General features: G+C 63.2%; 49 protein-coding genes (1 of these 49 running past the window's edge). 14 read left to right on the top strand and 35 right to left on the bottom strand.

What is annotated here, in order from left to right; translation table 11 throughout:
- Positions 1-79 carry the start of a DEAD/DEAH box helicase gene (locus K6T12_RS12040; protein WP_222222805.1) on the bottom strand. 1247 nt of this gene lie to the left of the window's left edge, so 79 of the gene's 1326 nt are visible here — the first part of the coding sequence; it begins with the start codon at positions 77-79; the stop codon falls past the left edge of the window.
- A gap of 155 nt (positions 80-234) precedes the next feature.
- On the opposite strand from K6T12_RS12040, the gene K6T12_RS12035 reads away from it, so the two are divergent.
- Positions 235-1209, top strand: coding sequence for a sensor domain-containing diguanylate cyclase (locus tag K6T12_RS12035; RefSeq protein ID WP_222222803.1), 975 nt, complete (start codon positions 235-237; stop codon positions 1207-1209).
- Here the strand turns inward: K6T12_RS12035 and K6T12_RS12030 are convergent.
- Positions 1197-1514 (bottom strand): hypothetical protein, encoded by a 318-nt coding sequence (locus tag K6T12_RS12030; protein WP_222222801.1) that lies wholly within the window; start codon positions 1512-1514, stop codon positions 1197-1199. The two genes, K6T12_RS12035 and K6T12_RS12030, sit on opposite strands and share 13 nt — an antisense overlap.
- A 144-nt stretch (positions 1515-1658) precedes the next feature.
- Here K6T12_RS12030 and alkA point away from each other — a divergent pair, with 144 nt between their 5' ends.
- Both alkA and K6T12_RS12020 read left to right on the top strand, forming a co-directional pair.
- Positions 1659-3122: a DNA-3-methyladenine glycosylase 2 gene (gene alkA / locus K6T12_RS12025; RefSeq protein ID WP_222222799.1), complete on the top strand. Its 1464-nt coding sequence runs from the start codon at positions 1659-1661 to the stop codon at positions 3120-3122.
- A 5-nt stretch (positions 3123-3127) separates the two neighbouring features.
- On the top strand, positions 3128-3640 hold the full coding sequence (locus tag K6T12_RS12020; RefSeq protein ID WP_222222797.1) for a methylated-DNA--[protein]-cysteine S-methyltransferase: 513 nt from the start codon (positions 3128-3130) through the stop codon (positions 3638-3640).
- Positions 3641-3655: 15 nt separating this feature from the next.
- Here K6T12_RS12020 and K6T12_RS12015 read toward each other — a convergent pair whose 3' ends face one another.
- From K6T12_RS12015 to rapA, 3 genes are all read right to left on the bottom strand, one after another.
- Entirely contained in the window at positions 3656-4150 is a 495-nt protein-coding gene (locus tag K6T12_RS12015) for a peroxiredoxin (RefSeq protein WP_222222795.1), read from the bottom strand.
- A 322-nt stretch (positions 4151-4472) separates the two neighbouring features.
- Positions 4473-4619: a hypothetical protein gene (locus tag K6T12_RS12010; protein ID WP_222222793.1), complete on the bottom strand. Its 147-nt coding sequence runs from the start codon at positions 4617-4619 to the stop codon at positions 4473-4475.
- Between the two features lie 427 nt (positions 4620-5046).
- The gene (gene rapA / locus K6T12_RS12005; protein WP_222222791.1) at positions 5047-7911 is read right to left on the bottom strand and encodes an RNA polymerase-associated protein RapA; all 2865 of its coding nucleotides are present in this window, start codon (positions 7909-7911) and stop codon (positions 5047-5049) included.
- A gap of 175 nt (positions 7912-8086) precedes the next feature.
- Here rapA and K6T12_RS12000 point away from each other — a divergent pair, with 175 nt between their 5' ends.
- Together K6T12_RS12000 and K6T12_RS11995 are read left to right on the top strand one after the other, a co-directional pair.
- Positions 8087-9382, top strand: a complete 1296-nt coding sequence (locus K6T12_RS12000) for a DEAD/DEAH box helicase (protein ID WP_222222789.1) — start codon at positions 8087-8089, stop codon at positions 9380-9382.
- Between the two features lie 127 nt (positions 9383-9509).
- On the top strand, positions 9510-9971 hold the full coding sequence (locus tag K6T12_RS11995) for an REP-associated tyrosine transposase (RefSeq protein ID WP_222222787.1): 462 nt from the start codon (positions 9510-9512) through the stop codon (positions 9969-9971).
- Between the two features lie 126 nt (positions 9972-10097).
- Here K6T12_RS11995 and K6T12_RS11990 read toward each other — a convergent pair whose 3' ends face one another.
- On the bottom strand, positions 10098-11084 hold the full coding sequence (locus tag K6T12_RS11990) for a serine/threonine protein kinase (RefSeq protein ID WP_222222773.1): 987 nt from the start codon (positions 11082-11084) through the stop codon (positions 10098-10100).
- Between the two features lie 104 nt (positions 11085-11188).
- On the opposite strand from K6T12_RS11990, the gene K6T12_RS11985 reads away from it, so the two are divergent.
- From K6T12_RS11985 to K6T12_RS11970, 4 genes are all read left to right on the top strand, one after another.
- Positions 11189-11842: a DUF1614 domain-containing protein gene (locus K6T12_RS11985; protein ID WP_222222771.1), complete on the top strand. Its 654-nt coding sequence runs from the start codon at positions 11189-11191 to the stop codon at positions 11840-11842.
- Between the two features lie 146 nt (positions 11843-11988).
- On the top strand, positions 11989-12456 hold the full coding sequence (gene bufA2 / locus K6T12_RS21525) for a BufA2 family periplasmic bufferin-type metallophore (protein ID WP_255611691.1): 468 nt from the start codon (positions 11989-11991) through the stop codon (positions 12454-12456).
- 112 nt (positions 12457-12568) lie between these two features.
- A complete protein-coding gene (gene bufB / locus K6T12_RS11975) occupies positions 12569-13420 on the top strand; it encodes an MNIO family bufferin maturase (RefSeq protein WP_222222769.1) in 852 nt (283 codons plus the stop codon).
- On the top strand, positions 13417-14232 hold the full coding sequence (locus K6T12_RS11970) for an HvfC/BufC N-terminal domain-containing protein (protein WP_222222767.1): 816 nt from the start codon (positions 13417-13419) through the stop codon (positions 14230-14232). The genes bufB and K6T12_RS11970 overlap by 4 nt, the downstream gene beginning before the upstream one ends.
- Positions 14233-14249: 17 nt before the next feature.
- Here the strand turns inward: K6T12_RS11970 and K6T12_RS11965 are convergent, their stop codons facing one another.
- The 13 genes from K6T12_RS11965 to K6T12_RS11905 all read right to left on the bottom strand — a co-directional run bounded on the left by K6T12_RS11965 (position 14250) and on the right by K6T12_RS11905 (position 33077).
- Positions 14250-14948 (bottom strand): glutathione S-transferase N-terminal domain-containing protein, encoded by a 699-nt coding sequence (locus K6T12_RS11965; RefSeq protein WP_222222765.1) that lies wholly within the window; start codon positions 14946-14948, stop codon positions 14250-14252.
- A gap of 78 nt (positions 14949-15026) precedes the next feature.
- On the bottom strand, positions 15027-15704 hold the full coding sequence (locus K6T12_RS11960) for an SDR family oxidoreductase (RefSeq protein WP_222222763.1): 678 nt from the start codon (positions 15702-15704) through the stop codon (positions 15027-15029).
- A gap of 100 nt (positions 15705-15804) precedes the next feature.
- Complete coding sequence (locus tag K6T12_RS11955) at positions 15805-16437, bottom strand: pentapeptide repeat-containing protein (protein ID WP_222222761.1); 633 nt, start codon at positions 16435-16437, stop codon at positions 15805-15807.
- Positions 16438-16566: 129 nt separating this feature from the next.
- Complete coding sequence (locus K6T12_RS11950; RefSeq protein ID WP_222222759.1) at positions 16567-18711, bottom strand: TRAP transporter permease; 2145 nt, start codon at positions 18709-18711, stop codon at positions 16567-16569.
- A 102-nt stretch (positions 18712-18813) separates the two neighbouring features.
- The gene (locus K6T12_RS11945) at positions 18814-20049 is read right to left on the bottom strand and encodes a CaiB/BaiF CoA transferase family protein (RefSeq protein ID WP_222222757.1); all 1236 of its coding nucleotides are present in this window, start codon (positions 20047-20049) and stop codon (positions 18814-18816) included.
- Positions 20050-20080: 31 nt separating this feature from the next.
- A complete protein-coding gene (locus tag K6T12_RS11940; RefSeq protein ID WP_222222755.1) occupies positions 20081-21271 on the bottom strand; it encodes an acyl-CoA dehydrogenase in 1191 nt (396 codons plus the stop codon).
- An 80-nt stretch (positions 21272-21351) separates the two neighbouring features.
- A complete protein-coding gene (locus tag K6T12_RS11935) occupies positions 21352-22377 on the bottom strand; it encodes a TAXI family TRAP transporter solute-binding subunit (protein ID WP_222222753.1) in 1026 nt (341 codons plus the stop codon).
- A gap of 423 nt (positions 22378-22800) precedes the next feature.
- Positions 22801-24162 carry a sigma-54-dependent transcriptional regulator gene (locus K6T12_RS11930; RefSeq protein ID WP_222222751.1) on the bottom strand — a complete coding sequence of 454 codons (1362 nt, stop codon included), beginning with the start codon at positions 24160-24162 and terminating at the stop codon, positions 22801-22803.
- Complete coding sequence (locus tag K6T12_RS11925) at positions 24125-26377, bottom strand: sensor histidine kinase (RefSeq protein WP_222222749.1); 2253 nt, start codon at positions 26375-26377, stop codon at positions 24125-24127. Before K6T12_RS11925 ends, K6T12_RS11930 begins: the two co-directional genes overlap by 38 nt.
- Positions 26378-26470: 93 nt before the next feature.
- Positions 26471-26941, bottom strand: coding sequence for a hypothetical protein (locus tag K6T12_RS11920; RefSeq protein WP_222222747.1), 471 nt, complete (start codon positions 26939-26941; stop codon positions 26471-26473).
- Between the two features lie 186 nt (positions 26942-27127).
- On the bottom strand, positions 27128-30901 hold the full coding sequence (locus K6T12_RS11915; protein ID WP_222222745.1) for a translocation/assembly module TamB domain-containing protein: 3774 nt from the start codon (positions 30899-30901) through the stop codon (positions 27128-27130).
- Positions 30901-32628 carry an autotransporter assembly complex protein TamA gene (locus tag K6T12_RS11910; RefSeq protein ID WP_222222743.1) on the bottom strand — a complete coding sequence of 576 codons (1728 nt, stop codon included), beginning with the start codon at positions 32626-32628 and terminating at the stop codon, positions 30901-30903. Before K6T12_RS11910 ends, K6T12_RS11915 begins: the two co-directional genes overlap by 1 nt.
- 80 nt (positions 32629-32708) lie before the next feature.
- On the bottom strand, positions 32709-33077 hold the full coding sequence (locus K6T12_RS11905; RefSeq protein WP_222222741.1) for a hypothetical protein: 369 nt from the start codon (positions 33075-33077) through the stop codon (positions 32709-32711).
- A gap of 271 nt (positions 33078-33348) precedes the next feature.
- Here K6T12_RS11905 and K6T12_RS11900 point away from each other — a divergent pair, with 271 nt between their 5' ends.
- Entirely contained in the window at positions 33349-33771 is a 423-nt protein-coding gene (locus tag K6T12_RS11900; RefSeq protein WP_222222739.1) for a DUF3010 family protein, read from the top strand.
- Between the two features lie 418 nt (positions 33772-34189).
- Here K6T12_RS11900 and K6T12_RS11895 read toward each other — a convergent pair whose 3' ends face one another.
- Positions 34190-34798 (bottom strand): TetR/AcrR family transcriptional regulator, encoded by a 609-nt coding sequence (locus K6T12_RS11895; protein WP_222222737.1) that lies wholly within the window; start codon positions 34796-34798, stop codon positions 34190-34192.
- Positions 34799-34905: 107 nt separating this feature from the next.
- On the opposite strand from K6T12_RS11895, the gene K6T12_RS11890 reads away from it, so the two are divergent.
- Positions 34906-36051 (top strand): efflux RND transporter periplasmic adaptor subunit, encoded by a 1146-nt coding sequence (locus tag K6T12_RS11890; protein WP_222222735.1) that lies wholly within the window; start codon positions 34906-34908, stop codon positions 36049-36051.
- Positions 36048-39146, top strand: coding sequence for an efflux RND transporter permease subunit (locus K6T12_RS11885; protein WP_222222733.1), 3099 nt, complete (start codon positions 36048-36050; stop codon positions 39144-39146). The genes K6T12_RS11890 and K6T12_RS11885 overlap by 4 nt, the downstream gene beginning before the upstream one ends.
- Positions 39147-39263: 117 nt before the next feature.
- On the opposite strand, the gene K6T12_RS11880 is transcribed toward K6T12_RS11885, so the two are convergent.
- From K6T12_RS11880 to K6T12_RS11860, 5 genes are all read right to left on the bottom strand, one after another.
- On the bottom strand, positions 39264-39587 hold the full coding sequence (locus K6T12_RS11880) for a hypothetical protein (RefSeq protein WP_222222731.1): 324 nt from the start codon (positions 39585-39587) through the stop codon (positions 39264-39266).
- A 151-nt stretch (positions 39588-39738) separates the two neighbouring features.
- Positions 39739-40029, bottom strand: coding sequence for a putative quinol monooxygenase (locus tag K6T12_RS11875; RefSeq protein ID WP_222222730.1), 291 nt, complete (start codon positions 40027-40029; stop codon positions 39739-39741).
- 170 nt (positions 40030-40199) lie between these two features.
- A complete protein-coding gene (locus tag K6T12_RS11870) occupies positions 40200-40940 on the bottom strand; it encodes an esterase/lipase family protein (RefSeq protein ID WP_255611690.1) in 741 nt (246 codons plus the stop codon).
- Positions 40941-40970: 30 nt separating this feature from the next.
- A complete protein-coding gene (locus K6T12_RS11865) occupies positions 40971-41879 on the bottom strand; it encodes a DMT family transporter (RefSeq protein ID WP_222222728.1) in 909 nt (302 codons plus the stop codon).
- A gap of 64 nt (positions 41880-41943) precedes the next feature.
- The gene (locus K6T12_RS11860; protein ID WP_222222726.1) at positions 41944-42438 is read right to left on the bottom strand and encodes a group I truncated hemoglobin; all 495 of its coding nucleotides are present in this window, start codon (positions 42436-42438) and stop codon (positions 41944-41946) included.
- A gap of 170 nt (positions 42439-42608) precedes the next feature.
- On the opposite strand from K6T12_RS11860, the gene K6T12_RS11855 reads away from it, so the two are divergent.
- On the top strand, positions 42609-43430 hold the full coding sequence (locus tag K6T12_RS11855) for a CheR family methyltransferase (protein ID WP_222222724.1): 822 nt from the start codon (positions 42609-42611) through the stop codon (positions 43428-43430).
- 32 nt (positions 43431-43462) lie between these two features.
- On the opposite strand, the gene K6T12_RS11850 is transcribed toward K6T12_RS11855, so the two are convergent.
- Both K6T12_RS11850 and K6T12_RS11845 read right to left on the bottom strand, forming a co-directional pair.
- On the bottom strand, positions 43463-44710 hold the full coding sequence (locus K6T12_RS11850; RefSeq protein WP_222222722.1) for a CapA family protein: 1248 nt from the start codon (positions 44708-44710) through the stop codon (positions 43463-43465).
- A 386-nt stretch (positions 44711-45096) separates the two neighbouring features.
- A complete protein-coding gene (locus tag K6T12_RS11845) occupies positions 45097-45984 on the bottom strand; it encodes a LysR family transcriptional regulator (RefSeq protein ID WP_222222720.1) in 888 nt (295 codons plus the stop codon).
- Between the two features lie 102 nt (positions 45985-46086).
- Between K6T12_RS11845 and K6T12_RS11840 the strand changes: the two genes are divergently transcribed.
- On the top strand, positions 46087-47070 hold the full coding sequence (locus K6T12_RS11840; protein ID WP_222222718.1) for a YeiH family protein: 984 nt from the start codon (positions 46087-46089) through the stop codon (positions 47068-47070).
- 235 nt (positions 47071-47305) lie between these two features.
- Here K6T12_RS11840 and K6T12_RS11835 read toward each other — a convergent pair whose 3' ends face one another.
- From K6T12_RS11835 to K6T12_RS11800, 8 genes are read right to left on the bottom strand one after another with little or no spacing between them, the layout of a single operon-like run.
- On the bottom strand, positions 47306-49645 hold the full coding sequence (locus K6T12_RS11835; RefSeq protein WP_222222716.1) for a DNA polymerase II: 2340 nt from the start codon (positions 49643-49645) through the stop codon (positions 47306-47308).
- On the bottom strand, positions 49642-50640 hold the full coding sequence (gene mvaD / locus K6T12_RS11830; protein ID WP_315853602.1) for a diphosphomevalonate decarboxylase: 999 nt from the start codon (positions 50638-50640) through the stop codon (positions 49642-49644). Before mvaD ends, K6T12_RS11835 begins: the two co-directional genes overlap by 4 nt.
- A complete protein-coding gene (gene mvk, locus K6T12_RS11825) occupies positions 50627-51565 on the bottom strand; it encodes a mevalonate kinase (RefSeq protein WP_315853601.1) in 939 nt (312 codons plus the stop codon). Before mvk ends, mvaD begins: the two co-directional genes overlap by 14 nt.
- On the bottom strand, positions 51543-52529 hold the full coding sequence (locus tag K6T12_RS11820) for a mevalonate kinase family protein (RefSeq protein WP_222222714.1): 987 nt from the start codon (positions 52527-52529) through the stop codon (positions 51543-51545). The genes mvk and K6T12_RS11820 overlap by 23 nt, the downstream gene beginning before the upstream one ends.
- A 42-nt stretch (positions 52530-52571) precedes the next feature.
- Entirely contained in the window at positions 52572-53738 is a 1167-nt protein-coding gene (locus K6T12_RS11815; protein WP_222222712.1) for a hydroxymethylglutaryl-CoA synthase, read from the bottom strand.
- 16 nt (positions 53739-53754) lie between these two features.
- The gene (fni, locus tag K6T12_RS11810; RefSeq protein ID WP_222222710.1) at positions 53755-54783 is read right to left on the bottom strand and encodes a type 2 isopentenyl-diphosphate Delta-isomerase; all 1029 of its coding nucleotides are present in this window, start codon (positions 54781-54783) and stop codon (positions 53755-53757) included.
- A gap of 3 nt (positions 54784-54786) precedes the next feature.
- Positions 54787-55923, bottom strand: a complete 1137-nt coding sequence (locus tag K6T12_RS11805; RefSeq protein ID WP_255611689.1) for a hydroxymethylglutaryl-CoA reductase — start codon at positions 55921-55923, stop codon at positions 54787-54789.
- Positions 55911-57482, bottom strand: a complete 1572-nt coding sequence (locus K6T12_RS11800; protein WP_222222706.1) for a tetratricopeptide repeat protein — start codon at positions 57480-57482, stop codon at positions 55911-55913. Before K6T12_RS11800 ends, K6T12_RS11805 begins: the two co-directional genes overlap by 13 nt.
- Positions 57483-57671: the final 189 nt, after the last annotated feature.

Raw genomic sequence — 57671 nt, 5'->3', positions numbered from 1 at the left:
TCTCGGTCGGTTCGGTCAGGTTCAGGTGGGCCAGGCTTTTCAGCAGCCGGTGGTCAAGGGCCAGATCGTCAAACTGCAAGGTGCTACTCCGCTAATCGCTAACTCGGGTGATTTCAGCCGCCTATTCTACCTGCTTTACTGCCGTCAGGCTCACCGGATCGCCAACACTGCAGTTGTTTACTGAGCAATCGCTCAGTATCCTGTCCTCTAAGCGAGAAAAAGCGGGTAGTCCCAGTGCTGAATCCGGAAAACTGGTTGCTGGAGCAACCACAAAGCATGGTGCCGCTGCGGAAATGGCAGCAGACGGTGGACCTGATGGCCAGCCTCTTCCAGGCACCGGCCGGTTTTATCGTGCAGTACACCTCCGCCGGCTATCAGGTGGCGGTTGCCAGCGACCATCCGGACAACCCGTATCCCGCCGACGCACAAGTGATCCCCGCGGACAGCAATATCTTTTGCCGCAAGGTCGTCGAAAGCCACCGGGAGCTTTATGTACCGGACGCCCAGCAAGACCATTGCTGGGATGATAATCCCGAGGTGACCGAGGATGGTTTTCGATCCTACCTCGGCATGCCGATCAACTGGCCCGACGGCAGCCCATTCGGCACCCTCTGCCTGATGGATTTCAAGGCAACCGATTATCAAGCCGGCTTTATCGAGCTGATGCGCCAGCTGCGCGACCTCGTCCAGGCCGACCTGCAGTTGATCCGCCAGTTCGAACAGCTCCGCGAGCTGGCGATGACCGATGAGTTAACCGGACTGATGAACCGGCGCGGTTTCAGTACCGTCGCACAGCAACGAATCAGCCTGGCCCGGCGTAACGACGACTCGCTTGGCCTGATCTATCTCGATATGGATGGACTCAAGGTACTGAACGATAACCACGGTCATGCCTGCGGTGACCAGGCCCTGAAAGCAGCCGCTCAAGCCATTCAACTGCAAACCCGTGACAGCGATATCGCCGCCCGTATTGGCGGCGACGAGTTCGTGGTACTGGCCTCGGCCGGCGACCAGCCGATGCTGGAATCGATCGGCCGTCGCATTCTGGAGCAGCTGGCCCAGAACACGCCAGAAAATCCAAGCCAGCAACCAGGCCTGAGTATCGGCACGGTACAGCTAAGCGACCTGGATCAGCCGCTGGAGCATTGGTTGTCGCAGGCCGACCAGGCGATGTATCGCCATAAGCAGCGCCACGATCAGGCCAGCTGAGCCAGCTCGATACGCTGCGATTCAACCGGCTCCGGCTCCACCAGGCCATTACGCTGCAACACCCGATAGATCTTGCGACTGGTAGCCGCCAGCTTCTGCACATCGCCCAACAGCGGCCGGTCGCCGCTGTCCAACCGCTGCTGCCAGTCGCACAACTCGATATCCAGGTAATCGATCAATTTCTTCGAGCAGCCATTACAGATACCGGAACAGAGCACCTCCATCGGCAGGTCGAACGGCACTTGCAGGCGCACCTCGTCGATCAGCGCCTGCATCGCATCCCGGGTATCCGGCTTGGTTGACATCGGGTTCACTCCCCCGCAGTTAACGGCAACAGCCGAGTGTAATCCGACACCGGACCGCCGGCGCTGTCCGATATCAAGTTTCGGCCAGAACCCGAAGTCCGAATCTGGCGGGTCAACCCACCCGTTACGGGTTATAGTGCGGCTATGAACAGCAGCCATCTCGTACCAGCCGACCAGGACGCCTGCTACCGGGCGCTGACCAGCCGCGATCGCCGCTTCGACGGCCGCTTTTTCGTCGGCGTTACCAGCACCGGCATCTACTGCCGGCCGATCTGTCCGGTACGGCCGCCGAAACAGGCCAACTGCCGCTTCTTCCAGTACGCCGCCCAGGCGGAACAGGCCGGCTTCCGACCCTGCCTGCGCTGCCGGCCGGAACTGGCGCCGGGGCTGGCAACGGTCGACCTGACACAACAGCTGGCCGACAGCGCGGCACGGATGATGCAGGCCGACCCACAGCCGGGGCGGCAGATGGCACGGCTGGCCGCCCGCCTGGGGATCAGCGACCGTCACCTGCGGCGGATCTTCCAGGCCCGCTTCGGGGTATCACCGCTGCAGTACCTGCAAAGCTGCCGGCTGCTGCTGGCCAAACAGCTACTCAGCGATACCGACCTGCCGGTCACCGAGATCGCCCTGCTTAGCGGCTTCGGCAGCGTTCGCCGCCTCAACAGCCTGTTCCAGCAACAATACCGGCTGACACCTACCGCGCTACGCAAGCAGTTGGCCAACGGTCCGGCACGCGAGCAGAACCTGCAGCTGCTGCTCAGTTACCGGCCACCCTATGATTGGCCGCAACTGCTGGCGTTCCTGAGCCAACGGATCATCCCCGGTGTCGAAGCGGTCGGCCAACATGAGTGGCAGGGTTACCGACGGACGATCAGTTGGCACCATCAGGAGCGAACACTGAACGGCTGGCTGCAGGTCACGCCCACCCCTGAACAGGCACGGCTGAGGGTTGAGATCAGCCGAACCCTGACACCGCTGGTGGCGCCATTGCTGCAGCGGGTACGCCAGCTGTTCGACCTGAATGCCGACCCGGCATTGATCAACGAGCGTCTCGGTGAGCTGGCCGCCGACCGGCCCGGCCTGCGGGTACCCGGCTGTTTCGACGGTTTCGAGATGGCGGTGCGGGCAATCCTCGGCCAGCAGGTCAGCGTCAAGGCGGCCCACACCCTGGCGGGTCGGCTGGTCGAACGGTTCGGCAACCGGCTGGAAACGCCATTCAGCGAACTCGACCGCAGCTTCCCCACCGCCGCGATTCTGGCGGCCGCAGCGCCGGAACAGATCGCCGAGCTGGGCATCGTTCGCCAACGGGCGCAGGCGATCATCCAGCTGGCCCGGTCGGTCGACTCGCAACAGTTACGACTGAACGCTGACGCCGATATCGAACAGACCCTGACGCAACTGCAGGCCCTGCCCGGCATCGGCCCCTGGACCGCCCAATATATTGCGATGCGCGCGCTGGCTTGGCCGGATGCCTTTCCCCATACCGACTTGGGCGTAATGAAAGCACTGGGTAGCCGACAACCGAAGCAGCTGCTGGCCCGGGCCGAAGCCTGGCGGCCCTGGCGCGCCTATGCCGTGATGCACCTGTGGTGCGCACCGGAGTGAAACTGATGACGACCTTTTACAGTGAATTCGATTCGCCGTTCGGCCCGACCCGGGCCTGCCTGACCGGCGGACGGCTCAGCCGGGTCTGGATCGAGGGGCAGAAACATGCGCCGGCCCTCGGCAAGGACTGGCAGCGGGATGACCGGCAACCATTGTTTCAACAACTGCGCGAACAGCTGCAGCAATACCATGATGGCCAGCGACAGGCATTCAGCCTGCCACTGGCGCCGGCCGGCACCGCCTTTCAGCAGCAGGTCTGGCAGGCGCTGTTGGCGATACCCTACGGCGACCACTGCAGCTACGGCATGCTGGCCAATCGGATCGGCCGGCCGAGTAGCGTACGGGCAGTGGCAGCGGCGGTCGGCCGCAATCCGCTGCTGTGGCTGATTCCCTGCCACCGGGTGCTGGGTGCCGACGGCAGCCTGACCGGATTTGCCGCCGGCCTGCAGATGAAGCGCCAACTGCTGGCCCTGGAGAGGAAGCCAGATCTCCAAGGCCAACTATTGCTAGCGAATTAGCGGAATAACAGTCGCTCAGAGACCGGTCGCCGGATGCTTCAGCGTCTCGAGGATGGTTTCCGCCTTGCTGGAATCGAACACTTTCGGTGGTTCGATATTCAGCAGGGTCACCTCGCTATCCTCCAGCACCATCGCGTAGCGACGCGAACGGACACCGCCGAATTCGCCGGTATCCATATCCAGCCCCATCGCCTTGGTCAGTGCACCGCCACCATCGGCCAGCATGGTCAGCTTCTGGGCGCCCTGGTCCAATTCCCAGGCGCGCATTACGAACGGATCGTTGACCGACAGGCAGGCGATCATATCGACCCCCTTGGCAAAAATCTCATCGGCCAGTTTCACATAGCCCGGCAGATGCGCCTGGGAACAGGTCGGGGTAAAAGCACCGGGAACCGCGAACAATACCACCCGCTTACCGGCGAACAGCTGATCGGCCGGCTCACTTTCATGGCTATCCGGGCGTACCACGGTCACGTTGACGGCAGGGATCCGATCACCAATCTGAATCATGGGGTTTCCTCCAGATAACTGTTTGCGGGACAAAGGGCTCGTTGAGAAGTGTAGCCAGCCACAGTGGAAATATAACAATGCCGCCCACCCCAGGCCGCACCGCTTTTAGGAACAAACACAAATATACACGGAAATAAATAATATAAGCGACGAGCAACAGGAAATGAACCGGAAAGGCTAAAAGGAAATAGTGTCCGGAGGGAACAGCCGGATTCAGGCTTTTGCGTGACACTCTGCCTAAAAAAGTGATTCAGGCATTGAAAGCTATTTAGCGGCAGGCCACGACTGCAACCCGCCGGCACAAACTGAACGTGCGCAGCCCCTAGATGGACTTCAGCATCTTTTTCAGCTTCTTCAGCTTGGAGCTGTGCTTAGCGATCTTGTTCTCGCGGATCTTGATGGATTTTTTCAGATCCTTACGACTTACTTTAGCTTTGGATTTAGCTTTGGATTCAGCTTTTTTAGCCATTCTACAGTCCCTTTCCTGGTTGCGTTGCTTAACTAACGTCATAGGAATGTAGCAGAATTTTCTCAGATTTCAGGTATATAGGGCGGTTTTTTTATTTAAAAACAATCGCTAAAAAAGCAGCGCAATTACCTCGATGCCAGCAGCCACCGGGCTTAGAGAGCTATTGCACAGAATAGCCGAGCATCGACCTGTAATAAAAAATTCACACTAAAAACCCAGAAAGCCACACAAATAGCGCATGTTTATGCTCAGAAAACGAGCACCCAGATAACGGTGGCCGTGGATTCCAAACGATGTGGCCTGAGCGGTTGCCCTGCTATAAATCGGGGTGATTAGCGGAGTGATCGCCCGGCCGGCACTGTCAGCAGACAGACACCGGTCGGGCAACAGGCCAGCTTGGCTCGAATTGCGAAAACGGCAGCTACCGTCAGTCGGTCACGATCACCAATCGGATCGCATCCAGTACCAGCTTGCCGTTGTTGAGGTACTGGAACAGCTGTTCGCGCTGCGCCTGCAGTTCCTCCACCTCGGCGGTGCTGATACTGGGATTGACCCCGGCCAGCGCCTGCAGGCGGGCGATCTCGCCATCCAACAGCTGACGGCAGCCGATATGCGCCTCGTCGATGATACGCTGCTGCTGGGGGGCGGCCATGTGCTCAAGCCGGCCGACCATCTGGTCGATCTGCTCGCGGGCATGGCGTACCATCCCCTGGGCGGTGCGCCTGGGTACCCGTTCAGCCAGCTTGTTGAGGTGGGCCGGGGTGATGATCGCCGACAGGTCGTTGCCGGCGCTGTCGACCACCAACCGGATGCTGGATTGCGGCATGAAACGCGCCAGCTGGGCGGCCTTCGGCGCCGCGCAGTGCATCCGGAAGATCCCCTCCAGCAACAGGGTGCCCGGCGGCAGTGGCAGCTTGATCGAGCAGACGGTGGCGTTGCCGAACTCGCTGCCGAGGACCATCTCCATCGCCCCGCTGACCATCGGGTGCTCCCAGCTGAGGAACTGCATGTCCTCGCGTTGCAGCGCCTCGCCACGCTGGTAGGTCGCGGTGACACCGTCCTCCGGCAGACCCGGGAAGTGCGGTACCAGCATATGGTCGCTGGGCCGGATCACCACCGAGTTGCGGTCGTGCGGCATCGACTCGATACCGAAGTGGTCGAACACCCGCTCCATGTAGTCGCTCAACGCCAGCGGGTTGCCGACCTCCTCGACCTCGGCCAACAACTCGTCGGCCCGCTCGCGACGGCAGGAGCTCTGCTCCAGCAACCGGTTACGGCCAGCCGCCAGCGCCTGGCGCATCGCTTCCGCCTCGTGCCGGCTGTCGTCGATCAGCCGCTCCAGCGCCGCATGGTCCAGCTTACCCTGAAGCGCATCGTGCAGTTGCTCGGCAAACTGACGATAGAGCAGCTGGCCGGCCGGGCAGGTCTGCTCGAATGCGTTGATGCCATCCTGGTACCAGTCCAGCAGCACTTCCTGGGCGCAGCCCTGGTAATAGGGCACATGGATCTTCACATCGTGACGTTGGCCGATACGGTCCAGCCGGCCGATGCGCTGCTCCAGCAGGTCCGGATTCAGCGGCAGGTCGAACATGATCAGGTGCTGGGCGAACTGGAAGTTACGCCCTTCGCTGCCGATCTCGGAGCAGACCAGCACCTGGGCGAACTCCTCCTTATCGGCGAAGTAGGCGGCGGCGCGGTCACGGTTGATCAGCGTCATCCCCTCGTGGAACACCGCCGAGCGCACCCCGGCGCGCAGCCGCAGATACTCTTCCAGCGCGTTGGCGGTCTTGGCGTTGTGGCAGATCAACAGCGCCTTCTCGGTGCGGCGCGGCTTGAGCCAGTCGACCAGCCACTGCACGCGCGGGTCCTTGCCGAGCCAGTCATCGCCCAGCAGCTTCTCCGGCTGCAGCTGATCGGTCAGCGCCGCCTCTTCGGCCAGGGTAGCGAAGCCTTCCGGCGCCACCAGCGGATGGCGCAACAGTTGCCGCTGCGGGAACCCTTCGACCGCATCACGGGTATTGCGGAACAGTACCCGGCCGGTACCGTGCCGATCGATCAGCTGATCGATCAGCGACTGAATGGCGTGCTCCGGCTCCAGCGCCAGCTGTGCCTGTTGCTGCTCGATTGCTTCACTGCCCAGATAGTCGGCCAGGTCAGCCTTCAGTTCGGAGCCGGCGGCGATCAGCTGCTCGGCGGCATCATCGGCCAGCAGCTGTTCGACCAGTGCACTGACCGCCTGATAGCCCTGCTCCTCGGTGCGGAACTGCGCCAGATCGTAGTAGCGGTCCGGATCGAGCAGTCGCAGCCGGGCGAAGTGACTGTCGACGCCGAGTTGCTCCGGCGTTGCGGTCAGCAGCAGTACGCCCGGAATATGGCGCGCCAGCTGTTCGATGGTCAGGTAGGCGTGGCTTGGCGCTTCCTCGCTCCAGCCCAGATGATGGGCCTCGTCGACCACCATCAGATCCCAGTCGGCGGCCAGCGCCTGTTGCAGCCGCTGCTCGTTACCGGTCAGGAACGACAGGCTGCAGAGCACCAGCTGGGCGCTCTCCAGCGGATTGCCATCGTTACCCATCTCCCAGGCGGTGCAGCGCAGTTCGTCCATCACCGAGAACTGCAGGTTGAAGCGGCGCAGCATCTCGACCAGCCACTGGTAGACCAGGCTGTCCGGCACCACCACCAGCACCCGCCGGGCGCGGCCGGAGAACAGCTGCTGGTGCAATACCAGGCCCGCCTCGATGGTCTTACCCAGACCAACCTCATCGGCCAGCAGCACCCGCGGCGCCTGACGCTTGCCAACCTGCTCGGCGATATAGAACTGGTGCGGCAACAGCTGCACCCGGCCGCCGATCAGCCCGAACGAGGATGAGCCGTTAAGCCGGTGCTGATGCTCCAGGGTATCGATGCGCAATTTGAAGGCGCGGTGCTTGTCGACCTGGCCGGCGAACAACCGGTCCTGCGGCCGGCTGAACTGGACGCTGGCGGCCAGCTCCTGCTCCGGCACGATGCGGGCCTCACCGGCTTCGCTCTCGGTCATGTAGATATAGCAGCCGTTGTTCTCCATCCGCTCCAGCACTTCCAGGCTGGCACCGTCACTGGTGCTGATCTGCTCACCCACCGGATAGATCACCCGGCTTAGCGGGGCGTTATCCAGCGCGTAGGTGCGCTCCTCCTCCGCCGCCGGGAAGTCCAGTGCGACACGGCGGTTATTGACCTCGACGACGATGCCCAGGCCCAGTTCAGCTTCGGTGTTGCTGATCCAGCGCTGGCCGGGATGAAACTCTGATGCTGCCAATGTGTGCTCCGTTCAGATCGATCGGTTGTGCTACCCAAAAAACGAAAGGCGCGGATGATACAGGACTCTGCGATAAAATTCGCACCCAAATTCACAACGGCAAAATGGCGTCCAATCGAAGGTGGATTTCGGGTATTCTTAGCGCCCGTTTTCACCCGTGCCGAGAACCATCGCCATGTCATTCGTCGACCTAGAACTAGATCTTGAACTGCTGCAGGGGCTGGCCGAACAGTCGCTGGTGGTACCGACCGATATCCAACGACAGGCGATCCCCCTAATTATGGACGCCCAGGACCTGCTTGCCTCGGCGCCGACCGGCACCGGCAAGACTCTGGCGTTTGTGTTGCCGGCGCTACAGCACATCCTAGACCAGCAGGAGCCGGCCAGCACGCCGCGGGTACTGATTCTCAGCCCGACCCGTGAGCTGGCCCGCCAGACCTACCGGGTGATCGGACAAGTGAGCGCGTTCACCGAGATTCGCAGCGGCCTGATCGTCGGTGGCGAACCCTACGGCATGCAGCAGCAACTGCTCAGCGAGCCGCTGGACATCCTGGTCGCCACGCCGGGTCGACTGCTGGAAATGGACGACAAGGGCTGGCTTGACCTGTCGATCGTGCAGCAGCTGATCATCGACGAGGCGGACCGGATGCTGGATATGGGTTTCATCGAGCCGATCCGCAAGCTGGCCGAACTGACACCGCGCGATCGCCAGACATTGATGTTCTCCGCCACCCTGGAGGGCGACAAGGTACAGAATCTGGCCGACGACCTGCTGGACGACGACGCCCAGACGCTGAGCATCGAGAACCCGCGTGGCGTCAGCCGCAACATCCAGCAGGCGATCTACCGGGTCGACAACGAAGAACACAAGCAGCGTGTGCTTAAAGCGCTGCTGCAAAGCCCGGAGATCAAGAAGGTGCTGCTGTTCGTCGCCTCGCGCAGCCAGGTCGATCCCTGGGTCAACTTCGTGCGCAGCTGCAAGGTGATGTGCGACGGCCTGCACGGCGAGATGCCGCAGGGGCTGCGTAACGAACGGATCAAGAAACTGCGCAAGGGCCGGGTACAGATGCTGGTCGCCACCGACATCGCCGCCCGCGGTCTCGATCTGGCCGACATCAGCCATGTGATCAATCTGCAGCTGCCGAAAAAGGCCGATATCTATGTACACCGCGCCGGCCGTGCCGGCCGCGACCAGAGCCAGGGCTACGCCTGGTCACTGGTCGACGGCATGGACTGGCCGACGGTGGGCCGTATCGAGCGCTACATGGGCAGCGCCCTGCCCCGCGCCACGGTGGCGGGCCTTGAGCCGCAGAAACCGGAACCGCCCAGCGACGAAGAGCGCCGCCGCGCCGCCGGCAAGGCCAAGAAAGCCCGCAAGAAAGTGGCCGCCAACAGCAAGGCCAAGAAGGCTAAAGACAAGCCCAAGAAACGGGTCGGCCGCGGCCCAAAGTCACCGAAAGCTAAAGACTAGTAACCGACAAGGTCGCCGGATTGCCGGACCACGCGGGGCGCGCCTCCCACACGTATTGGTACAGGCCGGTGGGTCCATATAAGGCGCGCCCGCGGCGACAGCATACTAAAAGAATGGAGTTTCCCTAATGACAAGGACTGTCAGAGCGGGCTCGAAACGTTTGCGATATGGAAGATATTCTGAGCCCTATCGAATCTATCTGATCACCGCCACCACAGAAAATCGTGCCCCTTGGTTTCAAGAATTCAACATTGGACGGCTATTGGTTGACTGCTTTCGGGGCACCGAATCCAACACAAAAACCCTGGCATTCGTGGTAATGCCGGACCACTTCCACTGGCTGATGCAACTGGGCGATCATGTTTCCCTTTCCAAGGTCGTGCAGCAGGTTAAGTCAGTTTCTGCGCACAGAATTAATAAACACCTCAAGCGGCATGGCCCGATTTGGCAAGATGGGTTCCATGATCGGGCATTGCGGCGCGAGGAGGATTTACAGGCTATCGCCCGCTATATCGTTATGAATCCCATACGAGCCGAATTAGTAAACTCGGTACGAAAGTATCCGTTGTGGGATGCAATCTGGCTCTGATTGGGCATTGAAAAAGTCGCCGCGGGGCGCGCCTCCCACCGGTCTGTGCCAATGGCCAATATGTGTAGGAGGCGCGCCCTCGCGGCGATTTTTCAGCAACTGTGAACTCAACACTGTTTACTTCCCTTACTGCACCTGCAGCACCGGCTCCTGCAAGGCGGCGAACTGCTCGCGCAGCTCCAGGATATGTTCGCTCCAGTAACGCTCGGTGTTGAACCAGGGGAAGTTGTGCGGGAAGGCCGGGTCCTCCCAACGGCGCGCCAGCCAAGCGCTGTAATGCATGATCCGCAGGGTGCGCAGCACCTCTATCAGCTGTAGCTCCTTCAGCGAGAAGTCGTAGAACTCGGCGTAACCGTCCAGTATCTCCGACAGCTGCACGGTCTGCTCCTGGCGGTCGCCGGACAGCAGCATCCACAGATCCTGCACCGCCGGCGCCATACGGGCGTCGTCGAAATCGACGAAGTGCGGCGCGTCGTCGCGCCACAGCATATTGCCGCTGTGGCAGTCGCCGTGCACCCGGATCTTGGCCACCTCACCCACCTCGGCGACCCGCTGGTCCATCAATTGCAGCAGATCGCGGGTCAGGCTGTCATAGGCCGGCTTCAGTTCGGCCGGAATGAACCGTTCGCTGATCAGCGCGACGCTGTCATGACCGTAGTTCTGGCAGGTGATCTCCGGCCGGTGCTCGAACGGCCGCTTGGCGCCGATCAGATGGAACCGGCCCAGCAGCCGACCCAGCTGAAACAGGTTATCGAGGTTGGCCAACTCCGGCGCCCGGCCGCCACGGCGCGGAAACAGCGCAAAGCGGAAACCGCCATGCTGGAACAGACTGCACCCCTCAGCATCGCGGATCGGCGCCACCACCGGCAGCTCCTGTTCAGCCAGCTCGAAGGTGAACTGATGCTCCTCGAGGATCTGCGCGTCGCTCCAGCGGCCTGGCCGGTAGAACTTGGCGATCAGCGGCTCCTGCTCGTCGATACCCACCTGGTAGACCCGGTTCTCGTAGCTGTTCAGCGGAAAGGTGCGACCGTCGCACCAATGGCCCAACCTCTCCACCGCATCCATGATAAAGCTGGGGGTCAGGGTTTCGAATGGATGGGGCTGTTCGAACATCGCGGCACTCCTCTCTGGCAAGCCGCCCAGCCTACGCCGCCGCCGGCAGCGCTGCAAGGCTTCCGCCTTCTGCTTTACTGTTAGTACAGTCTACGGAGGCCGTTATGCAGCAGAATCTGCGCTACCTGCTTGCCCTGGTTATCTTCCTGATCTTCTTCCAGACCGGCGTTATCGAACGGGTGATCGACCAACTGGCGTTGAGCCAGGCGGAGATCGCTTACGGCATGGGGCTGGCCACGCTGGCCAGCCTGGTGGCGATCCAGCTGGCCTCGATCGAACTCCCGGAGACCGACGACGAGCAACCGCAGGAGGGCCGCAAGGTGATCATCGGCATCAACCTCGGCGGCGCGGTGATCCCACTGTTCTTCATCCTCTATTTCAGCCAGGGGATCGAGTTCGCACTGCTGCCGATGCTGCTGCTGATCGCCGGCACCAGCGCCATCGTCTACCCGCTGACCCGGGTTCGCCAGTCCGGCAACATCATCTACCTGTTCGGCGCGGTGCTGGCGGCCGCAGTCGGCGGGCTGGCGGTCGGCGGCCCGCACTATCTGGTCTGGGCCTACACCTGCGCGGTGCTGGGCACCCTGATCGGCGGCGACTTGCTGCACCTGCCGCAACTCAGCCGACTGAGCGGCAGCGACAAGCCGATCCTGATCGGCGCCGGCGGGGTGATGGATGCGATCTTCCTCAGCGGCCTGCTGGCGATGCTGACCGCCGAGGCGCTGGTGCAGCTGGGCCTGATGATCCCTTCTCCCTGACAGGCGACTCATAAACCGGTTGTTAAGGCCCGTTCGCACTAAGCAAATAGCCGAGTGATTCACTATGTTTATTGAACAACCCGTCCGCAGCCGGCCCAACACGGCGGCCGGATGGTGCTGTCGAACCGAACGGAGGATCAGCAACGATGAACCTGAAACCCAATCCGACACTGACCGGCGCGGCGGTGGTGCTGTCAGCCGCGGCCCTGGCCGGCTGCCAGTCGTCAGGCACAACCACCGGCAGCGGTTATGGCAAGGCCAGCAGCAGTGGCGTTGAGATGGTGCACTGCTACGGCGTCAACGCCTGCAAGGGGATGAACGACTGTGGCGGCGCCAGTAACGCCTGCAAGGGTCAGGGTGCCTGCAAGGGCACCGGCTTCGTGGCGATGCCGGCCAAGGCCTGCGCCGACATCGGCGGTAACCTGAAAGACGACTGGCGCGGCCAGATCAGCAAAGCGGAGCTGACCCAGTGCTACGGCGTCAATGTCTGCAAAGGCCATAACGACTGCAAGACCGCCAACAACGCCTGCAAAGGCCAGGCCGCCTGCAAGGGCCAGGGCTTCGTGATGACCACCGCCAGCTCCTGCAAGGCGGTCGGCGGCACCACCGGCTGACGCCCGGAGGCCATATGAAAGGGTCCCGCACCGGCGGTACTTGGCAGTTTTCATATGGCCTCGCCTTAGCCGGCAACGCCTATGGCGGAAGACCGTTTCAATGGAGGGAAAGATGTCGGACACTGGAGCCTTAGAGCATCCCTATCTGGGGTTCGGGCTGGGCCTGCGCCCGCAGCATTTTCACGAGGTACTGCAGCAGCGGCCGGCGGTGGACTGGTTCGAAGTGATCTCGGAAAACTTCATGGTCGCCGGCGGCAAACCGAAATACTACCTGCACGCCATCCGCGAACACTACCCGATGGTGATGCACGGCGTGTCGCTGTCGATCGGCTCCACCGACCCGCTCGACATGGACTACCTGAAGCAGCTGAAAACCCTGGCCAATGAGCTGCAGCCGGCGTGGTTGTCCGACCACCTCTGCTGGACCGGCGTCGACGGCCTGAACAGCCACGATCTGCTGCCGTTGCCCTACACCGAACCGGCCATCCGCCACCTGGTCGAGCGGATCGACCAGGTACAGAGTTTCCTCGGCCGGCAGATCCTGCTGGAGAACGTCTCCAGCTACCTCAGCTACCGCGAGTCGGAGATGACCGAATGGCAGTTTCTCGGTGAGGTCGCCGAGCGGGCCGACTGCCTGATCCTGCTGGATATCAACAACATCTATGTCAGCGCCCGCAACCACGGCTTCGATGCGCGGGACTACCTCCATGCCGTCGACCCGGCCCGGGTGCGCCAGTTTCACCTGGCCGGCCACAGCGACTACGGCGACTATGTGATCGACACCCACGACCACCCGATCGCCGACCCGGTCTGGCAACTATTCCGTGAGGCATGGCAACGCTTCGGCCCGGTCAGCACCCTGATCGAGCGCGACGACCATATTCCGCCATTGGATGAACTGCTGGCCGAACTGGAGATCGCCCGCCGGCTCGCCACCGTCACAGCGGAGGAGGGTTCGGTATGACGCCGCCAGACGCACTGCAACGTCGCCAGCGACAGTTGCTGGCCTATCTGCGCGGCCAGCACAGCGCTATCGATCGCCATATCGTCGATCAGGGTGCGGTCGACGGCTCGCAGCGGCTGGCGATCTACCGCAACGCCTACCGCAGCCGGTTGCGGGAAACCCTGGAAACCGACCACCCGATACTGGGCCTCTACCTGGGCGACCAGCTGTTCGAACGGATGGTGGACGACTATATCGACCAGTGCCCGTCGAACGACCGTTCGCTGCGCCAGTTCGCCGACCGGCTGCCGCAGTTTCTGCGCGACGCCGAACCGTTCCGCCAATATCCGCAGATCGCCGAGCTGTGCCGCTTCGAGCGCGCCCTGCTGAGCGCCTTCGACGCCGCCGACGCGCCCCGAGCCAGCGCCGACCAGCTGCGCCAACTGTCGCCGGAGCAGTGGCCCCCGCTGACGCTGAGTTTCCACCCCAGCGTACAGCTGTTCAGCAGCGACTTTAACGTGGTGCCGGTCTGGCAGGCGTTGAAGGCCGAGCAGACACCGCCGCAGATCCGCCAAGCCAGGGAGCACTGGCTACTGTGGCGCAACGCCGAACGGCTGACCGAGTTCTGCTCGATCAGCCCGCTGGAGCGCCAACTGTTGTGCGCCTGCCTGCAGGGTGACGACCTGGCCGCCGCCGCCGAACTGCTGATCGGCCAGCTGCCGGCGCAGGACGCCGGGGAGACGCTGCTGAACAGCCTGCTCGGCTGGCTGGAGCGCGGATGGATACAGCAGCTGAAGACGCCGGCGCAAACGGCCGAACTGACGCTGGTCTGAGGACACCGGTAGCCCGCTCAGGCCGGGACGGTCAAGCCCCGCTGCACCGCCGGGCGCGCCAGGAATGCCTGCAGAGTACGCGTCACGTTGCGGAAGTCGTCAATGGCGACCAGATCGCCCGCTTCGTAGAAGCCGATCAGGTTGCGTACCCAGGGAAAGGTCGCGATATCGGCGATTGAATAGTCGTCGCCCAGCAGCCAGCTGCGACCGGCCAGCTGCTGATCCAGCACCCCGAGCAGGCGGCACGATTCCGCCACGTAACGGTCGAGCGGTCGTTTGTCTTCGAACTGCTTGCCGGCAAACTTATTGAAAAAGCCCACCTGGCCGAACATCGGGCCGATACCGCCCATCTGGAACATCAGCCACTGCAACGCCTGGTAGCGTTCATGGGGGTCATCCGGCAGCAACTGGCCGGACTTATCGGCCAGGTAAACCAGAATCGCGCCCGATTCGAACAGCGGCATCGGCTTGCCCGACGGGCCATCGGGGTCCAGGATCGCCGGAATCTTGTTGTTCGGGTTCAGCGACAGAAACGCGGGCGACAGCTGATCATCGCTGTCGAAACTGACCCGATGCGCCTCATACGGCAGGCCGATCTCCTCCAGCATGATCGACACCTTCACCCCGTTCGGGGTCGGTAGGGAGTACAGCTGCAACCGCTCGGGATGCCGGGCCGGCCATTTTCGGGTGATCGGGAAAGCGGAAAGATCGGTCATTGCGGGTATCCTTTTCTGTTAACCGTGGTGAGTGTTGCAGCGGACCTGAGTCTAGCGACGGTAGAGAACAGCCGATGATTACCAGGGGATCGGGCTGCCATCATAGTCGAAAAAACCGCCGCTGAACTGCGCCTGCACAGCCGGCGTGACCCGATCCACCAGCGTACGCATGCCGGCCACGCTGGTCGCCACATCGATCGCCCCTTGCGGCCCGCCCATATCGGTTTGGACATGGCCGGGATGCAGCAGCAGGCAACTGATACCCGCTGCGCGATAATCATTGGCGAAGCAGCGCACCGCCATGTTGAGCGCCGTCTTCGACGCACGATAGGCATAGGCGCCCGCGCCGTTTCCCGCCAAGGACCCCATCTTGCTGGTGGTGAAGGCCATCACCTTGCGTTGCGACGCGGCCACGTTCTCCGCCAGCGCTTCGGCGATGCGGATCGGCGCGATGCTGTTGATCTGGAAGGTGCGCAACCAGTCGCGGTCAGACAGCTGCGCCAGGCTCAGGTTCTTGTCCAGGTAGACACCGGCATTGTTCCAGAGCAGGTCGATCGGCTCGCCGGCAAGCTGTGCTTTCAGCGCAGCGATGGAGTCGCCATCGCCGACATCCAGCGGCAACGGCTCAACCCCGTCGGGTAGCGCGCTGTCCGGCCCGCGCCGGGTCGCCAGCACCCGCCAGCCATCCCGCAGGTAGGAGTGTGCCAGCGCCTGGCCGATGCCGCGATTGGCGCCGGTAATCAGAATAGTCGGCATCGTTTTCAATACTCGTCTTGCTTCGGAATGCGATGGCCCGGCCACAGGCCGTCGCCATCAGTCGCTCGCCTTCTGCCAACCGGCGCTGCAACCACAACCATCACCCCAGCGGCGGCATCGAGATCGGCGGGAAGCCGGGCTGGTTCGGATCTTTCGGGATGCACTGGCCGATGGAACCGTGCGCGCAGAGGGTGCCGTCCGGCATGGTGGCGCCGCTCAGGTCGGCCTTGTCGAAGATGGTCTGGTCGAGAACCGCGTTGGAGAGGTAGCTGTCGGTGAAGTCGCTGCCGGTAAAGTCGGTCTTGTGCAACTTGGCATGGAACAGGTCGGCATGGAACAGGTCGGCACCCTGTACGCTGGCCTGGCTGAGATCGACGTTGTACAGGCTGGCCTCGTAGAAATCGGCCTGGTCGAAGCAGGCCTTGCGGGCGGTGGCGCCGTTCAGGTTGGCCTTGATCAGACAGGCCTCGGTCAGGTCGGCCCGGTCGAGGATGCCGTGGAACAGGTCCGCCTCGCGCAGGCTGGCGCGCTGCAGCCGGGCGCCGGTCAGGTCGGCCCGGTAGAGGTTGCAGCCGGACAGGTCGGCGCCGCGCAGATCGGCGAACCGCAGGTTGGCGTGGCTGAGGTCCGCTTCCTGCAGGTTGGCCTCGCGCAGATCCGCCTGCTCCAGCTCGGCCTTGTGCAGGTCCTTGCCGAACCAGTCGGCGCCCCGGAAATATTTTTTATCGCTCATCGCCCACCCCATGCTGCAGATTCTGGCTCAGTGTATCCCAAAGCCGTATCAGGATAATTGATCCGAGTTGAATTCAGTATGCCGTATCGAGCGCCTGGCGCCTATCGCGCGGGCGATGAGCGAACCGCCTTAGCGGCCCACCGAAGACAGTGAACCCTCGCTATTTTCGACTGGCTCAAGCTCCCCGGTCTGCTCACGTGATCGAAACGGCTGCCAGCTCAGGCCGGTCACCAGCCCCACCAGCAGCGTACCCAGCAGGTTGAGGCCGATATGCATGCCCGGCCAGAGCAGCAGCCCGGCCGCCGCCAGCAGCACCAGCCGCTGCCACCAGCGCAGCGGCCCCTCCAGATAACCTTCCAGCACACCGACCAGCGCGTAGATGCCGAACACCCCGGCGGCGAAAGCCAGCAGCATCTGATCCCAGCTGCCCGAGGTCAACGGCCCATAGGCGATCATCAGCGGCACGATATAGAGCCCCTTGGCGAAGCGCCAGGACAGGAAGCCGGTACGCATCGGCCGCGAATGCGCGATCGCCGCCGCGGCAAAGGCCGCCAGGCAGACCGGCGGGGTGACGTTACTGTCCTGCGACAACCAGAAGATGATCAGGTGGGCCGACAGCAGCGCGCCGGTAATCACCGCCGGCTGCAGCCCCTGTTCGATCAGCAGCCCCTTCACTTCCAGCGGTAGCTCGGCCAGCAACGCCTGCGCGCGGCTTTCGCTCAGCCCCTGGTTCACCGCCTCGGGCAGCGCGGCATCGACCAGCATCAGCGCCATCCGGCCGCCTTCGGCGATCTCGCCGCGGACCAGCGCATCCAGCAGCTGCATCTCGACGATCAGGTTGTACAGTGCCGGCGCCGACAGCGTACCCAGCACGATATAGGCGGCGGTCACCGGCAACCCCATGCCGATCACCAGCGAGGCCAGCGCCACCAGTACTATGCTGATCAGCAGACTGCCCTGGCTCCACTCGTTGATCATCAGTGAGAAGGTGTTGCCGATACCGGTGGTGGTCACCACGTTGATCACCAGCCCCACCGCGATCAGCAGGATGGCGGTCGACACCATGTTGCGCGAGCCATCGGCCAGGGCATCGAGGATATCGCGCAGGCCGAGCGGTCGCGGCGACAGCCAGGACGCGACAATGGCCGCCAGGATACTGAGCCCGGCGGCATAGGTGGGGGTGAAACCGTAGATCAGCAACGCCACCAATACGGCGATCGGCAGCAGCGAGTGCCAGCCCTCACGCAGCAGCGTGGTAAACCGCGGCACCTGCTGATCGACACTGCCCAGCCCATGTCGCTTGGCCTCAATGCGAACGAAGGCCGCCACCGACAGGAAATAGAGCAATGCCGGCAGCAGCGCCACCGCGATAATCTCGGCATAGGGTACCTGGGTATAGCTGGCCATCACGAAGGCGCCGGCGCCCATCACCGGCGGCATCAGCTGGCCGCCGGTCGACGAGGCCGCTTCGATACCGGCGGCAAAATCGGCCCGAAAGCCGGAGCGCTTCATCAGCGGAATGGTGACGATACCGGTGGAGACGGTGTTGGCCACCGCCGAGCCGGATATCGAACCCATCAGGCCGGAGCCGAACACCGCCACCAGTCCCGGCCCGCCGACCAGCCGGCCGGCCACGCAGCGGGCCAGGTTGATGATGAACTCGCCGGCGCCGGATTTGACCAGGAAGGCCCCGAACAGGATGAACATGAACACGTAGGTCGAGGAGATGCGGGCGATGGCGCCGAACATCCCCTCATTGGAGAAGAAGCTGCGGAACAGCACCGTCTCCCAGCTCAAGCCCGGAAAGGCAAACACACCACTCAGGTACCTGCCCCACCAGGCCATGTAGGTGATCGCCAGCACGATCAGCACCGGTATCAGCCAGCCGGTGGTGCGACGGGTGAACTCGATCACGATCAGGATCGCCAGCCCCGATATCAGCCAGTCGGCGCCGGTAAACACCACGCCACGGTCATACAACGCCGCCTCGTTGAGGATCAGATAGCCGGCACAGAGCAGCGCCAGCAGGCCAAGGGCGCCATTGAGCAGATAGTTGGCGGGCTTGCCCCGGCGGGCCAGCGGGCACAGCAGTGCGCACAGCACGCCGAACAGGCCGAAATGCAGCGCCGAGACCCAGAGTTCCGACAGCGTGCCCAAGGTGTTGAAGTAGATATGCAGCAGCGCGACCAGCACCCCGAAACCGTAGATAAACTTACCCACCAGCGGCGGTTGTGCGTCCGCCACCGGGCTGTTGTGTTCAGATTCGGCACCCATCAGAGGCCTCCGTACGCTCGTTATTGTTGTTTTTCAGAGTTGGCCGCCACCTTCCGGGTAGCGGCCTGGCGCTCATCGCCGGTGCCCGGTGCCCGGTGCCGATCAACGATCGGCACACTGCAACACGCCCTGCTCGACCAGCGGCTGCAGGTCCTGCGCCGTCAGGCCGAGCCAGCGCCCCAGCACCTCGCGGGTATCGGCGCCCAGTTGCGGCGGCGCCTGACGATACTCCACCGGGGTGCGCGACATGCGGATCGGATTGGCCACCAGCGGCGCGGTGCCGCCCGAGGCATGGGGCAGGTCCACCGCCATCTGCCGCGCCTGCACCTGCGGGTCGGCAAAGACCTGATCGATACGGTTGATCGGCCCACAGGGCACCCCCGCCGCTTCCATCACCTGCAACCAGTAGCTGCTTGGCTGCCCGGCCAGTTGCTCGGCAAGCAGCGGGATCAGCAGTTCGCGGTGCACCACCCGAGCGGCATTGCTGGCAAAGCGGCGGTCGGCAGCCCACTCGGCATGGCCCAACAGCTCGCAACAGCGGGCGAACTGGTCGTCGTTGCCGACGGCCAGGATGATGTGGCCATCGGCGCTGGCGAATACCTGATAGGGCACGATATTGGGGTGGGCGTTGCCGAGCCGCTGCGGCACCTGGCCGGAACTGCGGTAGTTCAGTGCCTGGTTGGCCAGACAGGCCACCTGTACATCGAGCAACGCCAGATCGATATACTGCCCCTCACCGGTCTGGCCGCGATGGGCCAACGCGGCCAACACCGCCGTCGCCGCGTACATACCGGTCAGCACGTCGGTCAGCGCCACGCCGACCTTCTGCGGCCCGCCGCCGGGCATGCCGTCCGGCTCGCCGGTGATGCTCATCAGGCCGCTCATCGCCTGGATCAGGAAGTCGTAACCGGCCCGCTTGCGGTACGGCCCGGTCTGACCGAAGCCGGTGATCGAGCAGTAGATCAGCCCCGGGTTGAGTTCCTTCAGGCTGTCGTAGTCCAGGCCGTACTTCTTCAGCCCGTCGACTTTGTAGTTCTCCAGCAGCACATCACACTCAGCCACCAGCCGGCGGATCAGCGCCTGCCCCTCAGCGCTGGCGATATCGATCGCCAGCGACTGTTTATTGCGGTTGGCGGTCAGAAAATAGGCGGCATCGCGGCTATCGCGGCCGTCGCCGTCCTTCAGATAGGGCGGCCCCCAGCCACGGGTATCGTCACCCCGCCCCGGCCGCTCCACCTTGATCACTTCGGCGCCCAGATCGGCCAGCAGCTGGCCGGCCCAGGGGCCGGCCAGGATGCGACTCAGATCGAGCACCCGGATATGCGATAAGGCACCCATGTTTTCTCTCCTTGTCCGTATGCGGCTCGGTTCAGGCGGAAAACGCCTGGATACCGGTCTGTGCCCGGCCCAGCACCAGGGCGTGCACGTCGTGGGTACCCTCGTAGGTGTTGACCGCTTCCAGGTTCATCACGTGGCGGATCACGTGGAATTCGTCGGAGATACCGTTGCCGCCATGCATATCGCGGGAAACACGGGCGATATCCAGCGCCTTGCCGCAGGAGTTGCGCTTGATCAGCGAGATCAACTCCGGCGCGCACTGGCCGTTATCCATCAGCCGGCCAGCCTGCAGGCAGGCCTGCAGACCAATTCCGATCTCGGTCTGCATGTCGGCCAGTTTCTTCTGGATCAACTGGTTGGCGGCCAGCGGGCGGTTGAACTGAATGCGGTCCAGGGTGTACTGACGTGCGGCATGCCAGCAGAACTCGGCCGCCCCCAGCGCCCCCCAGGCGATGCCGTAGCGGGCCTTGTTGAGGCAACCGAACGGACCTTTCAGCCCCTGGACATTGGGCAGCAGGTTTTCCGTCGGCACCATGACGTTGTCCATCACGATCTCGCCGGTAATGGAGGCGCGCAGCGAGAACTTGCCTTCGATCTTCGGGGTGCTCAGCCCCGCCATGCCGCGCTCCAGCAGGAAGCCGCGCACCACGCCGTCCAGCTTGGCCCAGACCACCATCACCTCAGCGATCGGCGAGTTGGTGATCCACATCTTGGCGCCGGTCAGCCGGTAGCCGCCGTCCACCGCCTCAGCACGGGTTTTCATGTTGTTGGGATCGGAGCCGACATCCGGTTCGGTCAGGCCGAAACAACCGACCCACTCACCGGTCGCCAGCTTCGGCAGGTACTTGCGCCGCTGCTCCTCAGAGCCGTAGGCGTAGATCGGATGCATCACCAGCGACGACTGGACGCTCATCGCCGAGCGATAGCCACTGTCCACCCGCTCCACTTCACGTGCCGCCAGTCCGTAGCAGACATGGTTGACGCCGGCGCAACCGTACTCTTCCGGCAGGGTGCTGCCCAGCAACCCCATCTCACCCATCTCGTTCATGATCTCGCGGTTGAACACCTCATGGCGGTTGGCCTCCAGCACCCCCGGCAGCAGCCGTTCCTGGCAGTAACCGCGGGCCATATCGCGCACCATCCGCTCCTCCTCGGTCAGCTGCTGTTCCAGCAGGAACGGATCTTCCCAGGCAAAGGGCGCACGTGTGTTGTGATTACTCATGACTCAATCTCTCTTCTATTCGACGTTACGGGTGGCTGGATGGTGGAGCCCCAGGTGACGCGGGCCCCACCGACGCCGGCTCAGTAGTTGGCGATCAAACGGTCGGGAATGTCGATCCCCTGCTCACGGTAATAGCGGGCGGCACCGGGGTGCAGCGGTACCGGCAGGCCGGCGATCGCTTGCTGCAGCGACATCGCTTTAGTGGCTTTATGGATGTTCTGCAGGAACGGCAGGTTTTCGTAGATGGTCTTGGTCAGCTTGTAGACATGCTCTTCGTCAACATCGTCGCGCACCGCCAGGAAGTTGGGCTGCGCGGCGGTCTTGACCGCCTGTTTCTGACCGGGGTAGGTATTGGCCGGAATCTCGTAGCGGCTCCATAGCGGGTACTTCTGGTTGATCTGCGCCAGCTGCTGGTCGCTGATCTCCAGCAGCGAAACGCTGTCGCTCATTGCGGCGGTCGCGCGGGTCACCGCCGATACCGGCACCCCGGCCGAAGTGTTCATCCCCTGAATATTGTTGTTCTGCAGGGCATCGGCGCTGGCGCCGTAGCCCAGGTAGGTCACGTTGAAGGACTGTTCCGGCTGCAGCCCCAGTTGACCGAGGATATAGCGGTTGGCGCCTTCAGTGCCGGAGTTGCGCTTGCCGATCGAGAAGCTGGCCTCATTCAGCCCTTTCAGGTCGTCCAGGGTACCGCTTTTACGGAACTCGTTGCGTACCAGAAAGTGCTCGACGTTCGGCCACAGCATGGAAACCGAGCGCAGATGCGGCTGCGGTCCGGCGTTCTGCAAGCGTCCCGTGCCCTCCCAGGCCCAGCTGCCGTACAGCCCCATCAGGATGCCGAACTGGGCCTGGTTTTCGCGCAGCAACTTGACGTTTTCGCCGGAGCCGGCCGAGCTGATCGCCGACAGCGAGAACTTGTGTGTCGGCTCCAGCTTGACCTTGGTCAGGGTGCTGAGCGCCACCCCGACCGGATAGTAGGTGCCGCCGGTGGTGGCCGTGGCCAGGATGTAACTGGTGTTATCGGCGAACGCCTGCGCGCCCCAGCTCAGGCTACCGACGACAACTGCCGCCTGCGTCATCTTTTGTGCCCATGTTTTTATTGTCATCGCACTCTCCCGTGAATCGTTTTTATTGAACGGAGGATCAGCACCGCGCAGGCAAAGCGCTGTTACGCGGTGCTCTGCTACTAAAGAGCAAGGACGATGCCAACAGGAAAAAACTTATAACTATTTGTATTTATTGATTTTTTAAAATGACAAAAATGAGCGATCAGCAAGATTCAGCCAGATCGGCGAATTGAATCAGCAAAATTTCGCTCAAACCGGACGGGAAAATCGGCAGCACCACTACACCGGCTTGAGAATGGCCACCGTTGCAGACGACCGGTTCGCCGGACCGCCGGGTCGCCGGACCGCTGGACTGAGGGTTCGAGTCGGGGGCTGTAGTGAAAGACTGCCGGAAAGCGGTGAAACTGATCTAATCCGCTTGCCGGCAATGGTGGAGCCGGAGAATTCAGCTGTACGCAGTCGTCAGCGGTAGCTTTTGCTGACCAGGCCGTAGCGGCGCATCTTCTCGTTAAGGGTACGACGCGGCAGGTTGAGCGCTTCGAGCACCGCCTTGACATCCCCTTGATGACGCACCAGCGCCTGCTCGATCAGGCTGCGTTCGAAGGACTCGACATATTCCGGGAAACTGCGCTGGGCGAAACGCTCGCTCTGCGCCATGATCTCCTGCACGGAGCGGCGCTTACGCACATTGCCGAGGATGAAACGCTCGGCGATATTCTTCAGTTCACGGATGTTACCCGGCCAGCGGTGCAGCATCAGGCAGTGGATATCGTCGCTGTCCGGCTCGCACTCCGGCAACTCCAGTTTATCGGCCGCCAACTGGCAGAAATGCTCGAACAGCAGCGGAATGTCTTCGCGTCGCTCCCGCAAGGGCGGAATATTCACTTCCGCCACATTGAGCCGATAGAACAGGTCTTCACGGAAACGACCGGCTTCGCTTTCGGTACGCAGGTCAACCTTGGATGCCGCCACCAACCGCAGATCCACCGCCTGTGGCTGGTTGCTGCCCAGCGGTTCAACCGCTTGGCTCTGGATCGCCCGCAACAGCTTGGCCTGCAGCGGTAGCGGCATGCTCTCTATCTCATCCAGAAACAGCGTGCCGCCATCGGCAAACGCCATCTTGCCGGTGCGCTTGCCGAGGGCGCCGGTAAAGGCACCGGCCTCGTGGCCGAAAATCTCGCTCTCGAACATATTCTCCGGAATCGCGGCGCAGTTGATGGCGACAAACTCCGCAGCGGCCCGCGGCCCGCACTGGTGCAACGCCAGCGCCACCTGCTCCTTGCCACTGCCGGTTTCGCCATTGATCAATACGCTGACCTGGGTCTGCGCCAGGTCCTCCACCCATTCACGCAGCTCCAGCATCGGTTCGGAATCTCCCAGCAGCAGCGCTTCGATACCGCTGGCCTGGCTGAGCTGATCGTCGAAGCGGCGCCGCTGCAGGGTCCGGCTACGCTGATCGACCGCTTTTTCGACGACCTCGATCAGCCGCTCCGGTGCAAACGGCTTTTCGATGAAGTCCAGCGCGCCGTTGCGCATCGCCTCGACCGCCATCGCAATATCGCCATGACCGGTCATCAGGATCACCGGATACGCCGGGTCGATCTCCAGCACCCGCTGCATCAACTGCAGGCCGTCGATACGCGGCATCTTGATATCGGTGACCAGAATGCGCGGACAGGCCGGATCTATATAGGCCAGCGCCTGCTCGGCGTCGCAACACTGCTCCACCTGATAATCGGCCAGCGTCAACCACTGGGCACAGGCTTCACGCATCATCTCATCATCATCAACCAGCAGAATCTGGCCTTTGGTCAGGTTGCTCATGCAGATCTTCCAACTGTTGTGCGCTCTCTATCGGCAACTGCAACGTGAAAACAGCGCCTTGGGATTGAGGTTCGGCTTCGATAGTGCCGCCCCAGCTGCGAATAATTCCGTCGACGATCGCCAGCCCGAGGCCCAGCCCCTGGCCGACCTCCTTGGTGGTAAAAAACGGATCGAACAGGTGTGGCAGCTGTTGCTCCGTTATACCGACACCGTTATCGCGGATGCATATAACCAACCGCGTTTGTCGTTGCGCCACACTCAACTCGATGGTTGGCTGTGCGACTTCGGCGACCGCGTCACAGGCGTTGCTGAGCAGATTGATCAACACCTGCTCCAGCTGCACCGATTCCGCCCAGACCGGCGGCAGCGCGGCCGGCAGCTTACGGATCAGACGGACATCGCCGCGCTGCAGTACCGGTCCCATCACCTCCAGCGCGGCGTCCAGCGCGGCACTTAGCTCGACCGCCTCACAACCGCCGCTGTTCTTACGGGCAAGGATCTTCAACTGCCCTGTCAGCCGGCCAACCCGTTCGGCCAGCGCACCGATCCGCTCGAAGTTAACCCGCGCCTGATCGTACTGTTGTCGCTGCAGCAGCAAGCCGCCGCTGGAGGCAAAGGTACGCAGCGCCGCCAGCGGCTGGTTCAACTCATGGGCGATACCCGCCGACATCTGGCCCAGTGCCGCCAGTTTGCTGGACTGGATCAGCTCCTGCTGGGCCTGCTGCAACTGACGAGTACGCTGCTGCACCCGCTGCTCCAGTTGGTCATGGGCCTGCTTCAATGCCGCCTGCGCCCACTTCAGCTGCCGGATATCGTGCACCGTTATCAGCAGTCTTACCTGATCTTGCAGTAGCAGCCGGCTGAGCTGCAGCTCCACCGGATCGGTTTCGCCATACGCCGGGTGCAATTCCAACAGCGGGCTCTGCTGCCCATTTCGGTAGAGTTGCTTCATCGCACGCTGCAGTAGACAACGGTCGCGCTCGGCCAGCAGCGACGCCAGTGGCTGGCCGACCACCTGCCGGCCATACAGCCCCAACAGCCGAACCACGGTTGAGTTGAGATCCAGAATTCGCCCGTCCTCGTCGGTCAGAATCAAGCCCGCCCCGGTATGGTCGATGATCGCTTTCTGCTGCTGATCCCGCTCCTTCAGCTGTTGCTGACGCAGCTGTTCGAGTCGGTTCTGCTCCAACCGGCTCCGGTGCCGTTGCCAAACAACCCCGATCAGCATCAGCAGTACCAGCAGCAGGGTGATGCTGATGGTCAGGCGCTGAATGAGCGTCTGCACAAGGGGGGTCAGTGGCGTAAAGATACTGAGCGTCCAGGGCGTCTCGGCCAGCTGGACCTGTTGCAGCAGGTAACGGGTCAAGCGCTCGCCGGCCGGCCCAGCTGGCAACTGGACGAGCCGCCCGCCGTCGATGCCCCAGAACGAGGATTCCTGCAGGCCCAGCCGATCGATCTGGCGTTGCTGATACTTCTGCTCCAGTTCCAGTTGAGCGAGCTGTTGTGGAGACAGCGGCCCTGTGCTCCGAAACAACCAGTCCGGTACATTGCTGGCGAAGACGACGCCGTGGTTGTCGCTGACAGCCACCCGTTCGGTGCCCTCAACCGCCCAGGCCTTCTCCAGCGACGCCATGCTGACCTTGATCGCCACCACGCCGATAACCTGGTCTCCCAATTTGACCGGATAGGAGATAAACAGTCCCGGTATATGGGTGGTGGCGCCGATTGCGAAGTAGCGGAAGCTGTTGCCCAGCATCGCCTGCTGGAAGTAGGGCCGGAAACTGTAGTTGTGGCCGACGTAGCTGGTATCGCTGCGCCAGTTGCTGGAGGCCAGGGTATTCCCTTCACGGTCGAGCAGATAGACCGCCAGGGCATCGGTGCCACGGCTGATCCGCTCCAGGTAGAGGTTCAGGTCATATTGGCGGGGATAGTTGCCACTGTTCAGCAGCAGCCCGATCACATCGCGATTGCCGGCCAGGGTGAGCGGCAGGTAGGCGTGTCGCTCAAGTTCTGACTCCAGAGCCTTACGGTACAGCTCCAGCAGGTGGCTGCTGTTCTGCCGCAACTGGCTGTGCGAGGATTCCACGCTTAACCGCGCAGTCACCCACAACACCAGCGCGCTCAGCACCAGAAAGCCGATCAACAAACCGCCGACGATGGCGCGTCGGTTGCCAGTTTCGCTTCGGCCGGCCTGACGATCTATCCCTGTGAACACCTGATGGCAATCCCTACGACAGCTGGAGAACTCCCGTTTTTAGCATGGCAATGAAGCTTACGCACCCCTGAACAACGATTTTGGTTCGGCGGTTTATTGCAACGACCAGATATCGTGCGCCATCAACAGCTGGTCGCCGCACAACGCCGCATCGATCTGCGCGGTATGGTTGTCCAGCAGATAAGCGAGCAGATCGCAGATAAAGCGGCGTTGCTCGGCGCTGCAGGCGCACACCAAGTCGTTGCCCTCACCGTCGCGAATCAGGTGGAACAGCATCTGCGCCAGGTAGAACGCGTCGTCGAGAGTGGTCAGGCTGAGCCGCACCATCGCCGGCAGGTAATACTTGAGTCCATCGACCGTGGCGAAGCAGAGCGGGTCCCAGGCCGGGCTGCCCAGCTCCGCCAGACCGATCCGCTCGACGCTGCTGCCGCAGAGGGTGGCGTCATGCTCGGCACATTCGCAACAGTGACGGTAGTTGGTGAAGTGGGCCGGCTTCGGCATGGCGAACAGCCGGTTCGCTTGCGCCAGCCAGGCTTCGGTCGTTTTTTCGGTGATTTCGGTCATCTCCCCACTCCTCCCGCCTTCGTTGCCGAGCCATCAGCGACCAGTTCAAAGCGGATCGACAATATCGGACTGACCCGGCCGTTATTCAATGCTATTCCCTTTTCCGTGGCGGATAGGAAGCATGGCCGGTCGACAAATCAGCGTAAAGCTTGCTGGCCCGCCCCTGAAAAGCCAGGCACAGCAGAATCAGCGCTCCAGCGTGAAGATCAGGTCGGTGCCACTGCCCTCGCTACTGGCCTGGGACTCCAGGCTCCAGCGCTTGCTCAGCTGGTAGCGCATGATGAAGGTGCTGGCCGGCTCCAGCAGGCCGACACCATATTTCACATAGAGCCTCGGCGACAGGTACTTGCCGATAAACAGCGAGGTGGAGCCGGCATCGCCGGCGCTGTCCAGGCTCAGCTCGTCGAGCTGGAAGGTGTCGGCCAGGCTGTCGGTGATATCGCCACTGCCTTTGAGGACCAGCGCCGAGGCCGCCTTCAGCAGCAGTTGCTGCTCGTTGGTATCGCTGCCGGCCCCGCCGGGCGGGCGACCAAATACCAGGTAGGAGAGCTGGCTGCTCTCCGGCATTGCCGGATCGGAGAACAGCTGCAGAGTGGGCGTGCGCAGGGTACCGCCGACCCGGGCGCCGGCGGTGACCTGATCCACCTTGCGGCTGACACGCAGATCGAGCCCCGGGTTGTCGACCGGCCCGCCGCTGTACAGCAGGCTGCCGCGCTCGATCGCCAGATCCTGGCCGTAGATCCGGTACTGACCGGCTGCCACCTGGACCACGCCGCTGGCCCGGGTCGCCCGGCGCGCATCCTCCTCCAACCGCAGGTTGCCCTCCAGACGGCCGTTGAAGCCAAACGCCTCCACCCAGACCTTATCGCCCAGCACCAGCCGCAGATCGGCGGCGATCTCAGGCCCGCCGCCGCTGGCACGGGTCTGCTCGCCGCCATCGCGGATCACCACCACATCCGGCGAGACCCGCTGTGCGCTGCTGATCCGCGGCGGCTTGATATGCGCCTCCGGCACCCGGACCTCGCCGGTCAGGCGTGCCAGCTGCGGACTCACTTCCAGCTGTAGATCGGGCGAGATCCAGGCTTGCACCTGCTCGGTGGCGACCGCCTGGACCCGCTCGCCTTTCAGCCGTATCTCACCGCGCCGGGCCAGCGGTTCGAAACGACCGTCCAGCGCCAACCTGCCCTCGCCGGAGTTGAGCGTGCCGATCAACTGCATCTGCTGATCCGGCAGCTCTTTCAGTGCCATCTCGATCTGCTGCAGGCGAAGCCCCAATGCCGGCACCTCGGCGGCCCCCTCGCTCAGCTGGAGCCGTCCGCTCAGCTGCGGCTGACGCAGCTGGCCGGACAGCCGGAGATCCCCTTGCAGGCGGCCTTCGACCATTTGCAGCTCCGGCACGAACAGCGACACGAAGGCCAGTTCGGGCAGCTCCGCCTGCAGCTGCCCGGTCAACCGCTGCGGACCGCTCAGGCCGGCGACCGCCAGTTCGCCGCTCAGCTGGCCGGGCGGTTGCGCCAGCTCCAGGCTCAAGCGACTGTCCAGCCGATCGTCGGCGCTGTCGGCGTTCAGGGTCAGCTGGCGCAGCTCCAGCGCCAACGGCTGATCCGCCAGCTCCAGCCGGCCGCCGGGCAGCCGGAAGTCGGCCCGCAGTTGCGGCGCGCCGCTGCCCAGCTGCAGCTCGGCCCGGCCACTGAGCGCTCCCTGCAGACGACTGTCCGCCGGCAGCCAGGGCTCCGCCAGCGCCAGCGGCAGCTGCTGCAGTTCCAGCGCGGCCGCCAGCCGATCCGCTCCCTGCCAGCGGCCACGGACACAGAGCTCCCCATCCGCCGCCGGACGGTGCAGACAGAGCGGTGCCAGCCGCGCCCGGTCGGCCGCCAGCAGCAGCGCGCTCGCTTCACGCAGCTGCCAGTGGCCAAGATTGGCCGGTCTCAGTTCGAACTGCCCGATCTCACCCTGCCAGGCCGGCGTTTGCCCTCCAGAGGCGCCCCAACCACCGCTGAGTGCCAGCTTGACCGGCAACGCCTCGCCGCTCAGCGACAGCGCCAGCCGATGCTGCGCCGGAGTGCCGGTACCCTGCAGTTCAACGCGGTCCCAACGCAGACCGGCCAGCTCCAGCGCCCGCCCGTCAAGCTGCAACTCGGAGCGTTTCGCGCCGCTGAGATCCAGTTGTATGTCGGCACTTAGTTGTTGCAGTGCATAGGCCTGCCAGCGCAGCCGGTCGGCATCGAGCCGCGCACGCAGGTGCGGCTGGCCCGGAGTACCGCGCAGCTGACCGTCGGCGGTCAGCTGGCCGGTTGCACTCGGCAAAATACGGCCGAGCTGCGGCGCCGACAGCCGCCACTGCAGCGCCAACTGCTCGGCCAGCTCACCGCTGGCGGTCAGCGAAGCCCCCAGCGCGCGCAGCTCCAGCTGACGCACCAGCCAGCGGCCGTCCGACAGCGCCAGATCGGCGTGGCCGGCCAGCGGCAGGTCGTTCAGCTGGCCACTGAGCGAACTCAGCCGAAGATCAAACCCGAACCGCCCCGCGTCGATGCCGCCCCGACTGGTCGCCTGCAGCGCCAGGGCGCCGGACCACTGCGGCAGCAGCTCGGCCGGGTTCAGTCCCTCGCCGCTGAACGCCAGTTGCCAGTTCAACTGCGGCAGCCAGCGCAGCTGTCCCTTGGCGGTCAGTTGCCCATCCAACCCCTGCGCCACCAGCTCCGCCTGGCGGAAACCTTCGAGCGACCCTTGCGCCTGCAGCGCCAGCCGCAGCGCCGGCAGCTGCCGGCCGCTGAGGTCGGCATCGGCGCTGAGCCGGTAGTCGGCCAGCGGCCCCCGCAGCCGGAAGCGGCCCTGCCGGCTGCGGTAGTCGGCCGGGCCGCTGAACGGATAGGCCAGCGCCAGCCACTGGCCGGTCAGATCCAGATGTGCACTCTCGAGTGGCTGCTCGACCGATCCCTGTACGCGCAGGGTACTGCCGGTGTCTGGCAGATGGAGCTGCAGTTGCGCCAGCTGTAGCCGTTCGGTATCGACAGCGGCGTCAAACGCCCATTCGGTTGCCCCCAGTTCCGGCAGGCGGCTACTGAGCTGGCCGTTCAGCTTGGCGTGTTGCAGGTCGCCGCTGCCGTTCAGGTTGGCACGCAGCGGCGCATCGGCCAGCCCCTCGACGAAACGGCCCGGTTCCAGCTGCAGCTCGCGCAGGCTCAGCTGCCAGCGCAGCTCGGCCAGCGGCTCGATCAGCTCGGCCATCAATTGCGCCTGCGCCAGGCCGGACAGCTGCTGGACCAGCTCCAGCCGGTTCAGCGTGCCAGCGACCGTTCCCTGCCCCTGCAACGGCGGCTGCTCCGGCAGGTTCAGCTGCCAGCGGGTCTCGAATTGCAGCGGGAAATCGCCCTGCGGCTGCAGACTGCCGACCAGCTGAATATGGCCCTGCGGCAAGCCGGCTTCGAACCGCGCGATGGTCAACCGCTCGCGATCCAGGGTCAGTTGCAGCTGCAGCTCGCCCTGCTCCAGCAAACTTGCTTCGCCCTGCCGAACAAGCAGATCGGCGATCTGCAGCTGTTGCAGATCCACCGCCAGCGGCAGGCTCAGATCCGGCAACTGCATGGCTTCAGCACCATTGTCCGAGTCAGTCTGGTCGGGCGCATCGGGTAAAAACAGGTGGGGGGATTCCAGCTGCAGCCGCTGGATACTCAGCCGGCCGGCAGCGAGTGCCGCCGGCGACCAGTCCAGCGACAGCCGCGCCAGTTCGAACCGCACCGCCGGGTGACGGTAGCTCAGTTGCTGCAGCGACAGCGGCCCGAGCAGCCGGCCATCGATCTCGGCGACCTCAAGTTCGCCGGGCAGCCAGCGCTGCGCCGCCGCCAGCGTCCACCGGGCCCCCTGTGTGGTGGTCAGCAGGTAGCCAAGCGAAGCGATCAGCAGCAGGAACAGTGCCAGCACCGTCAGCCCGCCGGCTTTTAACAAGCGCCGGATCAGCATCAGAGGTCAGGCCCCAGGGTGAAGTGCAGCCGCAGACCGCCCTCGTCCAGCGGCGTCGCCAGATCGACCCGCACCGGGCCGACCGGCGAGTGCCAGCGCACGCCGAAGCCGACACCGGTTTTCAGCCCCACATCCAGATCGTTGAAGGCGTTGCCCTGGTCGACGAAGGCCGCCACCGACCAGGCGCCGGCCAGCCGGTAGTCCGCCTCCAGGCTGCCCACCAGCAGGTGCTGGCCACCGATCACGTCGCCCGCCGCCGAAACCGGGCCCAGGCTCTGGTAGTCGTAACCGCGCACACTGGCGTCGCCGCCGGCAAAGAAGCGCAGGGTCGCCGGTACCCGGTCGAAATCGTCCACCCAGCTGGCGCCCAGCTCACCGCGGGCGATCAGCCGCCAGCGCTCGCCGAAACCATGCACCCATTTGCCGCTGAGCCGGGCCTGCAGCAGGTCGGTCTCCGACAGCAGCGCCCGGCTGGCGGCCAGCAGCTGCAGCGAGATGCGGTAGCCCTGCTGTACGTTGAGCCGATCCGGCGTGGAGATCTTCGACCAGCTCAGCCGTGGCAGCAGAAACTGGGTCTGTTCATGCTGCTGCTCGAAGCTGAAGGTCTCCTGCTCCCAGTCCAGCGACGCCAGCCGTTGCCATTCGCCCTGCTGCTGTTGGCGCGATACCCCCAGCGACAGGGTGCGGGCGTCGACCGTCTCAGAGTTCTCGTCGCGATAGCCGGTGCGCAGCGCGTAGCGGTCGAATTGCGGCCGCTGGCCGGGAATCAGGTATTCGGCGGACAGGTCGGTCAGGATCTGGGAGATCAGCAGCTGGCTGTTGAACTGATGGCCCCGGGCATTGACCCAGCGGCGCTGCAGCGCCGCCTTGGCGCGGGCGCCGGTATCAGTACCGTAACCGAGGCCGAACTGGTAGCGACTGCGCGGCCGCATCGCCAGTTCTACGTCGATCGGCACCCGCAGGTCTTCCGCTGCTTTCCAGCGCGGTCGTACCTCGACCTGGTTGAACAGGTCGGCATCGAGCAGTGCCCCCTGCAGCTCCAGCAAGGCGCTATTGCTGAGCGGATCACCGGGCTGGAACTGCAGATAGCGCCGCAGCAGGCCCTCATTCAGCGGCGTCGGACTGAAACGGATTTCGCCAACCCGAAAGCGTGGCCCGCTGGCGAAATGCAGCGCGATATCGGCCTGGTAAGCGGCCAGGTCCACCCGGACCTGGCGGCGCTGGAATACCGCCTGGTAATAGCCCAGCTCCAGCGCCGCCGACTGCAGCTGCTGCTTGAGCCGTTCGTAGTCGGCATGCACCAGGGTCTGGCCCGGCTTGAGGTTGGCATCGAGGATCAAGCTGGCAAATGCCGGTTCGTCGGCGCCGGGGCCGAGCAGTTGCAGATCGGCGCTGCCGATCGGCAGCGGCGGCCCGCTATCGATCTGGTAATTCGCCCGCCATTCACCCTCCTGCAGGGTCAACCGCGCCTCCACCGCTGGCCGGTAGTACCCGAACGGCTCCAACGCCCGCCCGATCTCCCGTTTCGCCCGCCGGTGCAGATAACGCAAGCGGCTCTCGCTGGCCACCGGCTGGCCATCCAGCGCGACGATACCCAGGCTGTTGCGGACATTCTGCTCCAGCGGCGCCGCCAGGCCCTGCACCTGAACCCGGAGCAACGGCTCGGCAACGGCCTGGCCCACGCCCAGCACGCATAACAGCAACAGAAGAAAAGCGGTACGTATCATCCTGAATCGGCGCCTGATAGAGAACTACCGTTTCAGTGTAGCAATCGACCGCCGGAACATGCGCTCACCGGCAACGAGGCTCAGCGCAGCTGCCCCAGCAGCCAGGCGCGCGCCTCACGGGTATCGCTGAATTCCACCAGGTGATAACCGTTGATGTAGGCGTAGCCGTCGATCACCTGGTTGGGATTACGTCCGGCTGGATGCAACACCGCGACCTTGGCCCGGCTCAGCTCCTGACGGTTGGCCAGATAGGTGCCGAACGTCTTCTGCTGCTCCAGTGACATCTTGACAATCACCTCTCGCACATCGATCAGCAGCAGCACCCTGTCGATATCGTCGATATAACGGCAGGCATCTTCCACCGCAGCCATCCGCTCGGCCAGGTCGACCTGGCCCTGATAGGTCACGGTGATAATCCGGTCGTGGTCTTGTTCAATCTGGTACGGCATTCGATTCGTCCCTGAATGGCGATAAAGAAATGGAGATAAAGAAATAAAGCTTCAAGTTCCGGCGGCGTCACACCGCACTCGACTGGTTCAGTCGGCGCGGTAACTTTACCCATCTACAGCGATAGCACAACAGCTTAATCCAGCCATCAGTCTTCGTTTCCCTGATTCGCCGCCGGGCGATTCATATATAGTTCAGAACGGGCCGCAACACACCAGCATAATCTGATGATTTCCCCTATAATGCGCGCCTTCTGAATCAGCGGGGGTCCCCATGAAAGTCTGCGGTGTTGAACTCAAGGGCAACGAAGCCATCATCTGCATCCTGTCGCTGGCCGACGGGCTGTTCGAAATCGCCAACTGCCGCGTCAGCCGGCTGGCTATCCGGGATTCTGAAGACAGCGAGCAGCTGAAGAAGTTTCAGTTCGACTTCGCCAAATTGATGGATGACTACCAGGTCGGAGCGGTGGTGATCCGCCAGCGACCGATGAAAGGCAAGTTTGCCGGCGGCGCGGTCGGCTTCAAGCTGGAAGCGGCGATCCAGCTGATCGACCCGCTGAAGGTGGAGATCATGCCAACCAACGAGATCCGCGAAACCGTCAAGCGTTCGCCGCTGGCCATCGATTTCAAGGCTACCGGTCTGAAGCAGTTCCAGGAACCGGCTTTCACCACCGCCTTCGCCTATCTGAGCCGCTAAAAGCCACGACTGGCAGGCCGACAATGGCCAGCGGTTTAATTAAGCTCTTCGCGGGTGAGCGGGAAACGTCTGCATCAGCTGAACAGGCGTCGCGTGGGCACGAAAAACGTGCCCACCCTACTAGGCTGGCGAGCCGACCACGGCCACGGGTTTAATTAAGCTCTTCGCCGGTTAGCCGGAAACATCTGCATCTACTGCACAAGCGTTGCGTGGGCACGAAAAACGTGCCCACCCTACTAGGCTGGCGAGCCGACCACGGCCACGGGTTTAATTAAGCTCTTCGCCGGTTAGCCGGAAACATCTGCATCTATTGCACAAGCGTTGCGTGGGCACGAAAAACGTGCCCACCCTACTAGGCTGGTTCGAGGTTTTCCCGCTAAAACGCGAAGAACCTTATTTCAGCAGGATATGAAAAAAATCAAACCGCGTAGGCGCGCAGGAACATATCGACGCAACTGACCAGGTAGCGTTGATGCTCCTCCTCCGGCAGCAGGTTGCCGGCATTGAACTCCAGCCGCAACCGTTGTTCGCCCTGCGCCATCTTCAGGAACTGCACTGCGGCGAAGCGGGCATCTGGAATCGCCAGCTTGCCACGTTCGTTCAGCTGCGCCATCAGCTCGGTCATCATCCCCATCACCCGTTCGGGACCGGCGGCGAAGAACAGCCGCGACAGCTCCGGGTGGTTCTCCGCCTCGGCGATGCAGGTACGGGCCACCTTGATCGACTCCCGCGACAGCAGCAGCTCGGAAAACTGGCGGGCAATATCCAGCAGCAGCTCGCGCGGCTCGCGACTGGCATCGAACAGTGCCGGGGTGATCCGGTGGCCATCGCATTTGCAGCCGATCGCGGCGGCAAACAGCTCCTCTTTATTACCGTAGTGGCTGTAAACAGTCTGTTTCGAAACACCGGCCCGTTTGGCGATCTGGTCCATGCTTGTTTGCATAAGCCCTTGTTCCGTAAACAGTTCTACCGCCGCATTCAGGATCAGGCGCCGTTTCTCTTCACTCTTGGGTTTGGTCTTGCTCATCACTCGCCACTAATCAAACTGGACAGTCCAGTTTTATAAACCTAGACTCACCACATTACTAGACTAGACAGTCCAGTTTTACAAATTCACGTACGGACGAATGTACCATGAATACCCAGCCGTTGCTTTCCATCCGCCGCAAACAGCCTGTCCTGCTGGCACTGGCTACGGCGCTCAGCCTCGCCATCCTCAGCGGCTGCAGCGATTCGAACGCCAATGTAGGCCAAGCCCCCTACTACCACCGCGCCCAGAGCGACCAGTTGCAACTGCAACCGGGTTACCAGGTCGCCCGCACCTTCATCGGCAAGGTACAGGCCAAGCAGAACGCCAGCATTGGCTTCGAGCAGAGCGGCAAGGTAGCCAAGCTGTTCGTCGACGAGGGGGAAACCGTTCGCCAGGGCGAGCTGCTGGCACGGCAGGATATCGAGCTGCTGAGCATCGAGCGGCAGGAACTTGAAGCGCAGTTGAAACAGACCAATGCCGACCTGGCGCTGGTGCAGGCCAACCTGAAGCGGCTGCGTTCGCTGAAGAAGCGCGGCTTCACCTCGGAGCAGAGCCTGGACGAGCTGCAGGCGCAGCAGAAGGTGCTGCAGGCCACCCGTCAGCGGGTGCACGCCTCGCTGAACGCCAACCAGCTGCGCATCGATAAAGCCAGCCTGCACGCGCCGTTCGATGCGGTGGTCAGCAGCCGACTGATCGACCAGGGCGAAGTGGTTGCCGCCGGTGCGCCGGCCATGACCCTGTTGCAGCGCGGCCCGGCCGAGGTCAAGGTCGGGGTGCCGGTGGAGATGCTCGATCAACTGCAGGAGCGGCAACAGCTGAGCGTACGGGTCGGCCAGCGGCAATACCCGGTGCGGCTGCTGACCAAGGGTTCCGATGTCGACCCGGCCACCCGTACCGTGCAACTGCGCTTCGAGCTGCTGGGCGAGCCGGCACTGGTCAATGGACAACTGGCCTACCTGCAACTGACGCAGCACTACCCGCAGGCCGGCTACTGGGTGCCGTTGACCGCGCTGACCGACGGACTGCGCGGGCTGTGGAACATCTATACCCTGCAGCCGACCGAAGACGACCGGCTGTTCCAGCTGCAGAGCCGCAACGTGCAGGTGCTGCACGCCACGGCCGAGCAGGCCTACGTCAGCGGCGCGCTCGAGCCGGGTGAGCGGATACTGACCGCCGGCCTGCAGCGGCTGGTGCCGGGCCAGACGGTTTCCCTGGCGAGCGATGAACGGCTGGCGGGGAACACACCATGAGCCGGCTGCTGCAAAACGGGCGCCTGATCACCCTGTGCATCGCGATCCTGATCGTCGCCGGGCTCGGCGCGCTGACCACCCTGCCGCGCACCGAAGACCCACGCATCCTCAACCGCCAGGCTATCGTGATCACCAAGCTGCCCGGCGCCAGTGCCGAGCGGGTCGAGGCGCTGGTCAGCGAGAAGATCGAGAACAAGCTGCGCAAGCTGTCCACCATCAAGCACCTGACCTCCACCTCGCGGCCCGGCATCTCGACGGTGAAGATCGAGCTGAAGGATGAGGTCACCGACACCAGGCCGATCTGGTCACGCACCCGCGACCTGCTCGGCGATGTCGAACAGGAGCTGCCGGCCGGCGCCAGCAAGCCGGAACTGGACGATGACCGCGGTTACGCCTTTACCAGCCTGATCGCCCTGAAATGGGCGACCGACGGCGAGCCGGATCTGGCGGTACTGGGCCGTTACGGCAAGTCGCTGCGCGACCTGATGCGGGGGCTGCCGGGCACCGACTTCGTCGAACTGTACGGCGAGCAGCAGGAGGAGATCCTGGTCGAGATCGAGCCGCACCTGGCCAGTAATGTACATCTGACGCCCGCCCAGATCGCCGCGCGAATCCAGGGTGCCGATGCCAAGGTATCCGCCGGCCAGCTGTATAACGAGCGCAACCAGCTGCAGGTGGAGCTGACCGGCGCGCTGGACTCGGTCGACCGGGTGCGGCAGATCCCGCTGACCAGCGACCAGCACGGCTACCTGCTGCGGGTGGGCGATCTGGCCGGGGTCAGCCGCTCGTTGCAATGGCCAGCCGACGAACTGGCGGTGATCGACGACCGAGCCGCGGTGATCGTCGCGGTGCGGATGCTGCCCGACCTGCGCATCGACCAGTGGACCGCCCGGCTGAAGGAACAGCTGGCGTTGTTCGAACAGCAGCTGCCGGCCAATATCGAGGCCGAGATCCTGTTCGACCAGAACCTGTACACCGAGCGCCGGCTGGGCGAACTGGTCGACAACATCCTGATCGGCTTCAGCCTGATCGCGCTGGTGCTGCTGATCACCCTGGGCTGGCGCTCGGCGCTGATCGTCACCCTGTCGCTGCCGCTGACGGTGCTGTTCACGCTGACGGTGATGAAATACTACGGCCTGCCGATCCACCAGATGTCGGTCACCGGCCTGGTGGTGGCGCTGGGTATCATGGTCGACAACGCCATCGTGATGGCCGACACCATCCAGCAGCGTCGCCAACAGGGCTTCAACGCGCTCGACGCGGTTACCGGCGCGGTGCGCCACCTGTGGCTGCCGCTGCTCGGCTCGACGCTGACCACCATCCTGGCGTTCATGCCGATCGTACTGATGCCGGGCCCGGCCGGCGAGTTCGTCGGCGGTATCGCGCTGAGCGTAATCTTCTCGCTGATCGGCTCCTACCTGATCTCGCACAGCCTGGTGGCGGCGCTGGCCGGCCGCTATATCCGGGTCAAGGAACACGGCTGCAGTCGCTGGTACCACAACGGTATCCAGTCGGCCATGCTCGGGCGGTTGTTCCAACGCACACTGGCCAGGGTGCTGCGCTTTCCGAAGACCGCGATCGCGCTGGTGTTCCTGGTGCCGCTGTCCGGTTTTCTCGCCGCCGGCCAGCTGAAGGAACAGTTCTTCCCGCCGTCCGATCGCGATATGTTCCAGATCGAGATGCACCTGCCGGCCCAGACCAGCCTGGTGGAGACCCGCCGGGTCAGTGCGCAGATCAGCGAACTGCTGCACCGGACAGCGGGGGTCGAACGGGTGCAGTGGTTCCTCGGCAATAGCGCGCCCTCGTTCTACTACAACATGCTTGGCGGCCGGCAGGGCTCGCCGAACTACGGCCAGGCGATGGTCAACGCCACGGACTTCCGCACCGCCAACCGGCTGATTCCGCAACTGCAGCGCCAACTGGACGACCTGCTGCCGCAAGCGCAGATCCTGGTGCGCAAGCTGGAACAGGGGCCGCCGTTCAACGCGCCGATCGAACTGCGGCTCTATGGCCCCAACCTGGACATGCTGCAGACGCTGGGCCAGCAGGCCCGTCAGCTGCTGGCCGAAACCGGCCAGGTGGTTCACAGCCGGGCCACCCTGCTGCCGGGTACCCCCAAGGTGTGGCTGAATGTCGATGAGGAGGCGGGCCGGCTCAGCGGTTTCACGCTGACCGAGATGGCCGGCCAGCTGCAGGGCACCCTGTACGGTGTCACCGGCGGCAACCTGCTGGAAGCCACCGAGTCGATTCCGGTGCGGGTGCGGGTGGCCAACGAACAACGTCGCGAACTGCAGGATCTGGCCAGCCTGAGCCTGACCTCGGCCCAGGCGGCCGACAACGTGCCGCTGTCGGCGCTGGCCACGCTGGAACTGAAGCCGAGCCGCGGTGCCATCCCGCGCCGCGACGGCCAGCGGGTCAATGTGGTGGAGGGTTATATCCGCGCCGGCGTACTGCCGTCGGTGGTACTGGCCGAATACCGCCGGAACCTGGAGCAAGCCGGCTTCAGCTTGCCGGCCGGCTATCGGATGGAGTTCGGTGGCGAGTCTGCCGGCCGTAACGACGCGGTCGGCAACCTGATGGCCAGCATCGGGGTGATCCTGACCCTGCTGGTGACCGTGGTGGTGCTGTCGTTCAACTCGTTCCGCATCAGCTCGCTGATCTTTCTGTCCGCCTTCCAGTCGATCGGCCTGGGCCTGCTCAGCGTCTGCCTGTTCAACTACCCGTTCGGCTTTACGGTGATTATCGGCCTGCTCGGCCTGATGGGGCTGGCGATCAACGCGGCGATCGTGATCCTGGCGGAACTGAAGGCCGATCCGGCCGCCGCCGCCGGCGAGCCGGGCGCGATCATCCACGCGGTACAGAGCTGCACCCGCCATATCGGCTCCACCACCATCACCACGGTGGGCGGCTTCCTGCCACTGATTCTGGCCGGCGGTGGTTTCTGGCCGCCGTTCGCGGTGGCGATCGCCGGCGGTACGGTGCTGACCACCCTGCTGTCGTTCTTCTTCGTACCGGCCGCGTTCCTGCTGATGAGCCGCCGCAAGGCGTTCGAACCGACCGGTGGCGAGGACTCTATGGCCCAGGCCACCGCCTAATTTGGTTTCTACCCATAAAAAACGCCGGCTATCTCCGATAGCCGGCGTTTTTATTAAACGAAGATCAGTGCAACGGGCTGTCGCCTACTGGCCGGGCTGCCACGTCGCAGGAAACCTTTATTTCTCCTGCACGCAGTGAGCCAGTTCCTGTTGCGTTTCCTCACTGAACAGCGCCAAATCATCATCGGACAGAAATCCATACTGGCGCAAATAGATCAATTTGAGCAATGCCGTGCTGCGTCGATGGTCATCGAACATTTCCACTATCTTCTCGTCTTCAGCTGACAGCAACTTCCAAAGTTTCAGATAAGCAGCATGCGGATCATTATCACGCTGCCGACAGATGGCCTCGACCTTGTCAAATATCTGCTGGCAAGCCTCGTTCAGCAGTTCCTGCTTCATTGACCTAAGACGCTTCCAGTCCCGCTCCGGAATATTCACCGTGCTCTCCTCTTAACTGCCCGGCAGGGTTAACCAATAGCCGCCGTCAGTTTACCACCTAAACCAGATTACGCTTGATACGCAGGTTCCAGTTTGCGGCGAACACCCGGCGGTTACCGCCCGGGCCGGATTCGGTCCAAGCCGTTGACCGTTAGCCGATTTTGCTCAGTCGGTTAATTTCGACGGAGGCCAACAGCCCACCAATCAGCTCGAAACACTCCTTGATGTGCTTGGACTCCAGATGCTGATCGAGCATCGCCTCGGATTGCCAGTTTTCGTGGAACATGAAGATAGTCGGATCTTCATTATCCACATGCAGATCGTAATTCAGGCAGCCCTCCTCCTGACGGGTCGGTTCCAGCAGTTTGCTCAGCGCCTGCTTGACCTGCTCTTCAGCACCGGCCTTAGCCTGAATCTTGGCAATGCAAGTTAATACGCTCATACAAATCCTTTTAACACAACATCATTTGATACGGCTTTTTAGCAATGGTTGAAAAGCGCCCTGTTGTCCTTCCATAACTGGCGGCTATAGTGCCCCGGTTCGGCCGTCATTCTCAACCGGTTGCCCGCGCTGCAAGACTCTGTTTCAGTTCGGCAAGCCAACCGACGCTGCTACGGCAACTGGGGGCAGCCCTGATTAACCGCCCGTGGATCTTCGAAATAACCGTGCTGCAGGAAACTCAACGTCTGCCGAATCACCCGATCGTTATTCATCATGAACGGATGGGTTACCGGCAGGGCAACGAAGGCGCACATCCCCGCCACCTTGGTACTCGCCACCGAAACCTTGCCGTCGTCCGGGTTCGGCAGATAGCTGGACAGGATCAGGTTGATGCTGCGGGTCCCGGCGATCACCCCCAGCTCGAATTCGACCGGCCCCAACTGGCGGGGAATATCCTGTTCGCCGGTGCCCAGCTGCAGGCCGGCCGACCCGTTGATCAATTCGAAGCCGGGCACGTCCTTGAGGTTGTCGACCACCTCGCTACCCTGGTTGGGCGGGCCGAGCATCACCACCCGCTTGAGCACTCCTAACCTTTGCGGATGCTGCTTGAAATATTGCCGCACCAGGATGCCACCCAGCGAGTGGGTGACGAAGTTGACCGGCGCGACTTCCCGGGCCCGGCAGCCGGCCAGCCCCTCGTCGACCGCCAGTTCGGCCAGCGCTTCAATCGGTTGGCTGCGTGACGGGTAATCGACATTGACCACCCGGTAGCCCTCGACTTCGAGTGCATCGCGCATCTCGACCATCGAGCCGGCGGTGCGCGCCAAACCGTGCAGCAATACCACACACTCGGCGGCATTGGCCGCCATCGCGCAGCAGATCAACAACCAGCAAGCCAGCATCCGTATCATTGAAGCCTCTCCACAGTCGCCAGACGGCCCCTATGTCCTGGACGTAGTGCGCCGTACCAGATAGTAGCGCCCCAGTACCACGATCAGGATACCGCCCAGAATCATCATCGCAGAGAACACCAGCCGTAGCGAGATCTGCTCGCCGGCAAAGATCACGCCGCCCAGCGCGGCGATCACCGGCACCAGCAGTTGCACCACCGCCGCCTGGGTAGCGGACAGTCCGGCCAACGCGCTGTACCAGATGATGTAACCGATGGCAGACGCCAGCGCACCCGAGACGGCCGCCAGCAGTACGCCTTTCAGCGAAAGCTGCAGCTGTATCACGGCCACCAGCGCCAGGATCGCGACAAACGGCAGGGTACGGATGAAGTTTGCGGCGGTATCGGCCAGCGGGCGGGTCGAACCACGTCCGACCAGTGTATAGACGCCCCAGGCGGTACCGGCCAGGACCATCAGCAGGAAACCGATTGGCGACGGCCGGCTGGCACTGGGCAGCATCAGATGGACGAAGCCGGCAAAGGCGATCAGCACGCCGAGCCACTCCGAGTAGTGCAACCGATTGCCGGTACTCAAACTGATCAGGATCATGCTGACCTGCACGGCACCGAACAGCACCAGCGCACCGGTGCCGGTATCCAGGCTGATATAGGCAAACGAAAAAGTGACCGCATAAAGAAACAGCATCGATGACGCACGCCAACTGCCGCCGGCAAGCAACGGTTGGCGTCGATTGCGCCGATCGCGCTTAGCACCCAGCAGCACGATCAACGCCAGACTGAGGCAGCCCGACAGCAGCCGGATCACCGTGAAGCTCGCCGCATCGATGATCGGTTGCTCCAATGCCAACCGGCAGAGCACGGAGTTGGCGGCGAAGGCGATCAGGGCGCAGCTGGTCAGCAGCGCGGTTTTAATCAGCGAAGGCGGGCGGGTTTCAGGCATCCTGTGATTCCATGCTCCGATGGTTCGGCATCCGATAGCCGGCGGACGACCTGCGTCTACCGCACTAGCCGCCGCTCTCCATCGGCATCACGATATCCGCCCGGGTCGACTCGATGATCTCCAGCAGTTCGGCGGTTTCCCGTTCCGGTACCTGGTGCCGGGCCAGCGTCTCCGTGAAGATCACCACCATCCGCTGCCACTCGCTGTCGGTGATCTGCAGATGGCTGTGCGACTCTTTCATCGTGCGTCCATGATACTGACAGGGGCCGGCGGTCACCTGACAGACCAGCGCGGTGACATGGTATTTCAGGTAAGCGGCCGGCACCTGCTGGCGCGCCTCGTCGATGGCGGGATTGGCATTCAGCATCGGGTCGGGCACCAGCGCGTCAATGAAATCGCTGACCACCACCGAGATCGGCATCAGCCCCCCCAGCCGTTGATAGAGTGTGGGCTGGACTTGCGAGGCGTCATCCTGCGCCCGGGCGATCTGCGACATTCCCGGCAAACACAGCAGCGTCAGTACAGCCGCCGCCAACAGCGACCTGTTACAGCGGATCATATCGACCTCCTTCTACTCGAAAAACTCGTTGGCGGTCGGTACGGCCCGGTTAAACCCGATCGCTTCCCTAACTATAGAGGAGCCCTGATCTACCGAAGGACAGCGGTCCTTACTCGCAGCCCTCCGGCAACGACTATGCTCAGGCTGATTGAGACAGTGACGAGCCAACCATGAACGACCGCGCCTGCATCGACTTCCTGCAATGGAGCCTGCCCCGGCTGCACTATCGCTGGCGGGGCTTTCGCAAGGTGCGCCGCCAGGTCTGCCGACGACTGCAACTACGGCTGACAGCGCTGGGGCTGGACGATCTCGACGCTTATCGCCGTTACCTGCAGCAACATCCGCAGGAGTGGCCGCAGCTGGATCGCTGCTGCGATATCTCGGTCACCCACTTCTATCGTGACCGGCGGATCTTCCAGCTGATCGGCCAGCGGTTGCTGCCCGAGCTGGCCAGCCGGGCAACGGCGGCGGGCCGCCGATCGATTCACTGCTGGAGCCTCGGTTGCTGCAGCGGCGACGAGCCCTATACGCTGAGCCTGATCTGGCACTGCCAAGTGCTGCCCTCGCTGTCCACGCCCATCCGGTTGCAGATCATCGCCAGCGACCGCAACGCGCTGTTCCTGCAGCGCGCCCGCGATGCCCGGTACAGCGGCAGCAGCCTGAAGGAGCTACCGGCCGATTTCGTCGAGCGGGGCTTCCGGAAGGAGGGCTCTCACTACCGGCTCAAGGAGCGCTACAGAAACAGTGTCGAATTCCGGCAGCAGGATATCCGCAACGAGCAGCCGGATGATCGCTTCGAACTGATCTGCTGCCGCAATCAGGCCCTCACCTACTTCGATACCGAGCTGCAGCAGGCGGTACTGACCCGGATCTGCGACCGGCTACGGTGCGGCGGTTACCTGGTGGTCGGCGCCCATGAGCAGCTGCCGCCGGGCGACTGGCCGTTACTGCCCCACCCCGACTCTGTCGCCATCTGGCAGAAGTCTGGCTAAGCGGGTTGTGCCCTATCCTGCCGCGAACGTCGCTAACACTCGAGCATCAACCGGTCATCAGGCCCCAGCCGTACCCCAGAGTCCAGCTTGCGGCTCTCCCTGTCCAGGGTATCCCGCAGCCAGCGGGCATCCCTCGGCCGGGCATGGCGCAGCTGCATGCGGCGGATCTGCATCGGCACCATCATCAATCCCTGCAACCGCCCGCTCGCGGCATCGAGATCGACCAGATAGAGCAGCGCCAGATCGCTGCGAAACTGGCGATGCCCGCCAATCCCCTCGTAGTCGTTCAGCAGGTCGCCGCAGCCATAGAGGATCAACCGGTCGCGGTAGCGTTCGATACCCAGCGGGTGATGAGATGAATGGCCGTGCACAATATCCACCCCGGCCAGGTCGATCAGCCGATGCGCCAGCCAGCGCCGGTAGTCAGGAATCGGATAGCCCCAGTTGCCGCCCCAGTGGATCGAGCAGAGCAGGATATCGCCCGGCTTCTTGATCGCCTTCGCCTGGCTGGCGAAGGACGCCAGCCAGTCCGGCGGTTGCTCCGTCACCCGCCAGACACCCGGCCGCTGTTCGTTGGCCGCCCACTCCGGCGGAATGCCGCTGCTGCCACTTCCCAAGCTGAACACCAGCACACGATGACCGTTTTTCAGCGTGAATACCGCCGGCTGCTGCGCCTGGCTCAACTTTTCGCCGGCACCACAGTGGGCGATCCCCGCCTGCGCCAGAGCCGTCAGCGTATCGCTCAATCCGGCATAGCCCCAGTCCAGCAGGTGGTTGTTGGCCAGCACGCAGCAGTCGAGCGAGGCCGCCGTCAGGCAGCGGGTGTTGGCCGGATGCATGCGGTAGTTGATCCCCTTGCCACGCCAGTAATCCTCGCTGTCGGTGATGCTGGTTTCCAGGTTGGCGATACGCAGATCCGCTGCGAACTCCGCCAACACCGCCAGCACATCGCCCCAGATATAGCCGAAGTCGACCGGCCTGCGGAGCGGGCCGTTGGCCGCCTCGGCCAGGGCCACATAGTCGCGGGCATCACGCACGTAGGGCTCATAGAGATTGGGCCGGCCGGGATGGGGCAGGATCTGGTCGATGCCGCGGCCGGTCATCAGATCGCCGCACAGGAACAGTCGAATACTTTTACTAGATGACGAGTCACTTTGCTGGTCAGTCGGCTGCGTCGAGTTACCGACCTGCACTGCCGACGTCGCGGCCATGGCAAGGCCCGAACCTGCACCGAGTGCCAGCCCCTCGCCCAACCAGCGGATCAGTGTTCGTCGATTCATCAAGGCTCCACTCCACAGCCGCCTCCCTACCCAAAAGTAAAGCAGAGAGGTGCGCCGGAGCTGATTTCGATCAAGTACCTGAGTTGATTCCTCAGATATTCTGCAACTCCCCTTAACCGACGGAGTATAAGAAGCTATGAGTGGATGCTGCGGTGCATGCGGCGGCCAGCAGGCCGACGAACAAAAGCAGGAAAAGCAGGAACCGGCGGAACAGCCGGCCGAATCGGCTCAGCCGGAGACGTCTGAGCAGGAGTGAGTTTCAGCTTCGGCCGGGCACCGTCCGCTCTCATCCGGTGCCCGGTTGTCCTTTTTTATTTTCGCCCCCCGGCGTAACCCGACAACGGAAATAACCGCTCTGTAAAGACCTGTGGCCATGTATTGCTGTTCTAATTTGTCTCCGGCCACTGTAGGCCGAGGAAATCGATAAGCGCCTGGATCAGCACATTGTTGCGATCCAACGGTTGGGCCACCAGCGAAAAGCGCCGGCTCAACTCCAGTGGCGTGCGCAGGATCACCAGCTCGCCGGCCGCCACCTCCTCGGCAATCGACAGCTGCGACAGGCAGCCCACCCCGAGCCCCGCCTTAACCGATTGCTTGATCGCCTCCTGCCGGTTCAGCGCGAAGGTCACCCGCACCTGCGCCCGCACCTTCTGCACCGCGGCATCGAAGATCGCCCGGGTACCCGACCCCTCCTCACGCAATATCCAGCGCTGCTGGCGGATCTGCTCAATGCTCAGCCGGCCGCTCAGCGCCAATGGATGCTGCGGATGGCAGAACACCTCCAGCCGGTCCTCCCGCCAGGGGATGATCTGCAAGTGACGGTGCAGCGCCGGCCCCTCGATCAGGCCGAGGTGGGCCCGCCCTTTCTCCAACGCCTCGATCACCTTGAAGGTGTTGGCGATCTTCAGGTCCGGCACCACGCCGGGATGCAGTTCACAGAAGTCGGCCAGCAGCCGGGGCATCAGGTAGCTGGCGATGGTGACACTGGCGGCCACCCGCAGCGGTCCGCCGACGCTGCCGCAGCCCGGCACCCGCAGGCTCTCGACCAGTTGCAGTATCTGGCCGACCCTCGGCAGCGCATCGCGGCCGGCCTCGGTCAGCACCAGCTCGCGGCCGACCCGCTGGAACAGCGGATAATCCAGCGTCGACTCCAGTTCCTTCAACGCCTGGCTGGCGGCGGACTGGCTGATCGCCTGTTCATCGGCGGCGGCGGTCAGCCGCCCCAGCCGGGCGGTGGCTTCAAACAGCTTCAATTGGCGCAACGAGATATTCATTATTCGGTTTTTCTAATGACGATTATCCAAAAGATCCATTTTACTTAACACTACAACAAGCAGAGCATAGCCGCATCCATTAACGTTCAGGAAGTTGTCGTTATGAACCTGCTTATCGCCCTGCCCTGTATCGCCCTGTCGGCGACGCTGATCGCCAAGATACCCGCGGTGGCGCAGTTCGGGCTCAGCGCCCTGCCGCTGGCGATCGTGATCGGTATTGTATTTGGCCACCTGAACCGGCAGACGCCGACCGAGCGTGAAGTCACCTTTACCCGCTTCTGCCAACAGAAGCTGCTGCGGGCCGGCATCATCCTGTTCGGCTTCAGCCTCAGCTTCCAGCAGATCCTGTCGGTCGGCTGGCAGGCCCTGCTGCTTGATGCAATTGTGATCAGCATGATCTTCGGCATAGGTACCTTCGTCGGGGTACGCTACTTCAAGCTGCACCGTGACGTGGCGATCCTGACCTCGGCCGGCAGCGCGATCTGCGGCGCGGCGGCGGTACTGGCAACCGAATCGGTACTCAAGGCGCGCCAGCAGCACGTTACCGTGGCGGTGGCAACCGTAGTGCTGTTCGGCACCCTGGCGATGTTCAGCTATCCGCTGATCTACCAGTTCGCCGGCATGAGCGAGCAGGCGTTCGGCATCTATATCGGCAGCACCGTGCACGAGGTAGCCCAGGCGGTGGCGGCCGGCGAGGCGGTCGGCGGCAGCGCGCTGCAGAATGCGGTGGTGGTAAAGTTGATCCGGGTGATGATGCTGGCGCCGTTCATCCTGATGCTGAGCACCGTGCTGACCCGCCGCAGCGGCGAAGCAGCCGGCGGCAAGATCACCATCCCCTGGTTCGTGTTCGGCTTTATCGCCGCCGCCGGTATCAACAGCCTGGTGGCGCTGCCGACCGAACTGCTCGGCAGCCTGCAGATGGCCAGCCAGTTCAGCCTGGCGATCGCCATGGCGGCGCTGGGCACCCAGACCCAGTGGAAGACCATCCGCCAGGCCGGCAGCAAGCCGCTGATCCTGTCGCTGATCCTGTTCCTGCTGCTGATCGTCGGCGGTTTCTACCTGAACCAGTGGCTGATCCCGGTTTGATCGATCACCGCTTGGGTAGCGCGCCCAATTCTTGATCAAAGCCCCCGAAGCCCGGCAACTGCCGGGCTTCATTTATTAAGATATGTCTCTTGTAGACGCGACTTCAGCCGCGGCCACTTCTAATATAACCGCAGAGAAGCCAGCATTAATTGCGCCACAAGGCGGATGTCGCCCTCAGAGCGGGCTGCTACGACTCACTTGAAGCCTGATACTCAGGGCGCGTAACCCGCTGCAACTAAAAAAGCCCGATCTGCGGTTCGATCAGGCTGTCGAAGTCGGTATCGAGGAACTGCAGGATGGTATCGGCGACCGGCTTGAGCTGCTTGTCGATATAATGCTGGTAGTCGATCGGTGACTGCCGGTAATCGACCGGTTCGGCACCGTTGACGGTAATCAGGTACTCGACATGCTGGCCCGGCCCGTAAGGCGCCGGCAGGCCGCGCTTGTCGGCTTCGCGCTCGGCTTTCTCGGCGGCCTGCACATGGGGCGGCCGGTTGCGGGTGTAGGCGGCGACCGGCTGGCGCAGCCGCTTGCGGTAGACCAGCTGGTCGTCCAGCTCGCCGGCGCGGACCCGGTTGACGGTATCGATCAGCAGTTGCCGCCAGGGCTGGCCGCGGAAGATCCGCTCGTAGAGCTGCTCCTGCAGCTGGCGGGCCACCGCGCTCCAGTCGGTGCGGACGTTCTCCAGCCCCTTGAACACCATCTTGCTGCTGCCGTCCGGCGCCCGCTTGAGGCCGGCGTAGCGTTTCTTGGTGCCCTTCTCCGAGTGGCGCATGGTCGGCATCAGGAAGCGGCTGTAGTGGGTTTCGTATTCGATCTCCAGCCGGCTGTCGAGCTGGAAGCGCTGCTGCAGCTGCTCGCGCCACCAGTCGTTCAGGTAGGCCGCCAGCTCGGCGCCACGGCTGTCGGCCTGCTCGTCCGGAAACTCATCGCCGAGCCAGATGAACACCGAGTCGGTATCGCCGTAGATCACGGTGTAGCCGAACCGGCGTTCGATCTCGTCGCGGGTGCGGGTCAGGATCTCGTGGCCGCGCAGGGTGATCGAGCTGGACAGCCGCTGGTCGAAGAAGCGACAGACGTTGGAGCCGAGCACCCCGTAGAAGCTGTTCATGATGATCTTGATCGCCTGCGACAGTGGCGCGTTGCCGGCCCGCTTGGCGCGATCGCGGGCCTGCCAGAGCCGGGCGATCAAGCCGGGCAGGATGGTACGGCTGCGCGAGAAGATCGCGTGGTTGAAACCGGGTACCAGGTCGTCCGGAGCGGCGCCCTCGCGCAAGCCCTCCGCCATCCCCATCGGGTCGATCATGAAGGTCTGGATGATGCTCGGGTACAGGCTTTTGAAGTCCAGCACCAATACCTGACGGTAGAGCCCCGGCCGCGAGTCCATCACGTAGCCGCCCGGCGCCGACAGGCCGGACTGGCCGGAGGCGTATTCCGGTGCCACGTAGCCGCTGCGGTGCAGCGGCGGCAGGTACTGGTTGTCGAACGCCGCCGCCGAGCCGCCAACCTTGTCCAGCGCCAAGCCGGTCAACCGGGTCCGCTCGATCAGGTAGTCCAGCAGCTGAGCCTTGTCGAAGATATCCCAGACCAGCTTGCAGTCCTCCAGGTTATAGCGGGCCAGCGCCGGCTTGTCCTCGCGAAACAGCCGCTGGATCTCGTCACCGCGCACCTCGACATGGTCGATCAGTTTGCCGCGCTCAAGCAGCTGACGGCTGACATACTCCAGCGAGAAGCTCTCGAACTGCCAGGTGGCCCCCTTCAGGGTGTCGATGCCGTCCAGCACCAGCCGGCCAGCCATCCGGGCGAACCACATGCCGTTGCCGGCCTGGTGAACCTGCAGCGGCTCGCGGTCTCGGCCCAGCAGCAGCGGCAGGCGCAACGCCTTGGCACGCTCGGCCAGCACCCTGAAGTCGAAGCCGACCACGTTCCAGCCGATAAAGATATCCGGGTCATAGCGCACCACCGCATCGACCAGCGCCTGCAGCAATGCCCGTTCGTCCGGCAGGTAGCAGACCTGCTCGGTATCCTGACCTTTGCCACGCATCAACACCCGCTGGTAGTCATCGGCATAAAGGGCGATGGAGTGGATTTTGTCGGCCCGCATGGTGGTTTCGATATCAATCGACAGCACCCGGAAACGGGGCGCCAGCTCGGTCGGCTTCAAGCGCGGCGCGGCGGGATCGCCGACCAGCTTGACCGCCCCCTGGATATAGCGCTCCATCAGATAGCGGTCGCAATGGCGAATATCCTCCTCCATCATCGCGATGCCGCCCTGCTGCAACCGTTCGATCGCCTGGCGCTGGGTCCGTAATGAGCGGCTATAGAGCGCGTGCACCCCGTCGCGGTTCAGGTCACAGAGCTGCACCTTGGCCAGCCGCCAGCCCGACAGGCCGGCCAGCAACTGGCGGGCCTTGGCGACCGAGCGGTCATGGATGAAGAACACCGCTTCCTGAGCGGGAATGCGCACCTGAAAGGCACGCTGCTCGCCACGCAGCCAGTAGGCCAACTCGATGCCGTCGGCGCGGTCATGCTGCTGGCGGGTCAGCAGGAAGCCGGTGTCGTAAGGCTGGCTCACCCGCTGAACGGCGCCACCACCTCGAGCTGCTCGAAGGCGTCGCACACCGCCTGCTGATGCTCGGCACTGAACAGCAGCTTCAGGTTGGGGCCGGCGTCCATGGTGAAATAGAGCGGCAGGCCGTCGGCGCGCAGCTGCCAGACCTGGTGCATCGCCGCCACCGAATCCGGCTGCCAGTACAGCAACGGCGGCCAGCTGGCGATCATCGTGGCGTGCATCGACAGTGCGTTCTGCTCGGCGGTGCTGCCGAGCAGTTCGAAATCGCGCCGCACGATGGCGTCGGTCAGTTTCTCCAGGTCGGCGGCGGCCTGTAGCGGCCAGCTCTGATACAGGTGAGCGGTCTCCACGGTACGCTGCATGCCGGCCCGGGAGTCGACCTTCTTCTCGCCGGTGGCGACCTTCAGCAGGCCGACCCGCAGCTCCGGCCAGCTTTGCTCCAGCGGCATGGCGTAGGAGTCCATGCCGTCTTCGCGATGACCCATCTGCCACTCAACGAAGCCCTGGTAGATCGAGCGCGAGGCGCTGCCGCTGCCCATCCGGGCGAACGCCGACAGCAGCTGCGGCTCCAGCGCCAGATCATAGAATTTATCCAGCGCCAGCATCAGCGCGGCGAAGCCGGACGCGCTGGAGGCCAGCCCGGCGGCGGTGGGGATATTGTTGTGGGTGTCGATGGTCAACGGCTGATCGAGTTCGCGCCGGAACAGCTCGACGAAGGCGATTACCTTGCCGGCGAACTTGCTGTCCAGCGGCTGCTCCTCGCCGTTGAGCAGCACATGATCGGCGCCATCGTCGGACGGGGTGATCCGGGTACGGCTGCCCAGATGGGCCAGCGACACCGACAGGCTGGAGTTGATCGGCAGGTTCAGCTCCTTGTCGCGCTTACCCCAGTATTTGCACAATGCGATATTACTCGGCGCGAAGGCCTCCGCCTGTGCGCCCTCAGCCAGCGTCGCCGGCAGAAAGCGCGCGACCACATCCTGTTTAGTCAGTTTCAAGCTTCACCCCCTCGGCGGACACCGCCACCGGAATCTCGTCATATGGCATCTGCAGTTGCGGATCGCGGCCCAGCGCCAGCACGCAATCGCCCAGCCCGGAACCGGAGATCTTGGCGCCGCGGATCTGATCACTGCCGCGCAGCCGGTGGATCATATCGGCCAGCGTATGATCGCAAACCCCCAGCGCATCCATCAGCCCCTGGTAGATATCCATCAGTTTGCCCAGCTCGGCCCAGTCCTGTCGATGGATCGCCTGCTCGGCGGCCAGGCTGGTACGGTGCATCAGCCGGTACAGTTCAGTATAGAGTTCCGGCTGCGACTGGCTGCGCCGCTCGACGATCTTCAACACCTCCGGCGTGCGGGTCTTGTAGCCGGCATAGTAGAGACTGATCGGCGGCAGGCCCGGCAGCCGTTCCACCTGGCGCGGCTCGACCGTGTAGCCGATCAGGCCGCCGTAAACGCTGGCCGCCAGATCGGTGCCGGAGCCACGCCCCTCCTGCACCTGGTGGACCACCGTCAGCGCCTCGTCGAACAGCGCGGCCTGGTCCAGCGCCAGGTCGGCATACTTACGTAGTGCCGCCACCGTGGCAACGGTCACCGCCGCCGACGAACCGAGCCCGACGGTATGGGAAAATTCGGAGCGGATCTGCAGATCGAAACCGGCCGGCAACTGCCCGGCGATCCGGCGGATGGCGGTCAGCACGAAACTCAGTTCCGGCTGCTCGGTCAGCTGATCGAGCGAGGCCCGATACTGGGCCAGTGTCGAGTCGATGCTGATCTGACGATCTTGCCGCGGCAGCAACTCGACATGCATATACTTGTCGACCGCACAGGCCAGCGCCCGATGGCCGAACAACACCGCATGCTCCCCCATCAGCATGATGCTGCCGGGCGCGGAAACCTTAATCCTTGACCAATCGCGCACCTTGCGAGTCCTCCTGCAGCGGCGCAACCGGGTAACCGAACTGCGCACAGAGTGATGCCGGATCACCGTCCGGCCAGTAGAGCAGCACCAGTCCGCCGTGCTCGCCCCGGTGGGCGCCGGCGCCGCTGATCTTGGCGGCGCCGCCGGCCTGCTCGGCGGCGGCGATAAAGCGTTGCACCGGTACCGGCACCACACCGATCGTTGCCAGCAGCCGGTGGTTGTCACGCACCGCCGCCAGCAGCGCGTGCGGATCGCCCAGTCCCTGTTGCAGTTGATCGGTGAGTTCGGCGAATTCCGACCAGATCGCGCTATCGGCGAAGCGTTCACGCACCGCCTGCACGCACTCGCCGGTACTGACCGACGGCCGGCCGCTGTCGACCCGGTACCAGCCCTCGCCCAGCGGCAGCTTCAACTGCTGTACCTCGTCACCCTGCACCCGCACCAAGCCGCCATAGGTCACCGCCGCCGCATCGATGGCGCTGCCCCGACCGTGCTGCAGCCGCTCACAATGGCGCAGCATGGCGAAGCGGTCGGATTGGCTCAGCGGCAGCGCGCCGAACTGCTCGGCAACCAGCAGGGTTGCGGCGATAGCGGCCGCCGACGAGCCCATACCGGCGCCGGTCGGCAAGGTAGAGGTGGTGGTCAGGGTACCCGGCAGGGCAAGATGGCGGCAGGCCAGCACATAGAACAGCAGCTGCTCCGGCCGGTCGAGCAGCGCCGACACCGCCAGCTCGCCAGCCTCGAAACGCTGGTAGCGATGATCCAGTTCGCCAGCCAGGGCCGGCAGCCGATCAACTGCGATCTGGCCGTCGAAACCGTCGCCGTGCAGCCGCAGTTGGCCGCCGGCGTCCGGTTCGAAACGGGCTTGGATATGTTCACGGCAGGCGACGGCAACCGCCGGCGCGCCATAGACCACGGCGTGTTCGCCGCTGAGGATCACTTTACCGGGTGCGATAGCAGCCATATCGGCACCTTCATCTAGACAGGAAAGAGAGTCAAACCGCCCTTAGCAGACGGTATATTCCCGCTTGTGATGGCTGATCGCGGCCAGCCGGAAACGGCCGGTAGTGCCCCGCTCGATCTCGCAACTTTCACCGTCACGCGGATCCGGATAGCGGTACAACTGCAGGTACTCGTCGTAGTCGACCTCTTTGCGGGCGTCCAGCATCTGCCGGTGAGCATCGCGATGCAGCCAGTTTTCATAACCGGCCACCACGGTACCCGAGAAGAACTCGGCGACACAGCCGGAGCCGTAGCTGAAGAAGCCGATGCGGCGGCCGGCCAGGTTCTGGCGGCAGTTCTCCAGCAACGAGGTCAGGCCGATATACATCGACGCGGTGTAGCTATTGCCGATGATCCGGTTGTAGATCAGGGTGTCCTCGATCTGCTGCTCAAGCTGCTCCAGCGACAGGCCGCTTTTATTCAGCTTGGCCAGCTGCTGGTGCGCCTTCTGAGCCATCCGGCTGAACGGCAGGTGATAACAGAAGTAGCTGAAATCGCTGAACGCCAGCGAACTGGCTTCACGGAAGTTTTCCCAGGCGCGCTTCAGCGATTTCAGATAGATCTTGGTGGAGTACTTGCCGTCGACCAGCGCGGTGGAACGGTAGTTCGGTCGCCAGAAATCCATCACATCTTCGGTGTAGTTGCCCACCTCCGGATGGATCTCGACCAGCCGCGGATTGGCGGTGATCAGCAGTGCCACGGCGCCGCAGCCCTGGGTGGCCTCACCCGGTGAGTCCAGGTCATAGCGGGCGATATCGGAGGCGATCACCAGTACCTTGCTGTCCGGCTGGCGGGCCACCAGTGCGCAGGCCATCTGGATCGCGGCGGTAGCGCTGTAGCAGGCCTGCTTCATCTCGACGACACGGCAGTTGTCACGCAGGTTGAGCAACCGGTGCACATAGACACCGGCCGCCTTGGACTGGTCGATACCGGTTTCGGTGGCGAACATCAGCGTGCTGATGCTGTCGCTGCCCACCCGCTCAACCAATGGCAGGGCCGCGTTGGCTGCCATGGTGACGATATCCTCGTCCGGGGCAGCCATGCCCATTTTCTCCTGACCGATGCCCTGATAATACTTTTCTGTATCGGTGTTCTGCACCTCAGCCAATGTACGCAGATCGAGGTAGTAGTTGGAGGTGTAGAAACTAATTTCGTCAATACCGACAGACATAAGGAGTGCTCGATCCTCAATACTCTTCAAGAACGAGGGCCCGGTTCCGGTACAGCGCCTTCAGGTTCGCGGTACCCAGCAGGAACATGGCAGTTACGAATTCACGCCGCAGTCGCTCGATCACAGCAACAACGGCGTCGGCGGATTCCATGGCCGGCTTCAAAAACGGGTTGGCCATGCCACAAAGGGAAGCGCCGAGTATAACAGATTTGGCCATATCAATCCCATCTCTGAGCCCACCGCTGGCGATAAAGGTGGCCCGGTCCAGGTAGGGTTCAGCAAGCTTCAGCGCCAGCGGCGTCGGGATCCCCCAGTCCTGGAACCTGATACCGAGGTCACTGCCGTCATCGCGGCGGTGGTGCTCGATCCGGCTCCATGAGGTGCCGCCGGTACCGGCCAGGTCGAAGTACTCGACGCCGACCGACAAACCAGCCTCAATATCGGCCGGCGACAGCCCGGCACCGACCTCTTTCAACAGCAGCGGCACCGGCAGGGTGTCCACCAGGGTGCCGATCGCTTCGGCCAGGTGGCGAAAATCGGTATCACCTTCCGGTTGCACCGCCTCCTGCAGCGGATTGAGGTGCAGATAGAGCGCGTCGGCATCCATCACCTCGACCGCCTGCTGCGCATGGCTGATACCGAGCCCGTAGTTGAGCTGTACCGCGCCCAGGTTGGCGATCAGCGGTACGTCCGGTGCCAGCTCGCGCAACTGGAAGCTGTCGCGGGCGGCCGGCTCGGTGAACATCACCCGTTGCGAACCGACCGCCATCGCCACCCCGGTTCGCTGGGCGGCTTCGGCCAGGTTTCGGTTGATCCGACAGATCAGCTCATGATCGCCGCCGGTCATCGACGAGATCAGCAGCGGGAAACTGAGCTTGCGACCGAGAAACTCGGTACTCGGATCGACATCGGCCAACGCCAGCTCCGGCAACGCCCGATGGGTCAACCGGATACGGTCGAAGTAGCGCCGATCACGGTCCACCGCGGCGTCCTGTTCGATCGCCCGGATATGTTCGATTTTACGTGCGTTGGTCCGATCGCTCATCGCTCAGCGTTCCAGTTTGATATGGGCTTCCATCAGTTCGCCCGGATTGGTTTGCGCCGCCAGCAGCGACAGCTCGCCGCACAGCACGGTGGCGGCACAGATCGCCGCCAGACGACGGGCGTTGGCGCCCGGCTCCCGCTGCTCTTTGCAGCCCAGCAGGCGCAGGTTCTCCTCGACAAAGTCGATCCCCTTGCCGTTACCGACGGTCCCCATAATCAGGTTAGGCAATGTGCAGGAGAAGTAGAGATCACCGTCACGCACTTCGGCATGGACAATCCCCTGCGAGCCTTCGATGATGTTGGCGGCATCCTGGCCGGTCGCCAGGTAGAACGCCAGCAGCATATTGGCATAGTGGGCGTTGGCGCTACGCAAGCCGCCGGCCACCATGGTGCCGATCAGGTTTTTCTTGATATTCAGGTCGACCACCTTTTCCGGGGTGGTCTTCAACCGCCGCTCGCACAGCGCGCGCGGGATGGTGATCTCGGCCACCACGTACTTGCCGCGACCGAGAATGCCGTTGACCGCGGTGGCCTTCTTGTCGGAGCAGTAGTTGGCCGAGATCGAGCTGTAACGCAGCTGCGGGTATTGTTCCAGCAACCAGGGGAACAGCGTATCGGCGGCATTGGTCACCATGTTGTGACCGGAAGCGTCACCGGTGGTGAACTCGAGACGCAGGTAGATCAGGTTGGCCACCACCTGGCTGTGCATATCGATCAGCTTGGCAAAGCGGCTGGAACTCGCCACTACCGCCTGCATGTCGTCGCGGCGGCTCTGGATCGACTGCAATGCCAGCAACGCTTCGGTGGCGTTGTCGGCTTCCAGCAGGATGGAACGGGTCATCCGCTCGTCGATGAGGGTGCAGCGGATGCCGTCGGTCAGCGTGGACACGCGCGCGCCCCGCCCCACCGACGGCCACAGCGGCGTCTCATAGGTCGCCAGCGGCACGGAGATGCTTTCCTGCAACACCGGGCCGCAGATCTTGATCGGCCCGACATGGCGCATCGGGATCGGAGCTTGTTGAATTTTATGTGATTTCATGGCGTGTGTGACTGACTTGGACAGCGAAACGACAGGTTTCGCATCAGGGTGAATTTCCCCAGATTGGGGCGGGATTTTATCGACGCGGCCTAGCTTTGGCAAACCTGCTGCTGATCGGCACAGCGTTGCCAGACGCCCCGGTAGCGTTGCAACTGCTGCTCGCTCAGTGCCCCGGTACTGACCTGGCCGAGCAGCCGGGTGCTCTCCGCCAGCAACCAGCGTCGGTCGGCATCAAACTCCTCGTCGGCCAGCCACTCGAGGCCGATCTGTACCTGCTGGATACGCAGATTGTCGAAATCACGGCAGTAGCCGACCAGCTCCTTGATTGCCAACCAGGCCTGTCGCCAGTTTCCCTCATGCTGTACCCGCTGCCAATGGTGATAGCTGGCGATCGCGCCGGACAGGTCGCTGGCAGGCTCATCGTCCAGCTCGGCAGCCCTCAGCTTCGCTTCGACGGCGCTACCGGCAGCCGCCTCCAGCAGCAGTTCCAATGACACCTGCTGCTGCACCGGCGGCAACCGCTGCCAGACCAGCCAGGCATCGCGCACCGCCCGCTCCCAGCGAATCCGGTCGCGGCCACGATAGAGCATCGCCATCTGCATGCGGGTACGGCACTGTACCCAGCACTCGCCCGAATGGGCCAGCAGCACCTCCTCCAAGACCCGCATCAACTCGGCTTCGATATCGCTGAACGGCATCTTGTCGAGCTGTCGCAGCAACACCCCGCCCAGCGCAAAATAATAACTGGTGCGGACCTGGCTGCTGTTGCGGCTGAACTCGACCGCCGCGCGGTAACCGGCGGCGGCCTGTTTCCAGTCTCCGACCAGCACACTGTAGTCAGCCAGTTGCGCCTGCAGCGCCGGTACCGTCGGTTGCAGCAGCACCGCCTTGCGCATCAACGTGACCGCATCGGCCAGCTCGCCCCGCGCCCAGTGTACCCGGCCGAGCCAGAGAAAGGCTTCGGCACAGATCTGCTGGCGCTCCAGCACCCCGTTCAGGGTATCGAAGGCCTCGTCCAGCCGCCACAATCGGTACTGCACCCAGCCCAGCCCCACCTCGGCCCAGGGCAGCTTACGCTTCTGGATCAGCTCGCTGAACAGCGCCATCGCCTCGTCATAACGCTCCAGCCGGATCAACATAATCCCCATCAGCCGCTGCAGGTAGACCAGCAGGCCGGGGTAGGCGTCGATCAACTGGCGACAGGTCTGCAGCGCGTCCTCGCATCGGCCGGCTTCGCGCTGCTTGTCCAGCACCGCGGTCACCGCCTTGATCCGCATCAGCTTGCCGAGCCGGTGGCGGATGTCCGACAGGTCATAGGGTTTGGAGATATAGGTATCCGGGGAGTGTTCCAGCGAACCGAACAGCAGTGTCGACAATTTCTGCTCGACCACCAGCACGAACGCGGTGGTATAGGGCCGACAGCCGGCGTCGGCCGCTTCCTGCAGCAGCTGCAGGCCGTTCTTGCGATCGCGACCGAGGTCATAGTTGACGAAGCAGAGATCGTAACGCTCCGCCTTCAGCAGGTTCAGCGCCATATTAGCCGAGGATGCCACCTGGATACGGCTGAATCCGATCCGACTGAGCATCGAGCGCAGGGTACTCAGGTCATCGAGCTGATTATCAACGACCAGTACTGATTTTCCTGAGTGGTTCAGTTCCATAAAGGCGGCATCAGAATAATAGATGCCAAATTACCATAAGGATCAAGGCGTTAGCAAAACTGTATTAAATCGAGTAGGAGGAGGCCTCACGGCCTCCGTCCTCTCACACCACCGTACGTACGGTTCCGTATACGGCGGTTCACGTCATACATTTGAGCCGATGGTATTGTCCCATCAGCGATACCAGTC

This window comes from Marinobacterium arenosum (assembly GCF_019795155.1).
Classification (GTDB): Bacteria; Pseudomonadota; Gammaproteobacteria; order Pseudomonadales; family Balneatricaceae; genus Marinobacterium_C; species Marinobacterium_C arenosum.
This window is presented reverse-complemented; position numbering and strand designations above follow the sequence as displayed.

Excerpts from the sequence above, each read along its gene's own strand:
- K6T12_RS12030 (WP_222222801.1), bottom strand. The coding sequence starts at position 1,514 with ATGTCAACCAAGCCGGATACCCGGGATGCGATGCAGGCGCTGATCGAC.
- alkA (WP_222222799.1), top strand. The coding sequence starts at position 1,659 with ATGAACAGCAGCCATCTCGTACCAGCCGACCAGGACGCCTGCTACCGG.
- K6T12_RS12020 (WP_222222797.1), top strand. The coding sequence starts at position 3,128 with ATGACGACCTTTTACAGTGAATTCGATTCGCCGTTCGGCCCGACCCGG.
- K6T12_RS12015 (WP_222222795.1), bottom strand. The coding sequence starts at position 4,150 with ATGATTCAGATTGGTGATCGGATCCCTGCCGTCAACGTGACCGTGGTA.
- K6T12_RS12010 (WP_222222793.1), bottom strand. The coding sequence starts at position 4,619 with ATGGCTAAAAAAGCTGAATCCAAAGCTAAATCCAAAGCTAAAGTAAGT.
- K6T12_RS12000 (WP_222222789.1), top strand. The coding sequence starts at position 8,087 with ATGTCATTCGTCGACCTAGAACTAGATCTTGAACTGCTGCAGGGGCTG.
- K6T12_RS11995 (WP_222222787.1), top strand. The coding sequence starts at position 9,510 with ATGACAAGGACTGTCAGAGCGGGCTCGAAACGTTTGCGATATGGAAGA.
- K6T12_RS11990 (WP_222222773.1), bottom strand. The coding sequence starts at position 11,084 with ATGTTCGAACAGCCCCATCCATTCGAAACCCTGACCCCCAGCTTTATC.
- K6T12_RS11985 (WP_222222771.1), top strand. The coding sequence starts at position 11,189 with ATGCAGCAGAATCTGCGCTACCTGCTTGCCCTGGTTATCTTCCTGATC.
- bufA2 (WP_255611691.1), top strand. The coding sequence starts at position 11,989 with ATGAACCTGAAACCCAATCCGACACTGACCGGCGCGGCGGTGGTGCTG.
- bufB (WP_222222769.1), top strand. The coding sequence starts at position 12,569 with ATGTCGGACACTGGAGCCTTAGAGCATCCCTATCTGGGGTTCGGGCTG.
- K6T12_RS11970 (WP_222222767.1), top strand. The coding sequence starts at position 13,417 with ATGACGCCGCCAGACGCACTGCAACGTCGCCAGCGACAGTTGCTGGCC.
- K6T12_RS11965 (WP_222222765.1), bottom strand. The coding sequence starts at position 14,948 with ATGACCGATCTTTCCGCTTTCCCGATCACCCGAAAATGGCCGGCCCGG.
- K6T12_RS11960 (WP_222222763.1), bottom strand. The coding sequence starts at position 15,704 with ATGCCGACTATTCTGATTACCGGCGCCAATCGCGGCATCGGCCAGGCG.
- K6T12_RS11955 (WP_222222761.1), bottom strand. The coding sequence starts at position 16,437 with ATGAGCGATAAAAAATATTTCCGGGGCGCCGACTGGTTCGGCAAGGAC.
- K6T12_RS11950 (WP_222222759.1), bottom strand. The coding sequence starts at position 18,711 with ATGGGTGCCGAATCTGAACACAACAGCCCGGTGGCGGACGCACAACCG.
- K6T12_RS11945 (WP_222222757.1), bottom strand. The coding sequence starts at position 20,049 with ATGGGTGCCTTATCGCATATCCGGGTGCTCGATCTGAGTCGCATCCTG.
- K6T12_RS11940 (WP_222222755.1), bottom strand. The coding sequence starts at position 21,271 with ATGAGTAATCACAACACACGTGCGCCCTTTGCCTGGGAAGATCCGTTC.
- K6T12_RS11935 (WP_222222753.1), bottom strand. The coding sequence starts at position 22,377 with ATGACAATAAAAACATGGGCACAAAAGATGACGCAGGCGGCAGTTGTC.
- K6T12_RS11930 (WP_222222751.1), bottom strand. The coding sequence starts at position 24,162 with ATGAGCAACCTGACCAAAGGCCAGATTCTGCTGGTTGATGATGATGAG.
- K6T12_RS11920 (WP_222222747.1), bottom strand. The coding sequence starts at position 26,941 with ATGACCGAAATCACCGAAAAAACGACCGAAGCCTGGCTGGCGCAAGCG.
- K6T12_RS11915 (WP_222222745.1), bottom strand. The coding sequence starts at position 30,901 with ATGCTGATCCGGCGCTTGTTAAAAGCCGGCGGGCTGACGGTGCTGGCA.
- K6T12_RS11910 (WP_222222743.1), bottom strand. The coding sequence starts at position 32,628 with ATGATACGTACCGCTTTTCTTCTGTTGCTGTTATGCGTGCTGGGCGTG.
- K6T12_RS11905 (WP_222222741.1), bottom strand. The coding sequence starts at position 33,077 with ATGCCGTACCAGATTGAACAAGACCACGACCGGATTATCACCGTGACC.
- K6T12_RS11900 (WP_222222739.1), top strand. The coding sequence starts at position 33,349 with ATGAAAGTCTGCGGTGTTGAACTCAAGGGCAACGAAGCCATCATCTGC.
- K6T12_RS11895 (WP_222222737.1), bottom strand. The coding sequence starts at position 34,798 with ATGAGCAAGACCAAACCCAAGAGTGAAGAGAAACGGCGCCTGATCCTG.
- K6T12_RS11890 (WP_222222735.1), top strand. The coding sequence starts at position 34,906 with ATGAATACCCAGCCGTTGCTTTCCATCCGCCGCAAACAGCCTGTCCTG.
- K6T12_RS11885 (WP_222222733.1), top strand. The coding sequence starts at position 36,048 with ATGAGCCGGCTGCTGCAAAACGGGCGCCTGATCACCCTGTGCATCGCG.
- K6T12_RS11875 (WP_222222730.1), bottom strand. The coding sequence starts at position 40,029 with ATGAGCGTATTAACTTGCATTGCCAAGATTCAGGCTAAGGCCGGTGCT.
- K6T12_RS11870 (WP_255611690.1), bottom strand. The coding sequence starts at position 40,940 with ATGATACGGATGCTGGCTTGCTGGTTGTTGATCTGCTGCGCGATGGCG.
- K6T12_RS11865 (WP_222222728.1), bottom strand. The coding sequence starts at position 41,879 with ATGCCTGAAACCCGCCCGCCTTCGCTGATTAAAACCGCGCTGCTGACC.
- K6T12_RS11860 (WP_222222726.1), bottom strand. The coding sequence starts at position 42,438 with ATGATCCGCTGTAACAGGTCGCTGTTGGCGGCGGCTGTACTGACGCTG.
- K6T12_RS11855 (WP_222222724.1), top strand. The coding sequence starts at position 42,609 with ATGAACGACCGCGCCTGCATCGACTTCCTGCAATGGAGCCTGCCCCGG.
- K6T12_RS11850 (WP_222222722.1), bottom strand. The coding sequence starts at position 44,710 with ATGAATCGACGAACACTGATCCGCTGGTTGGGCGAGGGGCTGGCACTC.
- K6T12_RS11845 (WP_222222720.1), bottom strand. The coding sequence starts at position 45,984 with ATGAATATCTCGTTGCGCCAATTGAAGCTGTTTGAAGCCACCGCCCGG.
- K6T12_RS11840 (WP_222222718.1), top strand. The coding sequence starts at position 46,087 with ATGAACCTGCTTATCGCCCTGCCCTGTATCGCCCTGTCGGCGACGCTG.
- K6T12_RS11820 (WP_222222714.1), bottom strand. The coding sequence starts at position 52,529 with ATGGCTGCTATCGCACCCGGTAAAGTGATCCTCAGCGGCGAACACGCC.
- K6T12_RS11815 (WP_222222712.1), bottom strand. The coding sequence starts at position 53,738 with ATGTCTGTCGGTATTGACGAAATTAGTTTCTACACCTCCAACTACTAC.
- fni (WP_222222710.1), bottom strand. The coding sequence starts at position 54,783 with ATGAGCGATCGGACCAACGCACGTAAAATCGAACATATCCGGGCGATC.
- K6T12_RS11800 (WP_222222706.1), bottom strand. The coding sequence starts at position 57,482 with ATGGAACTGAACCACTCAGGAAAATCAGTACTGGTCGTTGATAATCAG.